Source organism: Streptomyces sp. NPDC005799, from assembly GCF_040630525.1.
Taxonomy (GTDB): domain Bacteria; phylum Actinomycetota; class Actinomycetes; order Streptomycetales; family Streptomycetaceae; genus Streptomyces; species Streptomyces griseorubiginosus_B.
Genome location: NZ_JBEXXQ010000013.1, coordinates 38516 through 95270 on the forward strand (window position 1 = coordinate 38516; position 56755 = coordinate 95270).

The following is a 56755-nucleotide window of genomic DNA, read 5'->3' on the forward strand; positions in this document are numbered from 1 at the left end:
ATGAACCCACCACCCCCCCCCCCCCCCCAGCCGCCCCCCCACACCCCCCCTTCTAACATCCCCCACGGGGCCCCCCCCCCCCCCCCCCCACCCCCCCCCCCCCCCCCGGCCCCCCCCGCTGCAGTTTTGGGCGACATTTCGGGGTATCGGCCAGAACGAGGGCTGCCTGTCCCTGGCCGGAAATCGGCTACCCGGGGTTGTCCCCGGCCGTCGTAGCCGGCCGTCGTCCCCGGCCGTCACCCCTGCCCCATCGCCCGCGCCAGCTCGATCTCGATCACCACCCGGTCGGGATTCGGCGCCGGAGTGCGCTCGTAGCGCTCGGCGTAGCGCCGCTCGGCCTCCGCGACCCGCGCGCGGTCCGTCCGTACGGCCGCCCGGCCCTCCAGCGTCGCCCAGCGCCGTCCGTCCACCTGGCACACGGCGACCCGTGCCCCCTCGGATCCGGCCGCCAGCACATGGGCCACCTTCGTACTGGACTTGTTGGTGATCACCCGAGCCAGTCGTGCCTCGGGGTCGTATGTGACACCGACGGGCACCACGTGCGGACTGCCGTCCGGGCGGAGGGTCGTGAGCGTGCACAGGTGGCGTTCCCGCCAGAAACGGAGGTACGCGGGGTCCGGGGCGCCGGGGTCCTGGGTGTAGGTCGCCATGCCCGGAACTTAGCCCCTGGGGACCTCCTGCTCTACCCTTGAGCGGAATAGACTCAACTTTGTGTACGCTGACTGAGTCAGCAACTGGAGAACGTGGCAGGAGGAGAGCGCGAACGTGGACGCCGAGCTGACCAACCGGAGCCGGGACGCCATCAACGCGGCGAGCAACCGCGCCGTGACCGAGGGGCACCCCGACCTCACCCCCGCCCACCTGCTCCTCGCCCTGCTCCAGGGGCAGGACAACGAGAACATCACCGACCTGCTGGCCGCCGTCGACGCCGACCAGGCGGCCGTACGCGCCGGAGCGGAGAAGATCCTCGCCGGACTGCCCAGCGTGACCGGTTCCACCGTCGCGCCCCCGCAGCCCAACCGCGAGCTGCTCGCCGTCATCGCCGACGCCACCGAGCGCGCCCGCGACCTCGGCGACGAGTACCTCTCCACCGAACATCTGCTCCTCGGCATCGCCGCCAAGGGCGGGCCGGCCGGTGACGTACTGTCCGGGCAGGGGGCCAGTGCCAAGAAGCTGCAGGAAGCCTTTCAGAAGGCGAGGGGAGGACGCCGGGTGACCACACCCGACCCCGAGGGCCAGTACAAGGCCCTGGAGAAGTTCGGCACCGACTTCACGGCGGCGGCCCGGGACGGCAAGCTCGACCCCGTCATCGGCCGCGACCAGGAGATCCGCCGCGTCGTACAGGTGCTTTCGCGCCGTACCAAGAACAATCCCGTGCTCATCGGCGAGCCCGGCGTCGGCAAGACCGCCGTCGTCGAGGGGCTCGCCCAGCGGATCGTCAAGGGGGACGTGCCCGAGTCGCTGAAGGACAAGCGGCTGGTCGCCCTGGACCTCGGCGCGATGGTCGCCGGGGCGAAGTACCGCGGTGAGTTCGAGGAGCGGCTGAAGACCGTCCTGGCCGAGATCAAGGACTCGGACGGCCAGATCATCACCTTCATCGACGAGCTGCACACCGTCGTCGGCGCGGGCGCCGGAGGCGACTCCGCGATGGACGCCGGCAACATGCTCAAGCCCATGCTGGCCCGCGGCGAACTGCGCATGGTCGGCGCCACCACCCTCGACGAGTACCGCGAGCGCATCGAGAAGGACCCCGCCCTGGAGCGCCGCTTCCAGCAGGTCCTGGTCGCCGAGCCGACCGTCGAGGACACCATCGCGATCCTCCGCGGCCTCAAGGGCCGTTACGAGGCCCACCACAAGGTCCAGATCGCCGACAGCGCGCTCGTCGCCGCCGCTACCCTCTCCGACCGCTACATCACCTCCCGCTTCCTGCCCGACAAGGCGATCGACCTCGTCGACGAGGCCGCCTCGCGGCTGCGCATGGAGATCGACTCCTCCCCGGTCGAGATCGACGAACTCCAGCGCGCCGTCGACCGGTTGAAGATGGAGGAGCTGGCGCTGGAGAAGGAGACCGACCCGGCTTCCCGCGAGCGGCTGGAGAAGCTGCGCCGCGATCTCGCCGACAAGGAGGAGGAACTGCGCGGCCTGACCGCCCGCTGGGAGAAGGAGAAGCAGTCCCTCAACCGCGTCGGTGAACTCAAGGAGAAGCTCGACGAGTTGCGCGGCACCGCCGAACGCGCCCAGCGCGACGGCGACTTCGACACCGCCAGCAAGTTGCTGTACGGCGAGATCCCGGCCCTGGAAAGGGACTTGGAGGCCGCCTCCGAGGCAGAGGAGGAGGCCGCCAAGGACACCATGGTCAAGGAGGAGGTCGGCTCCGACGACATCGCGGACACCGTCGCCGCCTGGACCGGCATCCCCGCCGGGCGCCTGCTGGAGGGCGAGACGCAGAAGCTGCTGCGCATGGAGGAGGAGCTGGGCAGGCGCCTGATCGGCCAGAAGGAGGCCGTACAGGCGGTGTCGGACGCCGTCCGCCGCACCCGCGCCGGGATCTCCGACCCCGACCGCCCCACCGGCTCCTTCCTCTTCCTGGGCCCGACGGGCGTCGGCAAGACCGAACTCGCCAAGGCGCTCGCCGACTTCCTCTTCGACGACGAGCGGGCCATGGTCCGCATCGACATGTCCGAGTACGGCGAGAAGCACAGCGTCGCCCGTCTGGTGGGCGCGCCTCCCGGCTACGTCGGCTACGAGGAGGGCGGACAGCTGACCGAGGCGGTGCGCAGGCGCCCGTACAGCGTGGTGCTGCTGGACGAGGTCGAGAAGGCGCACCCCGAGGTCTTCGACGTGCTGCTGCAGGTGCTGGACGACGGCCGGCTGACGGACGGTCAGGGCCGGACGGTGGACTTCCGCAACACCATCCTGGTGCTGACCTCCAATCTCGGCAGCCAGTTCCTGGTCGACCCGTTGACCAGCGAGGCGGAGAAGAAGGAGCAGGTCCTGGAGGTGGTCCGGACGTCCTTCAAGCCGGAGTTCCTCAACCGCCTCGACGACCTGGTGGTCTTCTCGGCGCTGACCAAGCCCGAGCTGGAGCGCATCGCCAAGCTCCAGATCGACCGTCTGGCCAAGCGGCTGGCGGAGCGGCGCCTCACCCTGGAGATCACCGAAGAGGCGCTGGACTGGCTCGCCACGGAGGGCCTGGACCCGGCGTACGGTGCCCGTCCGCTGCGCCGCCTCGTCCAGAGCGCCATCGGCGACCGGCTCGCCAAGGAGATCCTGGCGGGCGAGGTCAAGGACGGCGACACGGTCCGGGTGGACGCGTTCGGCGAGGGCCTGATCGTGGGGCCGACGACGGGCAAGACGCTGTAACCGTCTGGTCCGGCCGGTCCAGCTGGTTTCTGGAGAAGAGCGCGGCCCCGGGGCAGGTGCCCGGGGCCGCGTCTTCGTCTGAGTTCCCCTGTCTCAGTGGCCGCCCCCGCCGCAGCCGCCCCCGCCCCCGCACGACGACCCACCGCCGCAGGACGATCCGCCCCCGCACGACGAGTGGCCGCCGCCGCACGAGTGGCCGGAGTGGTGCCCGCCACCCGAGTGGTGCCCGCCCCCGGACGAGGAGCCGCCGTCGCCGGCCCACCAACTGCCGCCGGACGAGGAGGAACCGCCCCCGAACCCTGCCTTGCCGCGGCTGCCCGCACGCGCCGTCGCCACGACCACACCGACGATCGCGAGCACGATCACCGCGACGATGAATCCGGTGAACATAGTCGTCACCGTCCTTCCGAGTCCCCCGAAGCAGCCCCCCGTGGGCGCCTCGTTCCTTGCGTGCACCGGGGATGCCCCGCCGCCCTCCCGGCCAAAGCAGAGTTGAGGAACTTCTGAGGGTCATGACATGGAAAAGGCCCCTGACCTGCACAGGAGGGCAGTTCAGGGGCCGACCGTGGGTCACTGGGCCGTCTGTGGGCCGGGATCTTGCTGCGGGCCACGCTCAAACACCGTGTCGATGGCGCGGCGGGCACGCTTACGGCTGTCGGGCATCAGGTGGGCGTACACCCGAAGCGTCAACCCTGGGTCAGCGTGCCCCATGTACTCGCTGACGGCCTTGATGTTCTCACCCGCGTCCAACAGCGCGGAAGCGTAGAAGTGCCTGAGGGCGTGCATGCCGTGCTCGCGCGCCGATTCGTACTTGCCATCGTCATCCGCCTCCGGGATAAGTCCGGCGGCGGCGAGGGCGGGCTTCCACTCCTTGCCGTTGAAGTTGCTACGCCACACCATGCCGCCCTGCTCCGCCGTGAAGATCAGACGAGCGGGCACCTTCGGCCCCTCCGGCACGTCCCACGGAAGTGTGATCTCCACGGGCTTGAAGGCGTCCATATGGGCTCGGAGAGCTTCCGCCACGGAGGCAGGCAGCGGAACGTCCCGCTTCTTGCCGCCCTTGGGGAGGGCGAACACCGGGTGCCCTTCCACGTGCTTGATCTGGCGGACCACGCGGAGCGTGCGGCCGTCGGTGTCGAGGGCGTCCTCAGCGAGCCCGAACACCTCGCCCTGGCGAAGGCCGCAACCGGCCCCAACGTTGACCATCGCTCGGTACCGATCCAGAAGGGCCGCGCGAACGGCGAACACCTGATCAGGCACCCACGGGATAACAGGATGCGGGTCGGGCTTCGGTCGCCGGACGGTCCGGGCACCGCACGGGTTGCGGGACAACAGCGCGTCGTCGACAGCGGCGGACAGGACCGACTGAACGTCCGCGAAGATGTTCCGGGCGTAGGAAGCGCTGACGCCGGGCTTCGCTTCCAGGGCGGCAACGAACTCCCGGATGTGCTCCGGCCGGAACGTCCCGATCGGCCGGGAGCCGAGCACCGGGTAGGCGTGCAGCCGCAGGCGCCGACCGAGTTCCTTACGGGTCATCACGCTGGGCGTCTTGGTGTCCAACCACTTGTCGGCGTACTGCCGGAACGTGATCTGCATGGACTTGGGGTCGGTGTACTGACCTCGCGTCATGTCCGTCTCGATGGCGCTGAGCCACTTCTCAGCGAGACGCTTCTTGCCGTCGGGGAAGCTCTTGGACCTCTCAGTGCCGTCGGGGCCGACGTAGCGGGCCCGGTAACGCAGGCCAGCGCCGTGGCGGTCGCTCTTGACGCGGACGGACTTGCCGGCGGAGTTGGTCTCGGTCTTGAACCAGCGGTCTTGGATGTGGCCTGCCATGTGGGGAGTGGTCCCTTCTGGGCATGGGGCGGGGAGGACCACGGTGTGGCCCTCCCCGGGGAAGTTGGTGGTGTGGGGTGCGGCAGTCTCAGGCCGCGTCGTCGAGGGCGGTGCGTTCGGCCTCCCACGCCTGTACGGCGGCGGGGTTGAAGCGGAGGTAGCGTCCGACGCGGAAGCCGGCCGGGCCGATGCGCTTGCGTCGCCACTGGTAGACGGTCTCGACGCTCGGCAGCTTGAACATGGTGACCAGGTCTTCGGGGGTCAGGTAGCAGTCCGGGAGGCCGCCGCGCAGGAGGGCGCGCGGGTCGGTTGGCTCTTTGGGGGCCATGGCTGGGGACTCCTCATGCCGTGTCGGGGGTTGGGTGAGGTGTCTGGCGGTTGGGTTCGGGGTCGCGGGGTTGAGCGCAGGCGAGGGCGGAGCGTGCGTGTGTCCGAGGTTCGGATTTCTGCGTCACCCGCGTCATCTGCGTCATTCAGCCTTCTGACCTGCGGGTTTGGGGTGACGCAGAGCGTTGGGGGTGCGTCATCGGTGACGCAGGCTGTCCGTCATCGGTGACGCAGATGACGCGGGGTGACGCAGCCGTCGGCCGTCTGCGTCACCCCTGTCTGCGCAGGTCACCCGCCGTTTTCCGGGCCGTGGTGACGCAGGTGACGCAGCGTTCCCCACTTAGGAAAAAAGGGAGGGGTGTCTGTGGTGGTGCAGTGCCGCTCAGGACGTGAAGAAGGGGCCGCTTTGCGGCACGCCCGTTGGGCGGCGCGGCGCGCCGAATAGCAAGAAGAGCACGCCCGGCCGGGTGCTCTTCTTGCTTGTGCCGGCGGCGGTTAGAACGCCCGTTCCTGCTCGTGTGGGGACGGTGCCAGGAGCCGGGTCATTTCGAGGTAGCGCCCCTCCTTGGTGCGCCCAGAGTCGATGAGCACGCCCCGGGCTGCAAGGGTGGGTTGAAGACGCTTCAGACGGTCAGAGAGGACCTTTCCCGTGGTCGGCCACCCCTTGGGCAGCGGGCGGAAGTCCTCGCCGCTGTAGAGGCGGGTGAGGCAGTGCAGCCACTCGGTGGAGGTCATCCGCTGCTCTGCGCCCGGTTCGAGGTCGGCGGCATGCTGGAGGACGGTCTGCGCCAACAGGTCACCCTCAATGACGTCGTCGTTGAGGTCGTCCAGGCTGGCCCGGTAGGCGGTGAGGGCTCCCAGGCCGGTTGCCGCGTCGAGCTGAGCGCACAGGTGAGCGAAGTCGGCCATGCGCAGGTCGGTGGGGGTCTCCGCCTCGACCGCCCGGACCTTGACCGTGAGGTCCAGGAGCGAGCCGAGAACCACGGGCAGAACCTCCGCGTACTCCGCCCACAGCTCAGCTTCGGTGCGCCGCACCTGGGGCCGTTCCAACCGCAGCGGCAGGAGCCGTTCGGCGAGGTCGGGCCGGATGACGCCGACGTCGATGCCGGTTAGGAGCAGGGGGCGGCGGTAGCGGGCGCGGAAGACGTCCCCGTCGGTGAACAGGGCGCGCTTGACGCTCTCGGCCCCGGTGACGATGCAGCACATGGCGTCGGAAAGGTCCGGGGTCATGTGGGAGAGGTTGTCCAGGGCGGTGACCCATCCGGCCGCCACCGCTGCGATCAGGTTTTCCTCATCCTTCGGTGCGCGGCGCAGGTCACCGGTCATGCCCTCGATGATGCGCACGAGCATCCGCCCACCGGTGGACTTGCCGGCGCCCTGCGGCCCGGTGAGGAATGGCGCGGGGACGGGCACGGACGGTCCGAGGCAGCCGATCAGCCAGGCGATGGCCAGGCACTCGGTCTCGGCGTTGGCGAAGTTGCAGAGCCTGAGCAGGAGGTCGATGCCCTTGCCCTCGGTGTCCTTGGCCGGCAGGGGCAGTTCCCCGGTGAGCTGCGTGCGCCGCCAGCACACCTCGCGCGGGTCGGGGACGACGATGTCCCAGCCGGTGGGGTGGATGCGGACGGACTGTCCGTCACTGCGGCCCAGGTCCAGCCACGTCGCCCCGTCGAAACCGGGGGCAACGCGGATGTGGACGGGCTGCACGTCCTCGGTCAGCGCGAGTGCTTCGATCAAATCCAACGCCTCCTTGAGTGCGGTCCCGTTGAACACTCCGGCCCCGTCCCTGAACAGGCCGACCATGAGTTCCTGTCGGTGGCTGCCGGTGGTGCCCTGGGAGCGGATGGGGCGGGCCACGGGGTGGCCGTTCTTCTGCGCGTAGACGGTTCCGTCGGCGGTGCGGAAGTAGCGGAAGTGCGCTTGCGCGTAGTCGGTGATGACCTTGCGAGCGGGGTTCTTCTCGTCGTCGTCGGACATACTCACAGCCCCAACCGGGTCAGGGCGTTGGTCCACGCGTCGGTGCAGTGCCGGGCCGATTCGCCCTTGGCCTGCGCGGCGGCGAATAGCCGCGCCACATGGGCGTCCGTGAGGCAGTCACACCGGCCGTGCGTCGAGAGCACCGCGAGGAAGGTGCGGTACACGGTCGCGTGGATGGCGCTTCGGGCATCGGTGATGCGCTGCACGGCCATGGCGATGCCATGGTCTAGGTAGGTGGGTGTGCGGTGTCGGCACTCGCCCTCACTAGCCCTCAGAGGCGCTGTGAGCGTCTGTGGCGCCCTGCGCGCGGGCGACGGCTCCTTTACTGCCAGCGTCCGCACCACGGCCGGGAGTGGGGCCGTGACGCCGATGCCGTTTCCGAGCCAACGGGCGTATTGCATAAGGGACTTGATGTCGACGCCGGGCCGTACTGCGTTCGAGGACGCCATGGTGCCCCGGTAGATCCAGTGCTCTCCCCGCGTCGTCGGCACGGTTCGGGTGGCGGGCAGAGTCTCGCGGGCCCACGCGATGGCCGCCGCGTTGTCGAGGTCGACGACGGTGAGGCCGGCGCCCCCGGGGTGGTAGGCCACCGCTGCCGCCTCGCGCCACGCCCGTACCCACGTCCGGGAGTTGAGGACGCAGGGGTCGGTGGTGGCGGCGGCCCAGCCGTGGCAGGGCGCCGGGCAGGTGCAGGGTCCGGGGGTCTTCATGTTCGGTCGGCCACCGCACGCGTTGTTGGCGCAGGACGGGCAGTTCCCGAATGGCAGCTTCCCCGCCCGCAGAGGCAGCGGCGGGACGCCGGAGGCTGCGAGTTGCAGCGCGGTGTGCAGGTGCTCACTCGTGCCGCCACCGCGTACTCGCCGGATGTCGGTGGGTTGCGTCATGCTGGGAGACCTCCAACAGGTCTGTTGAGGACTGGTTGGCAAGGGCGACCCCGATTCATTGGCGTGAGTGGGGGGTCGCCCTTGGCGTCGCTAGAAGGGGGCGTTGTGCCGGCGCCGCGCGGCGGCCACGATCTCGCCGTGGTCGAACGCGAGGGGGCCGGTGTCGGCGAGGGACGTCCAACGGATCGCGGCGGCGTCGTCTCCGGCCTGTGCGGTGGTGTCGTCGGGAACGCTCACCAGGTAGGCGACGGTGACGTACCGGCCGCGCGGGTCGCGGTCGGGGGTGTCGTAGATGCCGATCAGCATCAGGTCGTCGGCGTCGACGGCGACACCGGTCTCTTCCAGCAGCTCGCGCGCGGCGGCAGCACGGGAGGTCTCGCCGGGGTCGACGTGTCCGCCGGGCAGGGCGAGCCGTCCCTTGTGCGGCGGCCATCCCCGCTCGATCAGCAAGACGGCGCCGCCCCGGATGCACACCACGTCGGCGGTGTAGCGGATGACCTCGGATTCGCAGTGTTCTGCGGTGCTCACAGTGGATTCCCCTTCTGGGCTGGTCAGTGCCGGTTGGTGGTCTTGGCCCACACACCGGTCGTGCGGGTGTGGACGGTGCGCCGGTCCTGGTAGACGGGTCCCTCGTAGTGGTGGTGGACGTCCGGCGCGGGCTTGGCCCTGCTGACCAGACGGGCGAGGGCGAGCAGGAGGGCGGTGGGGGCGCCGAGCACGAGGCCGCACACGAGCGGGTCGGCGAACTGCGACACGTACATCAGCACGGCCGCCGTGCCGCCGACCATGGCGGTGGCGGTGGCGCCGGCGAGCATGAGCACGCTGGCATCCGTGGCGCCCTGGCTCATCGGCGGCCGTCCGGGCTGGGCGACCGGCGGGGTGGTGCCACGGGCCGGTACCGGACTCTCGTCGCGGTAGGCGGTCGGCGCCTGGGGGGCGGGCCGGTAGGCATCGGCGATGATCCGCCGCGCCTCAACGGCGGCCTCGTCGGCGGTCATTGCGGCGTCCGGCCGGATGGCGTTGGGAGCGTGTTCGGGGTGCATGCGGAATCCCTTCCGACCATGGGTCAGGGAGGCAGGGACACCCCCTTGCGGGGGCGCGTGAGAGGGGTTTTCGGGGCCTGACCTGGGGTGCCTCCCTGCCTCCCTGAACGATCATTCGCGCAGGTCAGAGCCAGGGAGGCAGGGCAGGGAGGGGGTCAGGGAGTTCTCCCTGCCTCCCTGCCCCGCGCGGGGTCGCCTCCCTGCTACTGGAGGGCGGAAGCGGAACCGTCGCCGTCGCGGTTGGCGAGGGCGCGGGCGAGGCGGTCACGGCCCACGACCATGACGCCGTCGGACTTGTACGGCTCGGCCCCGGTGCCATCGAGGACGCGCTTGAGGTCGATGAACGACCAGCCGCCGTAGGCGTCCGCGTTGAGAGTGCCGAGCCGGGACAGCACGTCCTTCGTGCGCACCCGCTCCGCAGTGCCGACCACCGACGCGATGTCCGCGAGCGGGTCACGGTCCTCGCTGCGGTCGATGACATGCAGGGTGGTCACGCCGTCGCGCAGGGCCTTGGCGCGGGCGGCGACCTCGGCGGCCGGGTCGTCGTCGATGAAGTGCGTGCGCACCGTGATGGACGACTGCCCCTTGGGCATGGCGATGCCGTCGGAGGCGACCACGAGGGTTCCCTTGTCGAGTCCCTGTCGCAGCAGGTGCGGGGCCGCGCCGTCGTCAACGGCCTTGTCGCCCAGCGCCATGCGGGACTGTGACTCGGTGCCCAGCACGAGGGAGGCGCGGGTGTGGGCGCCCTCGCGGACCAGCTTGGGAAGGTTCTGGTCGGTGGGGTCCTGGGTGCCCTGCCACATCAGCACGTCCACGGCACGGCCCTGGTTGTGGATCTTCCGGACGGCCATGTAGTACCGCGAGGTGGCCTTCGAGCCGCCGTAGGGCCTCTTGTCCTCGTCCACGGCCGGGCACATGAACGCCACCTGCGCCTCGTCCACCAGCACGATCAGCGGCGGGAAGACCGCGTTCGGGTCGGTGAGGCGGACGTCGATGCGGCGGTTCATCTCGTCTACCGCGTCCTCGACCATCTCGGTCACCTGCATGACGTGCTCATCGGTGGGGCCCTGGATGAGCCGGGTGGCGATGCCGTCGAACATCTTCCAGTCGCCGACGCCCTTGAGGTCACCGAGCCAGAACTCAACCGACCGGTCCAGCGCCAGCCACAGCGCGAGCGAGCGCAGAGAAGCGGTCTTGCCCTGGTTCGAGCGGCCGGTGATGAGCAGGTGGCGCTGATACACGCTCAGCTCCGCCGCATCCCCGCGCAGGTCCTGACCCCACGGGGCCTTGCCCGTCTTGTAGTTCGCAGTCACCGTCTCGTCCGTGACCAGCGGAGAGGGGCCGATCGGCTCGTCCAGCGCGCCAGAGTCGGCGATCCACAGCCGGACCGTGCGGGCCGCTTCGGGGATGGTGATGAACACCTCGTGCTCGTGCCGGGTCAGGTTCTCTGCCAGCTTGCGGCGCCGGTTCTGCACCTCGATCGTGGAGACGCCAGAGGGCAGGGTGACGTCGACCTCGACCCCGCACCCGGCGATCCGGATCGGGCCGAGCATGGACGCGCCAGCGTCGCCCATCTCCGTGATGGCCTTGCGCAGGGCGGGCACCCCGAGGTCGCGCAGGGCCTTGACGACGATGGACGGGGTGATCGGCTCACCCTCACTGTTGCGGACGTTGTCCGGCAGCGCCCACGCGGGTGCGGCCTGCTGCTTGCTGCCGACCGCCCACAGCGCGAGCAGGGCCAGCAGCGGGCCGACCGCGAGGGCAGGTCCCCAGACGACCTGCACGATCCGGATCAGCATGCCGATGAAGTCGATGGTGGCTGCCAGCGGGGTGATGACGTCGCCGATGTCGTGGTTGTGGATCGCCATCACGACGCCGAGGGCGACCAGGGTGCCGATGCTCATGCCGACGCCGACCCCGACGCCCTTGGCCACGTCCACGGGCGAGTGGAGCAGGTCCATGCGGCGCCGGTGACGGGCCTCGCGGAAGCGCTGCAACCGCTCCTCCCACTCCTCCGCCACCTCGTAGTTCCCGGCAGCTTCGGCGGCCCGCAGCATGCGTTCGTAGCGGGCGCCGGTCTTGCCGTCCCAGGTGCGGCGGGCCACGATCCGGCCCCCGTTGACGGTGTACAGGCCGTGGCGGGCGACGGCGCGCACGGTGGTCTTGGTGGTCTCGTGCGTGACGATGGTCCGCACGGCGCGGCCGGAACGCAGCCACAGTGGCACAGGCTTGGTCGGAGCGGGGTCGGGGACCACAGTCAGCGTGGTCACAGCCGCCTCGTCGGCGGGCGGGTCGGTGTTCTTGCGCAGGTGAACGACGTTCTCGGACATGCTGGAAGTGCTCCTGACTGCCCCGATCGGGGCGGGAGTTGAGGGGTTCCGGGGTGGCCGGGCATGCGGGAGGGCACGGCCACCCCGGGCAGGTGCGGGTCAGCGGCTCTGACGGGCCCGGTTCTCGGCACGGCTGAGCTGCGACGGATCGATGCGCGGGCCGTCGACCCAGCAGAACGGGCGGATGCCATCGGCGGCCCGGAACACGCGGATCGCGGCCCCCGGCGGGGCGTCGGGCAGGGCGTAGACGCGTCCGCCCTCCAGGGAGGCCAGCAGGCGGGCGCCGTGGTGCTCGCATCCGTCGGCGCCGGCGTTGACCGCGTCCAGCACCGTCACCACGACCGGGCCGACGCAGGGCGTGGGGTCTTCGGGGTGAGCGGCGAGGCAGCGCTGGTCCATGCTCACCACCAGCTCGACTTCTTCTTGGGCACGAGGGTGGGGTGGCCGTTGAGCATGTGGTCGACGCACTGCGGGCAGTCCTCGCGGGGCTTGAGGTGGCGGTGTGCCCGCCGGTCGTGGGCGTGCTGCCAGCACTGCGGGCACTCCCCCGGAGGCGTTTCCAGCGTGGCCATGGTCACCACCACCCCGAGGACTTCTTGGCGGCCTTGGCGTTGGCGGCCTCGGTGACGATTCGCTGCCGCTCGCCCTGCAACGCGGCAAGTTCCGTGATCAGCCGGGTCTCGGCCGCAGTGGAGACGCTGTCCACCTCCCGTTCGGCACGGGAAGTGCTCTTGCCCCGCAGCACCCGGTAGGACCCGCCCGCCAGCGCACGCAGCGCCTGACGACGCTCGGAGCCGGTCAGCGGCCACATCTCACCGTTGCGGACCGCTTCCAACTTGCGCACCGTCAGCCGGATCTCCTTGTCGAGGCGGCGGGTGTCAGCCTTGCCCATGCTCAACTCCCCTTCCGAGCAGAGTGGTTGGCGTCGATGCACATCCCGCACAGGCCGTAACGGCGGGAAATGCAGTAGTCGTAGGTGATCCGGCAGGACGGGCACGTTTGGCGGGCGAGCATCGCCAGCGCGAGGGCGCCCCACTTGCGCGACGTCATCGGCCGCACCGGCAGGGCGAGGTCGAGGCGGTAGAGGTAGGCGATGCGCGGACCACCGGTGCGGCGGTTGATCCGCATGACCTGCGCCGCTATCGGCTGTCCGCCCGGACGTAGGCCACGGGCCCGTAACTGACGGCGCGTGGCGTACCCGTCCGGGGCCAGCTTCCAGGGGTAGGTGGGCACCCCGTAGCGGGCGCCGGACGGGTCGAAGCACTTGCCCCACGCGGCGGACATCAGGCCGCCACCACGCGCTTCCACGCGGCACGGAGGCGGACCTCGGAGGCTGAGTGGCCGGCCGCGCGGAAGCGGGTGGCCATCTCGCGGTACGACAGGGCCGGGGTTTCGCTGTGGCGGATCTCGTCGACCAGCGCGTCAAGCGCCGTGTCGGTGAGGGCGGGTGCGCTTTCCAGTGCGGCGACCGGCTCCGTCGGGCCCCACACGGGCAGTTCCCAGCGCGGTGTGACGTCGGGTGTGACGGGGTGCGTCACGCTGGTCAGTGCCCTGCCGGTGTCCTCGCCCGCACGGGCCGTCTCCAGCGTCGACCACGCTCCGGCGAGGGTCTTGGCGGTGCGGGCTTGGACGCGTGCGACGCGGGCCCCGGCCTGCGTCACGGCGGTGAGCCGGGTTTCCTCGGTGGTGGCTTCGGCACGCAGCCGGGCGCGGGCCACGGCCGCTTCGTCGCGGGCTTCCTGCTGGATGCCGCGGATCGCGTCCAGAGCGATCGGGGTCAGTGCGGTGCGCTCCCACAGGCCGTGCACCAGCCACAGGGCCTTGGCGGCGATCGGCAGCCAGGCCACGGCCAGCCACGCGCCGGCGGAGGTGTCGGCGGTGAGAGCGTGGGTGACCAGGACGCCGGAGGCGATGAGGCCGAAGGACCAGCCGACGGCGGTCACGGTGCGGTCGTGGTCGCCCTGGGCGGCCAGCCGGCGTTCGTAGGCGAGGGTAGCCAGCCAGCCCCCGTCAATGCCCAGACCGACGACCACGGCGACGGGCCACGGCACGGAGCTACCGAGCCACATCACGACCACGGCCAGGGTGAGCACCATCGACACGGCCGTCATCGCGACGGCGGGCAGCACGGTCTTGCCGTTCTTGGCGTTCATGCCGCACCGCCCGTCGCACCGGAGGTGCGGTTGGCCAGCGCCCGACGCTCGACCAACACCCGGCGATGGGCCCGGCGGATGCGGCGGGCGTCCAGCTCGTTCGGAGTGCGGTCAAGGGTGATGATCAGGGCGTCGAGCAGGTCGACATCCGCGAGGAGCGCGGGCATCTCCTTCTCGATCGCGTCCAGCTCCGCATCCGTCGGCTCCATGAACGGAGCGAACGCGGTAACAGCGTCCTGAACAGTGACGATGTGCTCCATTGGGTCGTGTGTCCTTTCGCAGGGAACGGCCCGGACAGCGGCCCCGGGTCTAGCCACCCGGGGCCGCGCCGTTGAAGTCGGAACATCCGGCTCCCCTCAGCGCTGCTCGTACGAGACGAGCAGCGGAGGCAACCGGCCGCAGCGCTAGCCGCTGCGATGGCAGGAAGGGGGCGGACCGGTTCGGCCGTGAGCGCGTGCGCTCCGCTCACTGGCTCGGGTGTCGCACTGGCGCCGCTGGCCGGTCCATCACGGCGGCGCCCACAGGGTTCGTCGAAGCATCGGAACTCCCAGGTCGAAGGGGCAGAGAACATCACTGCAAGAGGGACCAAGTCCCCACACGCCGGCCGTTGCTCGCGGTCACCGGGCCACCTCGCCAGTACGGGCCGAAACCCTGTTCCACCTGGCCTTTAGCGGGATTGCAGCGTCCCCGCCCTCTGCATTCGTGCGGCCCGAAGGCAGCCCAAAGAAGGCCCCTTCCGGCCCGCTGTCCTAGGACTGCGAGCGGCCCGAGAAGAAGATGGCACGCAGTCCTAGGACTGTCAACAGTCCTAGGACTGTGCTTCACTAGTTCGCGTCGAGAGGAGTTCTGCGTGGCACCGAAGTGGCGCGACCTGGCGGACAGGTTCGCGGAGCAGATCAAGAGCGGTGAGTATCCGCCGGGCGCCCAGTTGCCCCAGATCAGAGAGCTAGTCGAGGCAGGGGAGGGCTCGAAAGAGACCGTCCACAAGGCCTACAAGGCCCTGGAGGCTGAAGGCCTCGTGACCTCCACGCGCGGGCATGGCACTGTGGTGCGTCCGCGCGCTCCGCTCAAACGGCTGGGCATCGCTCGGTACGACAAGGCGAAGTGGCGCGACAGTGACGAAGTCGCGTTCATCGCTGACCGCGTCGCATCAGGTCGTGCGTACAAGCGCAACGAGCAGACGCAGACCGTAAGCCGTGTCCAGGCGGACAACCTCGTAGCGGAGGGGCTCGGCGTCCCACTCGGCTCAGAGGTGTACGCGCGCGCCCGACTCGTCAAGGAGGGGACGCAGCCGACTCACACCCTGACCAGCTACTACAGACCGGACCACGTCGAGGGAACCCGCATCGTGGACCCCACCCCGGGCCCTGCCGGCCGTGGCGGCGGATACCGGGTCCTCTACGACGCCGGATACGAGATCGACCACATGAGAGAGGCCCTGTTCGCCCGCATCCCGACGGCGGACGAAGTGCAGCTCCTACAGCTCCCCACTGGGGAGCCCGTAGTCGAGCTGCACCGCACCACGTACACCGCAGATGGCACGGTGGTGGAGTTCGCGGTGGGCCTTCACTCGGCTTCTCGCTTCGCGTGGGAGTACGACTTCAAGGTTCCCGACTCGGCGCAGGACAGGTAAGGAGCAGGAATGATCTCGGCACAGGCATGGGCGGATGCTCGGCTCCTGTGGGACTACCACTTCATGCACCACGACCCACGGCCGTGTTCGGTGGCCGTGGGTCTGGGCAGTCACGACCTCGGTGTGGCAGACGTGACGGCGGAGCTGTACCACCAGGGCATGGCGCCGGTCATCGTCTTCACCGGGGCGACCAGCCCCACGACCCGGGCGCGCATGCCGCGCGGTGAGGCTGTCCACTACCGGGAGCGAGCGCTGCAGCTCGGCGTACCCGATTCGGCCGTACTCCTGGAACCGCGCGCCACAAACACTGGCGAGAACATCGAGTTCACAAAGGCGGTACTGGCGGACGCCGACGTTAAGGTCTCGTCCGTCCTGCTTGTGAGCAAGCCGTACGAAGAGCGACGCTCGTACGCCATGATGCGGAAGCTCTGGCCCGAGGTCGAAGTGGTGTGCGCGTCCACACGGATGAGCTTGGAGGAGTACGCCGACTCCATCGGAGACGCTCGCATGGTGATCGACATGATCGTGGGCGCCCTGCAACGAGTGCTCGTCTTCCCGAGGTTGGGTCTAGCCATCGAACAGGACGTACCTGACGCGGTTGTAGCCGCCTTTGAGCGGCTGTGCGTCGAAGGCTTCACGAGCCGACTCATGCCAGTTGACGTTGCTCCCCGCCCCGGCACGTGAAGCCAGGGCGGGCGTCAACCCGCCCTGAGCTTCGTTCTGCAATTTCCAGGTCACCAGACTGCCCGACGCGGCGGAAGCTTACGGGGCCATGATCGCTCCCCTCAAAGCAGCTCCCGGCCAAAGTCGCTACACCGACCTGTTGTCAGTGGCACCAAGTACTCTGGGTGGTTTGGCTCATGCATCGGCTGAACCACAAGATGTGCGCCTGATGCAGAAGTTGACGCCCAGATCTTGTGGGTCAGGTGTTTGCCGTAGCACCCGAAGGGGTGCTGTACTTGGATCGCCAATAGAAGAAGGCCCCATACAGGGCCTCGACTTGAGGTCAGGCTTCTCTGCATGGGGCCAACGCGTTGGGCACGCACTTGGACCCTACAACGGAGCCCTGGGTTCCATAAGACCCGGGGGGCCGTACGCCGGGAAGTCTGACCGGAAGGGTTCTACATGTCCGGTCAGGCGAACTCCCGCGACGTGGTTCGTCGCGACGACGGCACTTGGGCCGTCACGAAACCAGGGGCCGAGCGTGCCAGCGCAGTCGCAGGCACGCAGGCGGAGGCCATTCAGCGCGGGTCCCAAATCCTCGGGAACGACGGCGGCGGCGAGCTGCGCATCCACGGCACGAACGGTCAGGTCCGGGATCAGCGCACCATCGCTCCCGGCCACGACCCGTTCCCGCCGAAGGACAAGGGCTGATCCTAATGGCGCACTTCTGGATCAACCGCGACGTGTCGCGTGCTCAGGAGCACCAGATCCACGCCGAGTCCTACACGGTCAAGGATGAGTACATCCACTTCCTTGACGAGAGGCAGCGCGTGGTGATGAGCATCCGCAAGGAGATCACTTTCCTCATCGAGCGCAGCGACGCATGACGTGCGTGCCCCTCTGCGTGCCCGCCCAAGTGGGAACGCAGAGGGGCACCACAGGGAAGCGCCGGCGGAGGAGCATGAGGCCGGGTGCAGCGCCCTCAACAGGGACGGAACCCGACGGCACCGGGCCGTCCGTGGGCCGTCCGAGGCCAACCGGCAGCGACAGACGACGACAGTTGCCGACAGCTCTCCCCAGCTCAGAGGGGGCGCATGAGGCATCGCCGCAGGTGCCCAACCCCGTAGGTAAGTTGAGGAACTCCAGAGCTTGGGCGCAGGATGGCGCGCATGACCTCCAGTGAACGTCCCTTCCTCAATCGTCGGCTCGCCGAGTTCGGGACGACGATCTTCGCCGAGATGTCGGCCCTGGCGACGCAGACCGGGTCGATCAACCTGGGCCAGGGCTTTCCCGACACGGACGGTCCCGAGGAGGTCCGGGAGGCCGCCGTGCGGGCGCTGCGGGACGGGCGCGGCAACCAGTACCCGCCGGGGCCCGGCGTCCCCGAGCTGCGTGCCGCCGTCGCCGCGCACCAGGAGCGGCGGTACGGCCTGTCGTTCGACCCCGACACCGAGGTGCTGGTCACCGCGGGCGCCACGGAGGCCATCGCCGCGAGTCTGCTGGCGCTGCTGGAGCCCGGTGACGAGGTCGTCGCCCTCGAGCCGTACTACGACTCCTACGCGGCCTGCATCGCGATGGCGGGCGGCACGCGCGTGCCGGTCACCCTGCGCCCGCACGAGGGCAGCTTCCGCCTGGACCTCGACGAACTGCGCGCCGCGGTCACCGACCGCACCCGGCTGCTGCTGATCAACACCCCGCACAACCCCACCGGCACGGTCCTCACCCGCGAGGAGCTCACCGCCGTCGCCGAGCTGGCCGTCGAGCGGGACCTGCTCGTAGTCACCGACGAGGTGTACGAGCACCTGGTCTTCGACGAGGCCGAGCACATCCCGCTCGCGACCTTCCCGGGCATGCGCGAGCGCACGGTGACGATCGGCTCGGCCGGCAAGACCTTCTCCTTCACCGGCTGGAAGGTCGGCTGGATCACGGCGCCGCCCGCGCTGGTCTCGGCGGTGCGCTCGGCCAAGCAGTTCCTGACGTACGTCTCCTCCGGCCCCTTCCAGTACGCCGTCGCCGAGGCCCTCGCGCTGCCGGACACCTACTTCACTGCCTTCCGCGAGGACATGCTGGCCAAGCGGAACCTGCTGGCGGCGGGTCTCGCGGACGCCGGCTTCGAGGTCTTCCGGACGGCCGGCACCTACTTCGTCACCACCGACATCCGCCCCCTCGGCGAGAGCGACGGCTTCGCCTTCTGCCGCGCCCTGCCCCGGCGCGCCGGGGTCGTCGCCATCCCGAACGCGGTCTTCTACGACCACCGCGAGGAAGGCGCCCCCTTCGTGCGGTTCGCGTTCTGCAAGCAGACCCCGGTGCTGGAGGAGGCGGCCCGGCGTCTGAAGGCGCTGGCCTGACGCGTCACGCCGCCACGCCGAACGCCACGAAAACGTACTCACCCGGCGGCACACCACTCGCGCCTGACCGTTTTACCCGTCAATGTGCCGTTGTGACCCACGCCAGCACCCTCATCCCCTCCTCGCGCACGAAGCCGAATCCGGGCACGACGGACCGCGCCCGGGTGTCTCCCACGGTCGCGATGGGCGGCGCCGTCGGCCTCTTCCTCTCCGCCCGGCTGTTCGGCGTCGCCGTGCTCGCCCTGGCCTCCTGGAGGACCGGCCGCAACCCGCTCGCGCTGCTCGGCCGGTCCTGGGACTCCCTGTGGTACCTGGGCATCGCCGCGCACGGCTACGTCCGCACCGAGCACACCCACCTCGGATGGGTCAGCGACATGGCGTTCTTCCCCCTCTACCCGGCACTGGTACGGGCGGTGACGGCCCTGAGCCCGCTCAGCGGCGGCGCGGCGGGCCTGGTGGTCTCGTGGACGGCGGCCGCGGTGGCCGCCTGCGGGATCTACGCGGTCGGCGCCCGCCTGCACGGACGGGCCGTCGGCACCGCCCTGGTCCTGCTGTGGGGCCTGCTGCCGCACTCGGTCGTGCTGTCCATGGCGTACACCGAGCCGGTCCTGAGCGCCTTCGCCGCCTGGACGCTGTACGCCCTGCTCACCGGCCGCTTGCTGTGGGCGGGGGCGCTGGCCGCGCTGGCGGGGCTGTCCCGGCCCAACGCCTTCGCGCTGGCCGCGACGGTGGTGGCCGCGGCGCTGTGGGAGACGGGGCGGTGCATCCGAGAGCGCCGCAGAGTTACCCACAGGCTGTGGACGGCGGCCGCGATCGCGCCGACGGGCTGGGTGGCGTACGTGCTGTGGGTCGGCCGCCACGAGGGAAGCGTGCTGCGCGGCTACTTCGACCTGCAGCGCCGCTGGGGGTCCCGCTTCGACTTCGGCGAGGGCGCGTGGCAGTTCGTCCGCCATCTGCTGCTGCAGGGGGACCGGCTGGTCTTCCCGATGTCCCTGGTGATCGTCGCGGCGGGCGTGGTCCTGTACGCCCTCCTCCTCGCCGACCGCGCCCCGCTCCCGCTCCTCGTCTACACCGGTGTGCTGCTGCTGGTCGTGCTCGGCGGCTCGGGCTTCTTCGAATGCAAGCCGCGCTTCCTGATCCCGGCCTTCCCGCTGCTCATCCCACTGGCCCGGGCCCTGGTGCGGACGGCGAGAGCCCGGCCCTGGCACGCGACCGTGGTGGTCGGCGCCCTGGCCGGGCTCTCGTACTGCTACGGGGCGTATCTGCTGGTGCTCGCAAACATGCCGCTGTAGAGGCGGACGGGGCTACTCCTCGTCGTCCCCGGGCTCGTCCGCCTCGTTGATCTCCTGCTCGAGGCCCAGCTGCTCCACGAGCCACTTGTCGAACTCGATGGCGGCCCGCACCCAGCTGACCGTCGAGGAGACGAAGTGCTCCAGGCTGACGCCGGTGCCGATCAGCATCTGCGCCTCGCCGATCAGACGGACCGTGCCGTCGTCGTGGGTGTGGCTGTAGACCTTGGGCCACAGGGTCCGCCGGTTCCAGTCGTCGATGGACTCCAGCAGCTGCGGCTTCTCGTCGATCTTGTGGGGGCGGTCGTAGAACGTCCGCACCGAGAAGACCTGCTGGTCCGCCTCGCCGCGGAACATGAAGTACGTACGGAACTGCTCCCACGGCGCCGCGAGGTCGCCTTCGTCGTCGACGACGTACTTGAGCTCCATCTGGTCGAGGAGCTGCTTCACGAGATCCTGATCCGGGATGACGGGGCCCGCCGGTCCTTGGGGCTGCGGCTCCGGCTGGCCCCCGAAGTTCGGAATCGAGGACGGGTCGATGGTCATACTTGGAGACTCCTGGCGGTCGTCTGGCTCGTCCGGCCATAGCTGAGACCAGACGTCTGACTCCACCCTCTCTCGCTTGCCCCACGACCGGCAACCTCCGCCGGAAAGGCGCCCCGGCCACCTTCCTGATCAGCCATGTCGGCACGGTTGCTCCGGTCGGCCGAGCGTGCGAGGCGCGGCACGCGCCCGTGGGTGCCGTCGCGCTCGGCGTGCGCCACGGCCGCCGTGGCGCACGCCGTGGTTGAACAGTTGAGCTGTGGAGCCCTCGGAGGGATGGAAACCCCACGAACTTGGGTAAAAACGCTGTGGTGGCACCACAGTTCATGATTCCCTCTAAATCACCAACGCGGCCCCTCGGATGTCCTGCGGACACCTCCTGACTCCCGACTGGGCCGACCGGGCCGATCCCCCCCACAGTCGCCCGGGTGTGCCGGACCCCCACACCACCCTTTCTTTGCGTGCCTGCGGAGCCGATCCATGCTCACGACCCTGAACACCTCCTACACCGACACGCGCGCGGCCGACCTCGCCTGGGCCCTGGGGCGTGAACCGCTTCCCGCCCTGGCCACGCTCGACCTCGAACTGAGCGGGGCAAAACTGCAGTTGAGACTCCTCGGCGCCTCCCACCAGGTGCTCCTCGAGGAGCGGCGCGGCAGTTGTTCGGAGACCGTGGCGTGCATCCCGGGCAGCAGCACGCCCCTTCCGCTCGGCATCGCCAAGCGCGTCGACGACTGGGAGTACGAGTTCGCCGCGCGCGTCGAGGTGCTCTCTCCGGGCTCCTTCGCGGGCCGCGCCCAGGAACTGCTGGCACTGGTCTCCGAGCATCCGCACGGCCTGGCCGGCGTCTTCCCGGGCAGCCCGCACGCCTTCACGGCGATGCTGGCCCAGCACCAGGACGGCCAGGTCCACTGGCGCACCTGGCACGCGTACCCGCAGGACAGGCAGCTGGTGGCGACGCGGACCCGGGTCGGCGTCCGGGTGCCGGTCGCCGGACTCGCCTCCTCCGGCGCCTCATCCAAACCCGGCAGGACCGACCGGCCATCAGTTTCCACACGTGTGGGTGACGAAGGGTGATGTCGGTGTGACGTAACGTCGCAGTCGTGATCGAACCGCAGGCGCCCGCACCACCCGGCCCGCCACCCCCCTGGGCGGGCCCGGCGCGGCTGCCGGTGCGGCCGGCCACCGGGCGGTTCCTCGTCCTCGCGTGCGTGTTCGTCTGCGCGGCCTGCGGACTGGTGTACGAGCTCGAACTGGTGGCCCTGGCCTCGTACTTGATCGGTGACTCGGTCACCCAGGCGTCCGTCGTGCTGTCGGTCATGGTGTTCGCGATGGGCATCGGCTCGCTCGTCGCGAAGCGGCTGCGCCGGCTGGCCGCGGCCGGCTTCGGCGCGATCGAGGCGGTCCTGGCCCTGACCGGCGGCTGCAGCGCCATGGCGCTGTACGCCGTCTTCGCCTGGACCGGCGACTGGGGCGGGCTGTGGGCGAGCGGGCCGCGCTGGCTGCTGGTGGCCTTCTCGCTGGCCATCGGCCTGCTGATCGGCGCCGAGGTGCCGCTGCTGATGGAGCTGATCCAGCGGGTGCGCCGGCAGGACGCGGGCGGTGCGGTGGCCGACCTGTTCGCGGCGGACTACGTGGGCGCGCTGGTCGGCGGGCTCGCCTTTCCGTTCCTTCTGCTGCCCCTGCTGGGCCAGTTGACCGGCGCACTGCTCACCGGCGCCGTCAACGCGGTCGCGGGCGCCACCCTCGTCCTCGGCCTGTTCCGCCGCGACCTCACCCGCCGCGCCCGCTGGACGCTGCTGGCCGCCAACCTCGCCGTCCTGGCCCTGCTCGCCTCGGCCGCCGTCCTGGTCGACGACTTCGAACGGGCGGCACGGCAGGCGGTGTACGGCCAGGACGTACGCGTGGCGCTGCAGACCGGAGTCCAGGAGGTCGTCCTCACCGGCGGCACCGACGGCCGCCCCCTCGACCTCTTCCTCGACGGCCGGCTGCGCGTCAGCGGACGCGATGAACAGCGCTACCACGAGGCGCTGGTCCACCCGGCGATGAACGGCCCGCACGCGCGCGTGCTCGTCCTCGGCGGCGGTGACGGGCTGGCCGTCCGCGAGGTGCTGCGTCATCCCGGCGTACGGCGGGTGGACGTCGTCGAACTCGACGCGGGCGTCGTACGGCTGGCCCGCCGGGACCCGGCGCTGTCCCGGCTGAACGGGCGCGCCTACGACGACCCACGCGTGCGCGTGACCACCGAGGACGCCTTCCGCTGGCTGCGCACGGCGCCTACGGCGGCGTACGACGTGGTGATCTCGGACCTGCCGGACCCGGGCATCACGGCGAGCACCAAGCTCTACTCCGAGGAGTCCTACGGGCTCACCCGCCGGGCCCTGGCGCCGGGTGGGCGGCTGGTGGTGCACGCGGGGCCGTGCGCCGCCCGGCCGCGGGTGTTCTGGACGGTCGGGGCGACCCTGCGCGCCGCCGGACTGCACCCCGTCGCCTACCGGGTGGGCAGCCGCGACGCCGGCTTCGCCGCCGGCCCCGACCGTACGGCGATCGGCTCCCGCGCGCGGGGCGACTGGGGCTTCTTCCTGGCCGCCGCGGACGCCACCCCGCCCCTGGCCCTCGACCCGCGCGCCCCGCGCCCGCGGACCCTCACCCCGGCGTCCCTCGCGGCCGACGTCCGCACCGCCGCCCGCACCCGCGTCGCCGGCCTGCCGCCCTCGACCCTGGTGCACCCGCGGTACGCCTACTGACGCACGCGATCCCCGTCCCCGCCGCGCGGGAACGGCGGCCCGCCGACCTCCCCCCGAGGCGACGGACCGCCGTACTCCCCCGCTTCCCCCGTCGAGCCCCTGTCACGGCCCGCACCGAAAAGCTATCGGCGCCCCACCCCGCCCCGAATCCCCCACTGGTTGGAAAAGCGCCCCAACCCGCGCGGCAACCGCGCGGTTCCTGCAACTTCCGTGGTACCGCGGAAGGTTGACGCCCCGTCCCGCGCACCGGGGTTACGCTGCGGCGATGCGGATCCACCCCCTCGTGGTCGACGGCCTGATCACCGCGGCGCAGACGACCGTGGCCGTCCTGCTCGGCCGGGAGTCGGCCGCCCAGGGGTGGCCCGCACTCGACCCGCTCGGCTGGGCCCTGGTCGCCCTGTGCAACCTGCCCACCGTGCTGCGCGCCCGCGCTCCGGTGGCCGTCTGCGTCTTCGTCGACGCCTGCGCGATCGCCTACGTCTCGCTCGGTCACTGGCCGGTGGTCAACTCCTTCGGTCCGATGCTCGCCTTCTACACGGTGGCGTCGCTGCGCCCGCTGCGGACGACCGCCGTCTGCGCAGCGCTGATGGCGGGCGTGTGGATCTACGCGGGGCTGGTGACCCAGGGCAGTTCGATGGCGTCGGTGGCCGCGCAGTCCGTCGCCTACCCGGTGGTGCTGTGGTGGTTCGGGCACACCGCCCGCCGTACGGCCGACCTGACCCGGCAGTTGAGGGCCGAGCAGGCCGACCGGGCGCGCCGCGAGGTCGCCGGGGAACGCGTGCGGATCGCCCGCGAACTGCACGACGTGGTCGCCCACCACATGGCGGTCATCAACGTCCAGGCGGGCCTCGCCCGTTTCGTGTTCACCTCCGACACCCGCACCGCGCGCGAGGCGCTGGACACCATCGCCGGCACCAGCGGCGAGGCACTCGCCGAACTCCGCCGCATGCTGGGCCTGTTGCGGGCCGACGGAGTCTCCGGTGCCGACAGCGGCCCGGCCCCCGGACTCGGTCAACTGGCCGAAATGGTCGAGCGGGTGCGTGCCGGCGGCGTCCCCGTCGACCTCCGCGTCACCGGCGAACCGCGCCCCCTGCCGCCCGGTGTCCAGCTCTGCCTCTACCGCGTTGTCCAGGAAGCCCTGACCAACGTGGTCAAACACGCCCCCGGCGCCCACGCCACCGTCGAACTCGCCTACCGCGCGGGCGAGATGGCGGTGTCCGTCGTGAACGAGGGGGAGGGGGTGATTCCGGACAGAAAGCAGGAACGCGGCGGCCACGGCTTGATCGGGATGCGGGAGCGGGCCAAGCTCTACGGCGGGACGATCGTCGTCGGCCCGCGCAGCGAGGGGGGATTCGGCGTGCATCTGACCCTGCCGACAGCGCCGGCCGCACGCCGTGAGGACGCCGTCGAGGAATGACCGACACCGGCAACGCCCCACCGGCGATCAGGGTGCTGGTCGTCGACGACCAGTTCCTCGTCCGCGGCGGACTCGTAGCGCTGCTGCGCGCCGCCCCCGGCATGGAGGTCGTCGGCGAGGCGGCGGACGGCGCGGAGGCCGTGCGGCTGGCGGCCAAGACCCGCCCGGACGTCGTCCTGATGGACATCCGCATGCCGGGCATGACCGGCATCGAGGCGACGGAACGCATCCTCGCGGACGCGACCGACCCCCCGCCCCGCGTCCTCGTCCTGACCACCTTCGACCTCGACGAGTACGTGTACGGCGCCCTGCGCGCCGGTGCCTCCGGGTTCCTCCTGAAGGACGCGGGCCCCGAGCGCCTGCTCGCCGCGGTGACGGCCGTGCACGGCGGTGACGCCCTGTTCGCGCCCGTGGTGACCCGGCGCCTGGTGGAGGCGTTCACCCGCGCGGCCGACCTCCCCGAACCCCCGCCGGGTCTCACGGCCCTGACCGGCCGTGAACGGGAGGTGCTGAAACTGGTCGCGCGCGGCCTGACCAACGCGGAGGCGGCGGACCGCCTCTTCATCAGTGAGGCCACGGTGAAGACCCATCTGAACCGCACGATGAGCAAGCTGGGCCTGGCCAGCCGGGCGCAGGTGGTCGTGATCGCGTACGAGACGGGGCTGGTGACGCCGGGGGGTTGAACCGGCCGCGTCACTTTCGGGCAACGGGGGTGCAGCCCGCGAACCCGTGGGTAGGCTCGGCGGCTATGGAGCATGACGTGTTCGTTCCGGTTCCGTCCCTGCGGCTGAGGGAGGCGCTCGCCGATCCCGCGAGGGTGGCCCGGGCGGTTCCCGGGCTCCAGCAGGACGCCGGGGCCGAACCCGTCTCCGGGCGGCTGAAAGTGCGCGTCGGCAGCCACTCGGTCACTTACCGGGGGACGCTCAGGGTCACGGCCCGGGACGACGGGTCATGCGCCGTCGAGGGCGACGCCACCGAGACGCGCGGCACCGGCGCGGTGAAGCTGGCGCTCACACTCCGGGTGACGGAGGCGGAGGGCGGTTCCACGCTGGTCTTCGAGGGGACGGCGTCCGCGGACGGGCGGGTGACGGAGCTGCCCGCCGACGCGGTGGGCTCCGCGGTGACCCGGCTGCTGAACCGTTTCGCGGAGAACCTGGCGGCGACGGACGACTCCGAGCAGCCCGAGCCGCCGGCCACGCGGAAGCCCGAGGCCGCGGCCACCGACGACCTCGAGACCACGCCGGACGCGGACGACGAACAGGTGGCCCGCCCGGCGTCCGTCTTCGACACCGAGGTACCGCCGCCGTCACTCGATCCGGTGGCCGAGGACGCCGAGGACGCCGACACGGAGGACACCGAGGACGCCGAGGAGGAGGCGGCGGGCGTCCCCGAGGGCTTCGTCGAACCTCCCGCCGAAGCGGCCCACGCCCGCCGCACGATGATCGGCCGCAGCGCCGAGGAGGTCGACCACGCCCCGCCGCGCGGCCGCTACGCCCCCGTGCCCGCCCCGCAGGCGGTCTCCCCGGGATCCCCGCTGCGCTGGGCGGCCCCCGCGGCGGCCGTGGTGCTGGCCTCGGCGATCGTGGTGGGACGGGTGCTGCGCCGACGCCGGTGACGTGCGCACCGCCCCCTGTCCACCGTCGCCCCCTTGATCACCCCAGTAGGGTCGTCCCGTGAGTGACGAAGACATCACGCTGACCGCGGGCGACGCGGAGGTGACCGTGCGGCCGGGCAACGGCGGACGGGTCGGTGGACTGCGGATCGGCGGGGTCGAACTGCTGCGCCAGGGCGAGCGGTTCGGCTGCTTCCCGATGGTCCCCTGGTGCGGGCGGATCCGGGACGGACGGTTCCGGGACGGCGCCAGCGTGCACCAGATGCCGCTCAACTCCCCGCCGCACGCCATCCACGGCACCGTCCGCGACGGCGCCTGGCGCCCCGCACGCGTACTGACCGACGAGGCGGTGATCACGTACGACCTGGTCGAGCCGTGGCCCTACCCCGGGCGGGTCACCCAGCAGATCGCGCTGACGCCCGACTCGCTGACGCTGACGATGTCCGTGGAGACGTACGACTCCTCCTTCCCGGCCCAGATCGGCTGGCACCCCTGGTTCAACCGGAACCTGGGCGGCGAGGACGTCCGCGTCGACTTCACGCCCGCCTGGCAGGAGGAGCGCGGGGCGGACCACCTCCCCACCGGCAACCGGATCGAGCCGCGGCCCGGCCCCTGGGACGACTGCTTCGGCATGCCCGGCGGTGTCGACGTCACGCTCACCTGGCCCGGGCAGCTGGAACTGCAGGTGGCCAGCCGCGAGGAGTGGGTCGTGGTGTACGACGAGCAGGAGGCCGCCGTCTGCGTGGAGCCGCAGACCGGGCCGCCCGACGGACTGAACACGCTGCCCCGGCTGGTCACGCCCCTGGAGCCGCTGGAAGCCGCGACCACCTGGACCTGGCGCCGCCTTTAAGCTGACTGGCATGACGACGGACGTACGTGGCGCGCTGCTGCGGCAGATCAAGGACAAGGCCGTGGTGCACGGCAAGGTGACCCTCTCCTCGGGTCTGGAGGCCGACTACTACGTCGACCTGCGCCGCATCACCCTGGACGGGGAGGCCGCTCCGCTGGTCGGCCAGGTGCTCCTGGACCTGACCGCCGACCTGGAGTTCGACGCGGTGGGCGGGCTCACCATGGGCGCCGACCCGGTCGCGGCCTCGATGCTGCACGCGGCCGCCGCGCGCGGGAAGCGTCTGGACGCCTTCGTCGTCCGCAAGGCGGCCAAGGCGCACGGGCTGCAGCGGCGCGTCGAGGGCCCGGAGATCAAGGGCCGGCGTGTGCTCGTCGTCGAGGACACCTCCACCACCGGCGGCTCCCCGCTGACCGCCGTCGAGGCGGTGCGCGAGGCCGGCGCCGAGGTCGTCGCGGTCGCGACGATCGTGGACCGGGCGACCGGCGCCGCGGAGAAGATCCAGGAGGGCGCGGGAGTGCCGTATCTCTTCGCCTACTCCAAGGACGACCTGGGTCTGGACTAGTTATCCACAAGGTGGACAGGGCGGGCAAAGCATCCGGCCGAGTCTGGAAAGATGTGGGCCGACGATGACGTCACCCCCAAGGTCTAGGTCAGGGCCGTAGTACGCAGATCGCCAACCCGCACATACCAAGGAGCGGACAGATGCCCATCGCAACTCCCGAGGTCTACAACGAGATGCTGGATCGGGCGAAGGCAGGCAAGTTCGCCTATCCGGCCATCAACGTGACCTCGACCCAGACCCTGCACGCGGCCCTGCGCGGTTTCGCGGAGGCGGAGAGCGACGGCATCGTCCAGATCTCGACGGGCGGCGCCGAGTTCCTGGGCGGGCAGTACGCCAAGGAGATGGTGACCGGTTCGGTCGCCCTCGCCGAGTTCGCGCACATCGTCGCCGAGAAGTACCCGGTCAACGTGGCGCTGCACACCGACCACTGCCCGAAGGACAAGCTCGACGGGTACGTACGCCCGCTGCTGGCGATCTCCGAGAAGCGGGTCGAGGCCGGCCTCACCCCGCTCTTCCAGTCGCACATGTGGGACGGCTCCGCCGAGACCCTCGCGGACAACCTCTCCATCGCGCAGGAGCTCCTGGAGCAGGCCCGCCGGGCCAACATCATCCTCGAGGTGGAGATCACCCCGACCGGTGGCGAGGAGGACGGCGTCTCGCACGAGATCAACGACTCCCTGTACACCACGGTCGAGGACGCGATCCGCACGGCCGAGGCCCTCGGCCTGGGCGAGAAGGGCCGCTACCTGCTCGCCGCCTCCTTCGGCAACGTGCACGGCGTGTACAAGCCGGGCAACGTCGTCCTGCGTCCGGAGCTGCTGAAGGAGCTGAGCGACGGCGTCGCCGCCAAGTTCGGCAAGCAGTCCCCGTTCGACTTCGTCTTCCACGGCGGCTCCGGCTCGACCGAGCAGGAGATCCGCACCGCGCTGGAGAACGGCGTCGTCAAGATGAACATCGACACCGACACCCAGTACGCCTTCACGCGTCCGGTCGCCGACCACATGTTCAAGAACTACGACGGCGTCCTGAAGGTCGACGGCGAGGTCGGCTCCAAGAAGACCTACGACCCGCGCACCTGGGGCAAGCTGGCCGAGGCGAGCATGGCCGCGCGCGTCGTCGAGGCCACGCAGAACCTGCGCTCGGCGGGCAACAAGATCAAGTAAGCGGCGGCGGTCAGCAGCTTGACTCAGAGCCCGGTGCCTGTCGGAAGGCGCCGGGCTCGCTGTATACCTGGGGCATGCCCGACGTCCGGCTGGCCTCACCCCAGGGCAGATGGATCCTGCTCACCACCGTCCTCGGCTCCAGCATGGCGATGCTGGACTCGACCGTCGTCAACGTCGCCCTCCCGCGCATCGGCCGTGACCTCGGCGCCGATCTCGCCGCGCTGCAGTGGACCGTCAACGCGTACATGCTCACGCTGGCCGGGCTGATCCTGCTCGGCGGCAGCCTCGGCGACCGGTACGGCCGCCGCAAGATCTTCGTGCTCGGTGTCGTCTGGTTCGCCGCCGCGTCCCTGCTGTGCGGACTCGCGCCGAACGCCGGGGTGCTCATCGCCGCCCGTGCCCTCCAGGGGGTCGGCGGGGCGTTGCTCACGCCCGGTTCCCTCGCGCTGATCCAGGCGTCCTTCCATCCCGACGACCGGGGCCGGGCCGTGGGCCTGTGGTCCGGGTTCGGGGGCATCGGCGCGGCCGTCGGGCCGTTCCTGGGCGGCTGGCTGGTGGCCGGGCCCGGCTGGCGCTGGGTCTTCCTGCTCAACGTCCCGCTGGCCCTGCTGTGCGCCCCCATCGCCGTACGGCACGTGCCCGACTCCGCGGACGGCCGGGCGCACGGCCGATTCGACATCCTGGGCGCCTTCCTCGGAGCGCTCTCGCTCGCCCTCGTCACCTACGCCCTGATCGAGGCCCGGCAGGGCTCCCTGATCGTCGCCGTCACGGCGGTCGCCGGTGTCCTCGCGGGTGTCGCCTTCGTGTACGTCGAGAAGCGGCGCCCGGACCCGATGATGCCGCTGGACATCTTCGCCTCCCGCCAGTTCACGGCCGTCAACCTGGTCACGCTGTGCGTGTACGCGGCCTTCGGCGGCTACTTCTTCCTCACCGCCCTCCAGCTCCAGGTCGCCCTCGGCTGGTCGCCGCTCGCCGCGGGTACGGCCCTGCTGCCGACGACGGCCATGATGCTGCTGTTCTCCTCCCGCTCCGGCGCCCTGGCCGACCGGATCGGCCCGCGCATCCCGCTCACCGTCGGTCCGCTGCTGTGCGCGACCGGCATGCTGCTGATGCTGCGGGTCGGCCCGGGCTCCTCCTACGTGGCCGACGTCCTGCCCGCCCTGCTGGTGCAGGGCGCCGGCATGGTCGCCCTGGTCGCGCCGCTGACCGCGACCGTCCTGGCCTCGGTGGACACCGCGCGGGCGGGACTGGCCAGCGGCATCAACAACGCGGCGGCCCGCGCGGCGGGTCTGATCGCGGTGGCCGCGCTGCCGCTGCTCGCCGGGATGGGCCCGGAGGCCTACCGCTCCCCGGACGCCTTCAACACCGCCTTCCACCGCGCGATGCTCCTGTGTGCCGGGGTACTGGTCGTGGCCTCGGCAGTGGCCTACACGACCGTACGCCCCCTCCCCCCAGGCTGCCGCCGCCCGGAGTGCCGCACCCACGGGGGCGTGGCGGCTCCACCACTGGAGGGGGGACGCGCAGCCAAGCGCCTTTCCTGAGCCGGGGTGGCCGGGCGCGCCCCGGCCTGGGTGGTCGGTGTGCCTGCTGGGCCCGGGTGGCTGGGGCGCTTTTCCAGAGTGGGGCGGGGGTGGGTGTCTCGTCGGGGCCGGGGTGGTCGGGTGTGGTCCTGAGCCCGGTCGGCCAAGCGTCTGGCTTACGCCCGGGCGGCGGCCAGAGCTTTTCCCGAGCCCGGCGGGGCACGCGTCTCGTTGGGGCCGGGGTGGCCAAGCTCTCCCGAGCCCGGACGGGCCCGGTGTTCTCCTGAGGTCGGACGGGCCCGGTGTTCTCCTGAGGTCGGACGGGCCCGGTGTTCTCCTGAGGTCGGACGGGCCCGGTGTTCTCCTGAGGTCGGACGGGTCCGGTGTTCTCCTGAGGTCGGACGGGTCCGGTGTTCTCCTGAGGCCGGACGGGTCCGGTGCTCTCCGGAGGCCGGACGGGCCCGGTGCTCTCCTGACCCCGCGCCGCCAAGCGCCTTCCCGAGCCGGTGCGTAGGTGGGCCCGTGCTCTGGGCGTGGGGGATGGAGGAGACTGGGGGTCATGGCCATTCACGAGAACCTTTTCGGGGGACCGCCCCCGACTCACCTTCCCGACGACCCCGCGCCCCGCGAGCTGTTGGCGAACGGCACCCCGCCCGCGGACGTGGCGGCGAAGTACCCGACGTCCTCGCTGGCCTGGGCCCAGCTGGCCGACGAGGCGTTCGAGCGGGGCAGTGTCGTGGAGTCGTACGCCTACGCCCGTACCGGCTACCACCGCGGCCTGGACGCCCTGCGGCGCAGCGGCTGGAAGGGGCACGGCCCGGTGCCATGGGAGCACGAGCCGAACCGCGGCTTCCTGCGCGCCCTGCACGCCCTCGCCCGCGCGGCCGGCGCGATCGGTGAGCAGGAGGAGTACGAGCGCTGCACCCAGTTCCTGAAGGACTCCTCCCCGACGGCGGCCCAGACCCTCGGCTGACCCGTCCCTCCCAGGCCCGCCCGTCCGGTGTGACGAGGCGGGCCTTGCGATGCCGGGAGGCATTGAAAAGAATGCGGGTGGGGACCGGGGCCCCCGTGTCGGTAACGGCAGGGGCGGACCGCTACCCGGAGAACATCACAGGAGACAGCGATGTCCCACGAGGCTCACGAGACCCAGGAGCCAGAGACCCCGCATCTCGACTTCGCCGGCACCACGCCGTACGAGGACTACGTCAAGGCGGACGTGCTCACCCACCTCCAGCACACCCTCTCCGACGACCCCGGAGAGATGGTCTTCCTGGTCACGACCCAGGTCATGGAGCTGTGGTTCACCGTCATCGTCCATGAATGGGAGACGGCGGCGCGCGCCCTGCGCTCGGACGACGTGCCGACCGCGATCGCCGCGCTGAAGCGTTCCGTGCGGGAACTGGAGGCGCTGAACGCCTCCTGGAAGCCGCTCGGCCAGCTCACCCCCGCCCAGTTCAACTCCTACCGCTCCGCCCTCGGCGAGGGCTCCGGCTTCCAGTCGGCGATGTACCGCCGCATGGAGTTCCTGCTCGGTGACAAGTCCGCGTCCATGCTGGTCCCGCACCGCGGCGCGCCCCGCGTCCACGCGGAACTGGAGAAGGCGCTGCACGAGCCGAGCCTGTACGACGAGGTGCTGCGGCTGCTCGCCCGGCGCGGGCACGCGATCCCCGGCGCGGTGCTGCGGCGCGACGTCTCGCAGCGCTACGAGCCCTCGGAGGAGGTCGAGGCGGTCTGGACCGCGCTCTACGCGGGCGACGAGAGCGCCGACCTCGCCCGCCTCGGCGAGGCGTTGACCGACGTCGCCGAACTGGTGTGGCGATGGCGCAACGACCACCTGGTCGCCACGCGCCGCGCCATGGGTTCCAAGGCGGGCACGGGCGGCTCGGCCGGGGTGGCCTGGCTGGAGAAGCGCGCGCAGAAGAACGTGTTCCCCGAGCTGTGGACGGCGCGGTCACATGTCTGAGCTCACAGTGCGCGCGGAAAAGCTGGACGCCGCTGACGAACTGGCCGCGGTGCGTGGTGAGTTCGTCCTCGACGAGGTCGTCTACCTGGACGGCAACTCGCTCGGCGCGCTGCCCGCGGCCGTCCCGGGCCGGGTCGACGACGTCGTACGACGCCAGTGGGGCTCGCTCAGGATCCGGTCCTGGGACGAGAGCGGCTGGTGGACGGCGCCGGAGCGGATCGGCGACCGGATCGCCCCCCTGGTGGGGGCGGCGGCCGGGCAGATCGTGGTCGGCGACTCGACAAGTGTCAACGTCTTCAAGGCACTTGTGGGCGCGGTGCGGCTGGCCCGGTCGGCGGGGGAGAGCCGGGACGAGATCGTCGTCGACGCGACGACCTTCCCCACCGACGGCTACATAGCCGAGTCCGCGGCCCGGCTGACGGGCTGCACCCTGCGCCCGGTGACGCCGGGACAGGTGCCGGGCGTGCTCTCGGACCGTACGGCCGCCGTGCTGCTCAACCACGTCGACTACCGCACGGGCCGGCTGCACGACCTGCCCTCGCTCACGGCGGCGGTGCACGCGGTGGGCGCGGTCAGCGTGTGGGACCTGTGCCACAGCGCGGGAGCGCTGCCGGTCGGCCTGGACGGACACGGCGTGGACCTGGCGGTCGGCTGCACCTACAAGTACCTGAACGGCGGCCCTGGTTCACCGGCGTACCTCTACGTCCGCCGTGACCTCCAGGCCCGCTTCGACTCCCCGCTGCCGGGCTGGAACTCGCATGCCGAACCCTTCGGCATGCGCCCGGACTACGAACCGGCGCCGGGCGCGCTGCGGGGCCGCGTCGGCACCCCGGACATCCTGTCCATGCTGGCCCTGGAGGCGGCGCTGGACGTCTGGGACGGCGTCCCGATCGAGGCGGTACGCGCCAAGTCCCTCGGCCTGACGGACTTCTTCCTCGAGTGCGTGGAGGAGTACGTGCCGGCGGGGCTCGTGGAGTCGCTGACGCCGGTCGCGCACGAGGAGCGCGGCAGCCAGGTCGCGCTGCGCTGTGCGGACGCCGGGGACGTCATGAAACGGCTGATCGAGCGGGGTGTGGTCGGCGACTTCCGGCACCCGGACGTCCTGCGCTTCGGCTTCACACCGCTGTACGTCTCCTTCGCGGACGTGGAGCGGGCGGCCCGGGTGCTGGGACAGACGCTGGGGAGCTAGCCGGCGTGGGTGCGTGGGTGAGGGGGAAATGGTCCGACAGAACCGTTTTCCCCTCACCCAGCGTGACATCCGCGTGTCGGCGCACGTCACCGGCCTGGTACCGTCCCGGCCAACGGCCGGTTCCCCACCAGGCCCTGACTCCGTTACATCGCTGAGAGGTTGGAGCATGCCGGACGACGCCGCAGCAGCCCGTGCCGCCGCCGAGGAGGAGTCGGCGTTCTCGCACCCGGCGGTCGACCCCGACTCCACCGCCGGGTACGGGGACCACCCCGACCAGCTGATCGACTTCTACGCCCCGCGTGGCGGGACGGGGGCGGGGGCAGCCGTACCGCTGGTCGTCGTCCTGCACGGGGGCGCGTGGCGGGCGCCGTACGACCGGCGGCACATCTCGCCGTTCGCGGACTTCCTGGCCCGGCGGGGTTTCGCGGTGGCGAGCGTGGAGTACCGGCGGGGAGACGGGGCCGGGACCTCGGGGCGCTCCGACTCCCCTGCGGTGGCTGGGCGTTGGCCCGACACCTTCGACGACGTCTCGGCGGCGCTGGACGCGCTGCCGGCCCTCACCCGGCAGGCGCTGCCGCAGGCCGACCCGCGCCGCATGGTGCTCACCGGGCACTCGGCGGGCGGTCACCTCGCCCTGTGGGCGGCGGCCCGCCATGTCCTGCCGCCGGACACGCCCTGGCGCACCGCCGTTCCCGCCGCGCTCCGCGGTGTGGTGGCCCTGGCGCCCATCGCCGACTTCGAGGTGGCCGACAAGCTGGATGTCTGCTCCGGCGCCGCGCGCCAACTCCTGGGCGGCGACGACAAGTTCGCCGAACGCCGCCCGTACGCCGACCCGGCGCTGCTGCTGCCCACCGGTATCGCCACGACGCTGGTGCAGGGGCGGAGCGATCTCGTCGTACCGCAGGCGGTGGCCGAGTCGTACGCGGACGCGGCGGCGAAGGCCGGCGAGGTGGTGGGCCTCACGCTCCTGGAGGACGTCGGCCACTTCCCCCTCATCGACCCGGCGGCGGACGCCTGCGCGGTGGTGGCGGAGGAGATCGCCCAACTGGCCTTCTGAGCGGAGGAGATCGCCCGGCTAGCCTTCTGAGAGGGGGGTCGCCCGGTTCGCCTTCTGAGGGGAGGAGATCGCCCGACGCGCCTTTAGACCGACCCTCACATACCCGTGGTACCTGAGAGCTACCCCGCAGGACAGCTCCCGGGCGGGACGCCGACGACACCCCCGCGTCCATAACTTCCCCACCAGCCAAGCCCGATGACCGGGCGAACCGGGAGGGGAGACGACGACGGGGCGAGCGACGGGGGAGCGGGAAGCGGTGGCCGGGGGCCGGCGACGCCCTGCTCGCGCCCGGCGTCACCCGGCGGCTGACCGCCCAGTTCTCCCAGCTGGACGGCAGGCCGCGCGCCCCGCTCAAGGACCGGGTCGGCGACCTGACCGAGCGGGAGACGGAGGTGCCGGCGCTGATCGCGCAGGGGTTGTCGAACGCGGCGATCGCCGGGCGGCTGGTGGTCGCCGAGCAGACCGCGAAGACGCACGTGGGCCGCATCCTGGTGAAGCTGGGCCTGAGGGACCGTACGCAGGCGGCGGTGTTCGCGTACGAGTCGGGGCTGGTGCGGCCGGCGGGCTACTGACTCGGGGCTGAAACGGCCGTAGTACCTGAGAGGGAGGCCGAAGGACCCTCCTCACTGGTGACGACCGCGACCCCGGCCCGCGCCTACCTTTTGAGCGTGACCGAGACGACCCACACGCAGCCGCTGCCGCCGGACCCGCCGGACAGCGCGTTCGAGCACTACAAGCCGCGCAGTCCCGAGGTGCGGGCGGCCGGGGACGCCCTGCGCGGGCTGCGGCAGGACCTGTTCAAAGGCGCCTTCGCCTACCGCCCGCTGCCCCGCCTGGGCGCGGACAGCCGGCTCGTGCGCGCGCTGCCGGGCCGGTGGCGGGAGTACGCGACCTGGACTCCGCACGCCCTGATCATCGCGGCCGGGGCCTTCGTGCTGCTCATCGCCTCCAACAGCGACGACAGCGGCGCGGGCGTCAACGTGGTCCTCGGCCTGTTCACCATGGCCCCGGTCCTGCTGTCGGCGATGCGGCCCGTCGCCGCGTTCTGGCTGTCGATGGCCGTGTCCCTGTTCGCCGCCGTGTGGACGGGCGGCTGGGACGACGACTGGCCGTGGCTGCCGGGCAACTTCGTCGCCCACCTGGTGGTGCTGACCGTCGTGGCGATACGCACCCGGCCGCGCACGGCGGCATGGATGTGGCTGCTGACGGCGGTCTACGGCGCCGCGGTGGAGAGTTTCTTCGAGGGCGGGCGCTACATGCCCTCGAACACCATGGAGATGCTGTTCCTCGCCGCCCTGGCCCTTCTCGCCGTCACCGTCTGGCACATCCGCCGCCAGGCCCGGCAGGAGGTGGACGCCCAGCAGACGGTGACCGCCCACGAGCGCTCCCGGCGCACCCTCCTGGAGGAGCGCACCACGATCGCCCGCGAGCTGCACGACGTGGTCGCGCACCACATGTCGGTCGTCGCCATCCAGGCGGAGGCCGCCCCCTACCGGGTGGAGAACCCGCCGCCGGAGCTGGAGAAGGCGTTCGCGACCATCCGGGAGAACGCGGTGGCGGCGCTGACCGAACTGCGCCGCGTGCTGGGCGTCGTACGCGCCGAGGACTACGAGGCCCCGGACGCCCCGCAGCCCACGCTCGCCGACCTCGACGGTCTGCTCGCCAACGTGCGCGAGGCGGGACTGACCGTCGACAAGACGGTGACCGGAGCGGTACGCGAACTCCCGCAGGGCGTCGAGCTGTCGGCGTACCGCATCGTCCAGGAGGCACTGAGCAACACCCTGCGGCACGCGCCCGGCGCGGAGGCGAAGGTGGAGGTGTCGTACGTGCTCGGCGGCCTCGGCCTGCGTGTCGTCAACGCCCCGCCGCCCGAGCCGTCGCTGGTCAAGCCCTCACCCGGCGCGGGGCACGGCATCACCGGTATGCGGGAGCGGGTCTCCATGCTGAACGGTGAGATGGCCGCGGGCCGGACGGACGAGGGAGGCTACGAGGTGACGGTGTTCCTGCCCGTCGCCACCGTGAGTGAAGGGGACGCATGACCATCCGCGTGCTGATCGCGGACGACCAGATGATGGTGCGCGAGGGCTTCTCGGTCCTGCTGAACGCGATGCCGGACATCGAGGTCGTGGGGGAGGCGGTCAACGGCCGTGAGGCGGTGGACCGCGTCCGCGAACTCTCCCCCGACGTGGTCCTGATGGACATCCGCATGCCCGAACTGAACGGGATCGAGGCGACCCGGGAGATCGTGGCCTCCGACACCACGGCGAAGGTCCTGGTCCTGACGACCTTCGACCTCGACGAGTACGTGTACCAGGCCCTGCGGGCGGGTGCCTCCGGCTTCCTCCTCAAGGACGCCTCGGCCCGCCAACTCGCCGACGGTGTAAGGGTGGTGGCGTCGGGCGAGGCGCTGCTGGCCCCCTCGGTGACGAAGCGACTGATCACCGAGTTCTCGAAGCTCTCGGGCACCCCGCGCCCGATGCAGTCCGCCATGACGGCCTACGGCGACCTCACCGACCGGGAGACGGAGGTCCTGGTCCTCATCGCCCAGGGTCTGTCGAACGCGGAGATCGCCGAACGCCTGGTGGTCGCCGAGTCCACGATCAAGACCCACGTCAGCCGCGTCCTGGTGAAGCTGGGCCTGAGGGACCGCACCCAGGCGGCGGTGTTCGCGTACGAGGCACGGCTGGTGACGCCGGGCTAGGCGGACATGGTGAAGTCCGCAGTGGTTCGGTAGCGCCCCCGAAGGGGCGCGGGGCTGCGGTCGATGTGCGGCTCCGCCGCGCGGGCGCGACCGGCCACGACGGCGCCGCGGACGACCGACGGTGCAGCGCGGCACTTCCAGCGGAGCGCTTAGGCGAGCCGGTCGAGGACGGCGGGCAGGCCCTTGTCGAGCATCCTGCTCCGGACGCTGCCGAGGATCCTCGCCATGAGGAAGCCTCCGGCACCGGTGAAGCCGGTGTGGTCGTAGGTGAAGCGGGTTCCGCCGGTGTGCGGCTGGAGGCGGTAGGCGACCTCGGTCACCTCACCGCCGCCCTCGTCCTGCCACGAGTACCGCAGCAGCGACGGCTCCCGGACCTCCAGCACCTCGCACACCACGACGCCGCTCCAGCCCGGCTTCGGCCTGGCGACGAACCGGAACACCGTGCCCGGCACGGTCGCGAACCCCTCCGGCCGCGCACCCGCCCCGGTGGCCGTCCACTGCGGGATCACCTCGGGATCGGTGACCGCCCGCCAGACCTTGCGGGGCGGGTGGGGGTAGTCGCGCACGATGTGGATGGCGCTCATGGGGGCTCCTCGGGCCGATCCGGACTCGATCTGACGATATCTACAGTCACTGAAAAATTACTGTAGCAGTAAAAACAATGACCGTAGTGTGGCCCTCTAAGCTCCAGCCATGAGCACGCGCACTGTGGACTGGACGGCGTTGCGCCGCCGGGAGGAGGAGCCGGCCGGGGAGGGGCTGCGGGAGCGCAAGAAGCGGCAGCTGCGGCAGCGGCTGTCGGACACGGCCACCGAGATGTTCCTGGAGCGGGGTTTCGACGCGGTGCGGGTGGCCGAGATCGCCGAGGCCTGCGGGGTGTCGGAGAAGACGGTGTTCAACCACTTCCCGACGAAGGAGTCACTGGTCCTGGACCTGGGAGCGAGCACCCTCGACTCCCTGCGCACCGTTCTGCCCGACCCGGCCCGCTCACCGGTCGAGGCCGTCCTGGAGATCCTCTCCGCCGAACTGGCCGCCATCACCGCCTGGCTGGCCGCGCAGGAGGACCCGGCGGAGGCGAAGGCGGCCCTGCTGCGCTTCGCCGCGCTCACCAGGTCCACCCCGTCGCTGCGCGCCTACCACCACGACATGACGGACCAGCAGGTCACCGCCGCCGCCGAGATCCTGGCCCACCGGAGCGGCACGACCCCGGACGCTCCCGAACCCCGGATCGCCGCGGCCGCGCTGCTGGCCCTGTGGCCGCTGCAGTTCCAGTCGCTGCACCGCCACCTGAACCGCACCGGGACACCGGAGCAGCTGTACGACGAGGTGACGGCCGACGTCCACCGCGCGGCCCGCCTGCTCGACACGGGTCTCAGCTCGCTGTGGGAACCCCCCTGGTCAGAGCCCGGCGCCCCGGGTTAGCGTCCCCGCATGGCAGCCTTCGACCCCTGGGACCCGGCGTTCGTCGCCGACCCCTACCCCGCCTATGCCGAACTCCGTGCCAAGGGCCGGGTGCGGTACTTCGAGCCCACGAACCAGTGGCTCGTCCCGCACCACGCGGACGTCTCGGCGCTGCTGCGGGAGCGGCGGCTCGGGCGGACGTATCTGCACCGGTTCGACCACGAGGACTTCGGCCGCACCCCGCCTGCGCCCGAGCACGAGCCGTTCCACACGCTCAACGACCACGGCATGCTCGACCTCGAACCGCCGGACCACACCCGGATCCGGCGGCTCGTGTCCAAGGCGTTCACGCCGAGGACGGTCGAGCAGCTCAAGCCGTACGTGAGCGAGCTCGCCGGGGATCTCGTGGACCGGCTCGTCGAGAAGGGCGGCGGCGACCTCCTCGCCGACGTCGCCGAGCCGCTCCCCGTCGCCGTCATCGCCCAGATGCTGGGCATCCCGGAGGCGGACCGGGCCCCGCTGCGGCCCTGGTCGGCGGACATCTGCGGGATGTACGAGCTGAACCCGTCCGAGGAGACGGCACGCAGGGCCGTCCAGGCCTCCGTGGAGTTCTCGGACTATCTGCGCGAGCTCATCGCCGAGCGGCGGGAGGAGCCCGGCGACGATCTCATCTCCGGTCTCATCGCCGCCCATGACGAGGGCGACCGGCTGACCGAGCAGGAGATGATCTCCACCGCCGTACTGCTCCTCAACGCCGGTCACGAGGCGACCGTCAACGCCACGGTCAACGGCTGGTACGCCCTGTTCCGCAACCCCGCCCAGCTGGCGGCCCTGCGCGCCGACCACTCCCTGATCCCGTCCGCGATCGAGGAGTTGATGCGGTACGACACCCCGCTCCAGCTCTTCGAACGCTGGGTGCTGGACGACATCGAGATCGACGGGACGACCATTCCGCGCGGCGCCGAGATCGCGATGCTCTTCGGATCCGCCAACCACGACCCCGAGGTCTTCCGCGACCCCGAGCGGCTCGACATCACCCGCACGGAGAACCCGCACATCTCCTTCTCCGCCGGCATCCACTACTGCATCGGCGCGCCGCTCGCCCGTATCGAACTGGCCGCGTCGATGACGGCCCTCCTGGAGAAGGCCCCCACCCTGAGCCTCGCCCAAGAGCCCGTGCGCAAGCCCAACTTCGTGATCCGCGGGCTCCAGGGGCTCGACGTCACGGTCTGATACGGCGCACCAGGGCCCAGAGCCCGAGCGCGACCGCGGTCCCGCCCAGGACCGCCAGCGGCAGCTCGGCGTAGAGCACCTTCCAGTCCGGGGCCCGTTCGAACCGCCAGAGCCGGGCCCGGACGTCCACGGCCCACACCGCGAGCCCCGCGCCCGCGCCGAGGGCCGCGGTCAGACAGCCCGCGGCGGCCTCCGTACGTTGTCCCATGTCCGGGAGGGACGTACGAAGGCCGCCCGCGGGTTCCTGGTCAGGTGGTCAGGTCCCGCCTGCGCAGCCCCGCCAGCCCGACAGCCACCAGCACGGCGGCCACCGCGAGCAGCACCAGCACCGGACCCCACTCCATCGACCCGCCCGGCAGCTTCGGCAGATGCCCGAACGGTGACACGTCCAGCACCGCCTGCGGTACGTCCAGTGCCGGTCCGACCCAGCCGATCAGCAGGACCGCCCCCGCGACCCCCCACGCCGCCACGGCCGCCCGGGGCAGGAGTCCGAACAGCAGCACCGCCACCCCGCCGATCACCCACACTCCGGCGACCTGCACCAGGCACGCGCCCAGGACGGGCCCGACCTGGTGGCCGTAGCCGACGGCGAAGCCCAGTCCGGCCAGGAGCATGATCAGTACGGCGCCTCCGAAGGCGATCGCCAGGTGGCCGGCGGCCCAGCGCAGCCGGCCCACCGCGTTCGCGAGCACCGGTTCCGCGCGCCCCGAGGTCTCCTCACCGCTGAGCCGCAGCACCGAGGCGACGACGTACAGCGCGGCCACCAGCCCCAGCATCCCGGTCATCGAGGCGAGGAACGCGTCCGTGATGCCGCTCTGCCCGCCCATCCGCTCGACGATCTCCCGGGCCTGCTCGTTGTCGCCGACCAGGTCGGCCACGCCGTCCGTGAGGCCGCCGTAGACCACCCCGGCCAGGAAGAAGCCGGTCGACCAGCCGAGGACACTTCCCCGCTGCAGCCGCCAGGCCAGCGCGGCCGCGGTTCCGAGCCGTCCCGTCGCCGGTCCCGGCCGCGTCGGCAGGAAGCTCATGCCCACGTCACGACGGCCCGCCAGCGCGTACGCCACCGCGCCCTGCCCCGCCACCGCCGCCGCGAACAGCCCCAGCACCCACCAGCGTTCGCCGGCGAAGGCCCGCAGGTTCTCCAGCCAGCCCAGGGGCGACACCCAGGTCCAGACGGAGGAGCCGTCCGTCCGCGCCGCGTCGCCCGCCGCGCGCAGCACGAACGCGGCGCCCAGCAAACCGGCCGTCAGGCCCCGCGCGAGCCGCGCGCTCTCCGTCACCTGCGCGACGATCGCCGCCAGCGTCGCGAAGACCATCCCCACGCCCGCCAGCCCCAGGCCGAAGACGAGCGCCCCCATGGCGCCCTGTCCTGTCAGCCCCGCCGCCACCAGCAGACCCAGGACGCCACTCGCGACAGCCGCCGCGAGCAGCGCCGCCGTCAGCGAGGCGCGGCGGCCCACGGCGCCGGAGGCGATGAGCTCCTGCCGGCCGCTCTCCTCCTCGTCCCGGGTGTGCCGTACGACGATCAGCAGGGCGGTGACGGCGGTGAGCGCGCCCGCGTAGACGCCGACGCGCCAGGCGGTCAGGGCGCCCAGGTCCGTACCGAAGGCCGGGCCGATCAGCGCGCGGAAGGAGGAGTTGGTGGCGACCTGGTGCAGCAGATCGGTGCGCTCGGCCTCGGTGCCGTACAGCCCCTTGAGCGTGTTCGGCATGGACAGGACCATCAGGGCGTTCACCGCCACCCACACCGGGATCAGCACCCGGTCGCGGCGGAGCGAGAACCGCAGCAGCGTGCCCGTACCGGTGAGGGAGGTCATCACGCCTCCTGGTAGTGGCGCAGGAACAGCTCCTCCAGCGTGGGGGGAGTGGAGGTCAGCGACCGTACGCCGGATTCCGTCAACGACCTGAGGACGGCGTCGAGTTTGTCCGTGTCGACCTGGAGCCGGACCCGGCGGCCCTGGACGTCGAGGTCGTGCACGCCGGGCAGCCGCGCCAACCCGTTGGGGGCGCCCGCGAGTTCGGCCGTGACGCTGGTCCGGGTCAGATGGCGCAGGTCGGCGAGGGAGCCCGTCTCGACGGTACGGCCCTTGCGGATGATGCTGACCCGGTCGCACAACTCCTCGACCTCGCTGAGGATGTGGGAGGAGAGCAGGATCGTCCGGCCGCGCTCCCGCTCCTGCTCCACGCAGCGCTGGAAGACCTCCTCCATCAGCGGGTCCAGGCCCGAGGTCGGCTCGTCCAGGATCAGCAGGTCGACGTCCGAGGCGAACGCGGCGACCAGGGCGACCTTCTGCCGGTTGCCCTTGGAGTAGGCGCGGCCCTTCTTGGTCGGGTCCAGCTCGAAGCGCTCGATCAGATCGGCGCGGCGGGCGGGGTCGAGGCCGCCGCGCAAGCGGCCGTAGAGGTCGATGACCTCGCCGCCGGAGAGATTGCGCCACAGGGTCACGTCCCCGGGGACGTACGCGATCCGGCGGTGCACCTCCACCGCGTCCTGCCATGGGTCGCGGCCCAGGACCTGCGCGGCGCCGGAGTCGGCGCGCAGCAGGCCGAGCAGGACGCGGATGGTGGTGGACTTCCCGGCGCCGTTCGGGCCGAGGAAGCCGTGCACCTCACCGGCCTCGACCGCCAGGTCCAGGCCGGTGAGGGCGCGGGTACGGCCGAAGGACTTGTGCAGCCCGGCGACCGTGATTGCCTTCGTCATGGTTCAGAACGTACGCTTCTTTCAGAAGTTTGTGAAGATACGGAAGTCCTCGAAGCCCGGTTAGGGTGGTGACCATGACGGACGGGGTGGGGCGGGACGCGGAGGCGGTCTCGAAGTTCGTGGAGAGCTTCGCCGCGCAGCTCGTCGAGGCGGGGATGCAGCGCATGCCGGCCCGGGTCTTCGCGGCGCTGCTCTCCTCCGACGCGGGGGTGATGACCTCGTCCGAACTGGGTGAACAGCTGCGGATCAGCCCGGCGGCGGTGTCGGGGGCGGTGCGTTACCTGACCATGACCCACATGGTCTCGCGGGAGCGGGAGCCGGGGTCGCGGCGGGAGCGGTACCGGGTGCACGGCGACCAGTGGTACGAGGCCCTCACCAACCGCGAGGCCATCATCAAGCGCTGGGAGGGCGCCCTGCGCGAGGGCGTGAACAGCCTCGGCCCCGAGACCCCGGCCGGCCGCCGCATGGCCGAGACCCTCGCGTTCTTCGAGTTCGTCGAGAGCGAGATCGCGGAGATGATGGAGCGGTGGCGGACGCACCGGGAGGAGCGGTTCGGGTCGGGCTGAAGGCGGAAGCCCGCGCCCGTCACCTGTTGTGGAGGGTGACGGGCGCGGGTGTGGCCGGCTACCGCTCCTTGGTCTCCTCCAGCACCGTCCGCCCGAGCAGGGCGTACCGCTCGGGGGACCGTCGTTTGAGGTACTGGGCGTAGCCGACACCGGTCGCCGCGACCAGGGCGACCAGCCACGGTGTCGCCTTCAGCAGCGGCGAGCCGGACTCCGAGCCGGCCGCGACGCCCATGTTGGAGACCAGGAGCAGTACCACCGCGAGCATCGCGACGCCGCCGACGAGTGGTGCGGTGAAGGTCCTGAACCAGTGCCGGCTCTCGGGGTGGTGGCCGCGGAAGTAGACCAGCACCGCGAACGAGCACACCGCCTGCACGATCAGGATCGCCATGGTGCCGAGGATGGCGAGCAGGACGTAGAGGGCGTTGGCGGGGTCCTCGCTCGTGAGCCAGAACCCGACGATCAGCACCGCGCTCACCCCGGTCTGCACCAGGCCCGCGATGTGCGGGGAGCCGTGCCGGGCGTGGGTGCGGCCGACGGTGTTCCGCAGTGCGGGGAGCACGCCTTCGCGGCCCAGGGCGTACATGTAGCGGGAGGCGCAGTTGTGGAAGGCCATGCCGCAGGCGAGCGAGCCCGTGATCATCAGCCACTGCATGAGGTCGACCGCCCAGTGGCCGACGTAGCGCTCGGTGGGGTTGAAGAACAGCGCGAGGGGGTTCGCCGACGAGGCGACCTTGACCGCTTGGGTCTCTCCGTTGCCGATGATGGCCATCCAGGAGACGAAGACGTAGAAGACACCGACGCCCAGCACACTGATCATCGTCGCCTTGGGGATGATCTTCTTCGGGTCACGGGACTCCTCGCCGTACATCGCCGTCGATTCGAAGCCGACCCACGACCAGAAGGCGAAGAACAGACCGAGTCCCGCGGACGTGCCCTTGAACGCGTTGACCGGGTTGACCGGGCCGAAGGTGAAGCCGTGCGGGCCGCCGCCGTGCAGCGCGACCGAGATCGCCATCGCCGCGAGCACGGTCACCTCGGTGCCGAGCAGGACCACGAGAAGCTTCTCGGCGACCGAGACGCCGAACCAGGTGCCCGTGGCGTTGACGGCGAGCATCACCAGCGCGAAGGCCCACCACGGGATGTCAAGGCCCGTCTGATCCTTGAGGGTTCCGGTGGCGAAGGTCGAGAAGATGCCGATCAGCGCCGGCTCGAACACGGCGTAGGCGAAGGTCGCGAGCAGCCCCGACGCCAGCCCCGCGGTGCGGCCGAGGCCGTAGGAGATGAAGCCGTAGAAGGCGCCGGTGGAGGTGATGTGCTGGGCCATCGAGGTGAAGCCGACGGAAAAGATTGCCAGGACGACCATTGCGACCACGTAACTGGCCGGTGCGCCGATGCCGTTGCCGGACGACACCATGAAGGGCACGTTGCCGGTCATCGCGGTGATCGGCGCGGCGGTCGCGACGGCCATGAAGACCACGCCCAGAAGGCCAACGGCATTGGGTTTCAGTCGGTGAACCGTCTCCGTGCCGGCCGTCTTCGCCGTCGGGGCGAGTCCTTCGTCCACTGCCATCGGGTGGCCTCTCTCCTGGTGGTCCATAGCTGTGCTGGACCGGAACTCTGCAGCCCGAATGAGTCGCGCAGGGGCGTCGCAGCATTAAATGTTTGTCAATCAGACCTTTAGAAATCCGGCCGCAACACACGGCCCGTACGGTCGCCGCCATGAGCTACACGTCCACCCTCGGCGGTCACCGCTTCCGTTTCGACTCGCTCGCCCGGCTGCTGGCCGCCGCGAGCCCCGAACGCTCCGGCGACCGCCTCGCAGGAATCGCCGCCGCGAGCGCCCAGGAGCGGGTCGCGGCGCGCTGGGCCCTGGCGGAGGTGCCGCTGGCGACCTTCCTGACCCGGCCGGTGATCCCGTACGAGACCGACGATGTGACCCGGCTGATCCTCGACACGCACGACGCGGCCGCCTTCGCACCCGTGGCCGGCCTGACGGTCGGCGAGTTCCGCGACTGGCTGCTGGCGGCCGACGGCCCGGCGCTCACGGCGCTGGCGCCGGGGCTCACACCGGAGATGGTCGCGGCGGTGTCCAAACTGATGGGGAACGCGGACCTGGTGTCCGTCGCCCGCAGGACACGGGTGGTGACGGCGTTCCGGTCGACGATCGGGCTGCCGGGGCGGCTGGCGACACGGCTGCAGCCGAACCACCCCACCGACGACCCGGCGGGCGTGGCCGCGGCTCTCCTCGACGGTCTGCTGCTGGGCTCCGGTGACGCGGTGCTCGGCATCAACCCGGCGACGGACAGCCCGAAGGCCGTTCGGGACCTGCTGGAGCTGCTCGACGGGGTGATCCGCCGTTACGCCATCCCCACCCAGTCCTGCGTGCTGTGCCACGTCACGACGAGCGTGGACCTGATGGAGCGCGGCGCCCCGGTGGACCTCGTCTTCCAGTCCGTCGCCGGCACGCAGAAGGCGAACGCGGCGTTCGGTGTGACGCTCGACCTGCTGGACGAGGCGTACGAGGCGGCCCGGGCGCTCGGCCGGGGAACGGTCGGCGACAACGTCATGTACTTCGAGACGGGGCAGGGCAGCGCCCTGTCGGCGGACGCGCACCACGGGGTGGACCAGCAGACGGTGGAGGCCAGGGCGTACGCAGTCGCGCGCCGGTATCGGCCGCTGCTGGTGAACACGGTGGTCGGCTTCATCGGCCCGGAGTACCTGTACGACGGCCGGCAGATCCTCCGGGCCGCTCTGGAGGACCACTTCTGCGGCAAGCTCCTCGGCCTGCCGATGGGCCTGGACATCTGCTACACCAATCACGCGGACGCCGATGACGACGACGTCGCCACCATGCTCACCATGCTCGGCGTCGCGGGCGCGTCCTTCGTGATCTGCACACCGGGCGGCGACGACATCATGCTCAACTACCAGTCGGCCTCCTACCACGACGCGTTGTACCTCCGGGAGGTGCTCGGCCTGCGCCCGGCGCCGGAATTCGAGACCTGGCTGGAGTCGACCGGGCTGCTGGACGAGCGGGGCCGGATCCGTGAGGTGACCTCGCATCCGCTGACGGCGATCGGAAGGGAACTGGCGGCATGACGGACACCCAGGCGGCGGTGTCCGCCGACGATCCGCCCCTGTGGGCCGCGATGCGGCGGCACACCCAGGCACGCATCGGACTGGGCCGGGCGGGTTCCGGGTTGCCCACCGTGCATCGCCTGGAACTCCAGACCGCGCACGCGGCGGCCCGGGACGCGGTGCACTCGCCCTTCGAGCCGGAGGTGGTCGCGGCCGGGCTGAGCGGGACGCCGACGGTACGGGTGCGCAGCGCGGCGCGTGACCGGCTGACCTATCTGCAGCGCCCCGACCTGGGCCGCCGGCTGCAGGCCGTGGACCGCGCCCATCTGCCGACCGGCGACTGGGACGTGGTGTTCGTGGTGGCGGACGGGCTGTCCAGCAGGGCGGTGCACGAGCACGCGGCCGCGATGGTGCGGGAGACGTCGGCGCGGCTGACCGGGTGGAGCATCGCGCCGGTGGTCCTGGCCGAACAGGCCCGGGTGGCCCTCGGCGACGACGTCGCGTCCGCGATGGGCGCGACGATGGTCGTGGTCCTCGTCGGCGAACGGCCCGGCATGTCGGCGGCGGACTCCCTGGGCGCCTATCTGACCCACCGGCCGGTCCCGGGCGTCACGACGGACGCCGACCGGAACTGTCTGAGCAACATCCGGCCGCCCTCAGGGCTCGCCTACGAGACGGCGGCGGGGAAGCTGGCGGGGCTCATGGAGCGGGGGCGGGCCCTGGGGCTGACGGGGGTGGGCCTCAAGGACGAAACCGATCAGGGCGGCGCAGTCGACCGGCCGCACTGAGTGGTGAGTGGCCGCCCGTGGACTCCGGCCTTCAGGCTCCTCCTACCGGGACGCCGGCACCGTGAGCCCCCAGGCCCCCTCCCACACCGTCCACGTCCGCCTGCGCACCGGCCCCCACACACCCGCGTCCGCCCGGTAGCGGAAGTCCGCCCCGGAGACGCTCACCGTGCGGCCCCGGGCCAGGAGCGGTGACGCCTCCGCGCCGACCGACACGGGGCGGACCTCCACCTGGGCCACCCCGCAGGCAGCCGGGGTCACCGACACCGTCTCCACCGGCTGGTCGAGGTCCACCAGCGTGACGCCGTCGACCTCGACGCGCAGACGGGCCGGCCGGGGTGCCGGGAGCGTGGTCTCCCGGGCCGGTACCAGGGTCCGTACCAGCGACTGGGCCGTACGCAGCCAGGGGCGCCCCTCCTCGACGACCGGCTCCCGCTGGACCACCGAAGGGATGCGCAGCGCGCCCAGGACCACACCGTCGCTGTCGTCCACCAGGAGGTCCAGGCGGCGTTCGGCCCCGTCCAGGACCGCCCGCGCCGCCGCCACCGTCCCCATGGGCACCCCCAGCGCCCCGGCCACGGTCAGCGCGGTCCCCACCGGCACCATCGACAGCGCACATCCGGCCAGTTCCCGCCGCCGGTGCAGCACGGACACCGCACGCACCAGAGCCCGGTCGTCACCCACCACCACCGGCCGTCGCGACCCCCGCCTGATCAGCGCCCGGGCGAACTCCTCCGGTCCCTCCGGCAGACAGAGCTTTGTCTGCGCACCCGCGCTGAGCACGTCTTTCGCGATGCGTACCGACTCCCCGTCCGTCCGGCGGGCCACCGGATCGATCACCACCAGCAGCTGATCGGAACTCGCCTCGGAAGTCGCGGAAGTCGCCACCTCGGTCCTGCCTCGCTTCCTCGGGTAGCATCTTTGTGCAAGAGCCCCTTGCGCTATTGCGCCAGGGGCTTCGTCTATTCCGGGGCCATCCGGTCCGACGGTTCGCGGCCAACGATGCTCGCGGCCGGTCGTGGTGCACGCGGCGGGAACCCTACGCGTACGCCCCTGACCTTGGACATGCCCCGCCCGGAAGGGGTGTACGCGCGTGCCCGCACTTGTGCTGCTCGGTGCTCAGTGGGGTGACGAAGGCAAGGGAAAGGCGACGGACCTGCTAGGCGGCTCCGTCGACTATGTGGTGCGCTACCAGGGCGGCAACAACGCCGGCCACACGGTGGTCGTGGGCGATCAGAAGTACGCCCTTCACCTGCTCCCTTCCGGGATCCTCTCGCCGGGGTGCACCCCGGTCATCGGCAACGGTGTCGTCGTCGACCCGTCGGTCCTGCTCTCCGAGCTGAGCGGACTGAACGCCCGCGGCGTCGACACGTCCAAGCTCCTGATCAGTGGCAACGCCCACATCATCACGCCGTACAACGTGACGGTGGACAAGGTGACGGAACGCTTCCTCGGAAAGCGGAAGATCGGCACCACCGGACGCGGCATCGGCCCGACCTACGCGGACAAGATCAACCGCGTCGGCATCCGGGTCCAGGACCTCTACGACGAGTCGATCCTCACCCAGAAGGTCGAGGCGGCGCTCGACGTCAAGAACCAGATGCTCACCAAGCTGTACAACCGGCGCGCGATCGCCGTCGACCAGGTGGTCGAGGAGCTGCTGGAGTACGCCGACAAGCTCAGGCCGTACGTCGCCGACACCGTGCTGGTGCTCAACCAGGCGCTGGAGGAGAACAAGGTCGTGCTCTTCGAGGGCGGCCAGGGCACGCTTTTGGACATCGACCACGGCACGTATCCGTTCGTGACGTCCTCGAACCCGACCGCGGGCGGTGCCTGCACCGGCGCCGGCGTCGGGCCGACGAAGATCAGCCGGGTCATCGGCATCCTCAAGGCGTACACGACCCGTGTCGGCTCGGGTCCCTTCCCGACGGAGCTGTTCGACAAGGACGGCGAGGCATTGCGCCGCATCGGCGGCGAGCGGGGCGTGACGACCGGCCGTGACCGGCGCTGCGGCTGGTTCGACGCGGTCATCGCCCGCTACGCCACCCGCGTCAACGGCCTGACCGACTTCTTCCTCACCAAGCTCGACGTCCTCACCGGCTGGGACGAGATCCCGGTCTGTGTCGCCTACGAGATCGACGGCCAGCGCGTCGAGGAACTCCCGTACTCCCAGACCGACTTCCACCACGCCAAGCCGGTCTACGAGTACCTTCCGGGCTGGAACGAGGACATCACCCAGGCCAAGTCCTTCTCCGACCTGCCGAAGAACGCACAGAACTACGTGAAGGCGCTGGAGGAGATGTCGGGCGCGCCGATCTCCGCGATCGGGGTGGGCCCGGGCCGGGACGAGACGATCGAGATCAACTCGTTCCTTTAGACCCCTTTTGTGTCTGGGTAGTTGGGCCGGTCATGGACTTCCTTGACCGGCCCATGGCTTGCTCCTGGTTCCGTACGGAAGTGACGGGGCGCAACCATCTACGCGGGTAGTTCCGTCGCCGCGCCCTCTCCAGTCCCTCCGTTCCCAGGAGCCCGTATGCCCGCAAGTCCGCTCAACCGCCGGGAGTTCGTGAAGAAGTCGGCCGTCACCGGGGCCGCCGTCGCCGCCGCGGGAGCGGTCGGCAGCGGTACCGCGCAGGCCGCCGAGCGCGCGCCCGAGCAGCACCGGAAGACCTGGTCGTTCTCCATCCTGGGCACCACCGACCTGCACAGCCACGTCTTCGACTGGGACTACTACAAGGACGCCGCCTACAGCGACAAGGCCGGCAACTCCGTCGGTGTCGCGCGCGTCGCCACGCTCATCAAGCAGCAGCGTGAGGCCAAGGGCGAGGAGCACGTCCTGCTCGTCGACGCCGGCGACATCATCCAGGGGACCTCGCTCGCGTACTACTTCGCGCGGGTCGACCCGATCACCGGCAAGGACGGCAAGAAGGGGCCCAAGCACCCCATGGCCGTCGCCATGAACCACATGCGCTACGACGCCGCCGCCCTCGGCAACCACGAGTTCAACTACGGCATCGAGACGCTCCGCAAGTTCGAGAAGCAGTGTCACTTCCCGCTGCTCGGCGCGAACGCCCTCGACGCGAAGACCCTGCGGCCCGCCTTCCACCCGTACGCCGTCAAGCGCATCTGCGTCCCCGGCGCGCCCGACATCAAGGTCGGCATCCTCGGCCTGACCAACCCCGGCATCGCGCTGTGGGACAAGGACAACGTCAGCGGGAAGATGGTCTTCCCGGGGCTCGTCGAGCAGGCGAAGAAGTACGTGCCGCGGCTGCGCGCGCTGGGGTGCGACGTCGTCTTCCTGACCGACCACTCCGGGCTCGACGGATCGACCTCCTGGGGCGACGCGCTCCCGTACGTCGAGAACGCCTCCAACCTCGTCGCCGAGCAGGTCCCCGGCATCGACGCGATCCTGGTCGGCCACACGCACAAAGAGGTCTCCTCGTACACCGTCAAGAACGCGGAGACCGGCGAGGACGTCCTGCTCTCCGAGCCGTACTGCTGGGGCTACCGCCTCACCGTCTTCGACTTCGAGCTCGAACTGCACCACGGTCGGTGGAAGGTGACGAAGAAGGTGGCCCAGACCCTCGACCCGAAGGGCGTCGAGGAGGACCCGGAGATCACCAAGCTCCTCAAGGCCGACCACGACCTCGTCGTCAAGTACGTCAACACGGCCGTGGGCACCTGCACCCAGGACCTCCCGGCGGCGGAGTCCTGCTGGAAGGACGTCCCCATCATGGACTTCATCCACCAGGTCCAGATGCAGTCGGTGAAGGCGGGCCTGTCGGCGAGCGATGCCGCGCTGCCGCTGATCTCGGTCGCCGCGCCCTTCTCCCGCACGGCCGACATCCCCGCGGGCAGCGTCACGATCAAGGACATCGCCGGGCTCTACATCTACGACAACACGCTGTACGGCAAGAAGCTCACCGGCGCCCAGCTGAAGGACTACCTGGAGTACGCGGCGAAGTACTACTACCAGGTCCCGTCCGGCACGAAGGTCGACACCGCGACCCTCACCAACGCCAACAACTTCTGGGACTACATGTACGACACGGCGGCGGGCGTCTCGTACGACATCGACATCGCCCAGCCCGAGGGCTCCCGCATCAAGAACCTCACCTACAACGGCACGGCGGTGGCGGACGACCAGGTCTTCGTGGTCGCGGTCAACAACTACCGGGCCAACGGCGGCTCGGGCTACCCACACATCGCCTCGGCGGACATCGCGTACAGCTCCACGAACGAGATCCGCCAGCTGATGATCGACTACGTGACGTCCAAGGGCACGCTGAACCCGGCGGACTTCGCGGTGACGAACTGGCGGCTGGTGCAGGACGGGACGCCGGTGTTCTAGACGGGGGGTCAGGGGGATTTCCCCATGGAAAATGGGGTCCACCTCAAGGTGGACCCCATTTTCCATGGAGGCGAGGCAGGTCAGTCCGTCAGCGCGACCAGTCGGTGCAGCTTCGCCGCGCAGTGCGGAGCGAGCGGTACCTCCGCGCTGTCCAGTCGGAACCTGCCGCTCCCGGGGGCGAACACGAACAGGTCCTCTCGGGCCACTTCGTCACCGGGTGTCGCCGCGTCCATGAGCGCCAGATCCCCGTCGGATTCCAGTACGGGGCCCTCACGCCATGCGATGGCGTCGAGATCGACTTCGGAGGCGTGCTTGCGCATCTCCTCCTCCGAGTTCGCATGGACCCATTGGACGATCAGGGACCGGGATTCGATGATCGTGACGGGCAGGGGCTCGTCCCCGAGAATCACCACGTTTCTCTCTGGTACGGCGTAGGGCTCGGAGTGACCCGAATCCGTCATTTCGATGACGAGATCGTAGTCACCGTTGTACCCCGTCCATGAGGGCAGGAGTGAAACCGGACTCAGGAGAAACGGACTGCCGTCCGTCTCAAGCCACCGCTGTCCGTCAATACTTGGCTGCTGCGCCATAGAGCCCTCTCATCACGCCTTTCAACCGGCCGGCCCAACCGCCCTGTCGGCTGCTGCACGGGCGGCACTGCGGATACAGCCGCTGGGGCGTGCCGTCCGGAACCCACGAGCTGATCGGTTGGTGGTCGGGCACGTACCTGCCGTTGCCGCCGGGATCAAGACTTCCACAAGTGTGGCATCCGTACTTGAAGCCCAGTTCGTCGATCTGGTCGTGTTCCTCGTCGGTGAACCTCTGCGACTTACTGCGGGCCGGAATGGAATCGACAGCGTAGTTCCCGATGGGACAGACCTGCTCGGGGTCACTGCGCTTGCCGGCATTGTGGACGAGGACCGGGTCGTCGCCGGCGAGCACATAGTACGTGTGCAGTTCACTGACCGTGAGGTTGTGCACGGTCGCGGTCAAAAGCGTCCAGCGCTTCACCGCCGTGATCTGCACGCGCTGCCCGGAGCTGGTGCGCAGCCACTCACCGGGCTCCAGGTCGGTCGCGCGAAGCCAGGCGTCGAGTTCCGCCACCCAGAACGGGTGTCCGTCGGTAGCCGTGACCGATGCTGTCCGAGTCCCCCTGTCACCGTCGACGTCAACGGTGACCTTCACGAGATGCTTGAGCCCTGTGCCCTTGATCTCGGCGGTGACCGTCTCGGCTTTGGTCCTCCCCGTTTCCGGGTCGGTGGCCAGGACCTTGTCGCCGATCTTGACGTCCTTGATCTTCTTGGTGGTGCCGTCGGCCATCAGCACCCGTGTGGCTGGCGTGAAGCTGTTGCAGACCTTCCCTGCGGTCTCGGCCGCCTCCTCGGCTTCCTTCGCCGCCTTTTCTGTCTTGCGCCAGTCCTTGAAGGTGTCCCAGAGCTTGCGGCCGAGGCCGACGATGCGTTTGCCGAGGGCGTAGGCCTTGTCGACGCGGTACCAGTACTTGGAGACCAGCTTGCCGACCGGGCCGCCGCCGATGAGGGACGTGACGATGTTCGCGGCCGTCGCCCCGCAGGAGCCCAGGCTGCCCGTGGTGAAGCAGTCGAGCGCGTCCGTGATGCCCAGCTCGTCGGCGATGATCTTGCCGAGCTCCTTGGCGATGGCGATCGCGCGCTTCTTGGCGGCGTCCTCCTTCGCGCGGGCCTCGTCCGCCTTGGCCTTGGCCGGGGAGTAGCCGCTGTTGCCCTGTGAGTCGCCTCCGCCGCCGTTGCCGGAGCCGGACTTGCCGTCGTGGCCGGTGCCGCCCTCGTTGATCGTCTTGATGGTGTCCCGGGTGCAGCTGTAGTTCGGGTAGCAGCTCTCCGTGCCGGAAGGGTCGCTCAGCGACACCGGGCTGTTGTTGGCGTACGCGTAGCCGTTGATCTGCTGCGGGTCGGTGTAGTCGACGATCGGGTCCGCCGAGATGAAGCGGCCCGTGTCCGCGTCGTACTCACGGGCGCCGAGTGTCGTCAGGCCCGTGGTCTTCTGGATGGTGCCGCCCACGAAGCCCTTGTCGTTGACCCAGCCCGTGGCGGAGGACGAGGACGAGTCCCGCGAGTTGCCGAACGGGTCCGTGCGCCGGCGGGTCGTCGAACCCGTCTTCGCGTCGACCGCCAGCTCCGCCGTTCCCTGGTGGTCGGTGGCGAGGAAGTGGACGCCGTCCGCCTCCCGCATCGCCACCGTCATCCCGGCGAAGGAGTAGTAGCGGGTCGCCGTCACCTTCGACGAGGACTTGTCCAGGTGCATTTCCATGCCCGGCAGGTAGAACGTCTTCTCGGACGGGGTGTCCTGGATGAGCCGTTCACCGTTCGCGTCGTACTTGTACGACGTCACCGTCCCGTCGGCGTTCGTGACCGTCGTCAACTCGCCCTGCTTGTCCCAGTCCAGCGACTGGGTGTCGCCGTCCAGGACACGGGTCTTGGTGTTGCCGGACGCGTCGTAGGTGTACGTGTCCCGGGAGGTGACCTGCGGTGTGGTGCTCGTCGCCGCGGTCGTCTGCGTCACCGACGACACCGTGTGGGCGCCGGACACCGCGCCCCCCGGGCCGGAGCCCGTCTCGCCGTACTTGTAGGAGCGCGAGGAGGTCCCCGCCCCGTTCAGCCCGTGCCGTACCTCGTTCGTGCGGTTGCCGATCGAGTCGTAGCCGTACTCCGTCCAGAACGGCGAGACGCCCCCGACGGTCGAGGACGACGCGCCCGTGGCGCAGGCCGCGTCCGTGCCGCCCGTGCCCTTGGCGCCGTTCGGTGTCACCGACGACGTCCACGTCTGCTTCAGCCGCTGCAGACCGTCGTACGAGAAGCACTGGACGTCCGAGGTCCCGCCCGTCGGCGTGTCCGCGATGGAGAGGACGTTGCCGTTGGCGTCGTAGGTGTAGTCGGCGTCGTAGGCGACGCTGGACGCGCCCTCCACGTCCACCCGGGAGTTGATCAGCCGGTCGGTGCCCGCCTCGTAGGAGTTGGTGAGCCACGTCTTCTTCGCCGACGACTCACCCGTGTACAGCTCCAGCTGTTCCAGGTTCGACGTCGGTGAGTACGACGCGTCCGTGACGTAACTCAGGCCGCCGAGGGAGGTGTTCAGACCGTCCGGGCGCTGCAGGGCGTCGTAGGAGTACGTCAGCGCCTCGGCGGACAGGTCGCCGGCCGCCGGCAGACCCTCACCCTGGACCGAGCCGTCCCGGTTGTACTGGGTCGTGTACTCGTACGTGCCGCCCAGCTGCGGCTCGGCCGTCTTGGACAGGTAGTACTTCGTCGAGGTCGGCTTGAAGTCGTTGGTCTCGTCGAGCACCGGGTAGGTCACCGACGAGTAGACCGCGCCGTCCTTGTAGGTGTAGACGCCGTACAACTCGCCCTTGGCGACGGTGTCGTACTTGGTGACGGAGAGCTTGGTGCCGGTGGTGGCCTCGCCCTGCCAGGTCGAGACCGCGCGGCCCAGCTCGTCATAGACGGTGGACGTCTTGTCGCCGTTCACGGTGACCGACGTCTGGCGGTCCAGTTCGTCGTACGTGTACGACGACGACCCGGTGTCGGGGTCGACAGCCGTCTTCTTGTTGCCCAACTGGTCATACGTGTAGGACCACTTGTTGCCCTTGTCGTCCGTCACGCGTGTCAGCTGACCGGCCGGGTTGTAGCCGTAGGACGTGGTGACGGCGGCACCGTCGCTCGGGTACTCGATCTGGGTGGTCGTACGGTCCCGGGCGTCCGACACGGTCGTCGTCCTCGTGCCGCCCTGGGGCGGGGTGGTCGTGACGCGGTCGCCGCCATAGGCGTAGCTCGTGCGGTACTTCTCGGTGCCCTGGACCTTGAGGACCGAGGCCGTGGTGCGGCCCGCGCCGTCGTACTCGGTGACCGTCTGCGCGTCGAGGTCGGCGTTCACCGGCTCGAAGAGGGTCGAGGACGGGGCGCTCTTGGCGTAGTAGGTGTCGTTGACCTGCCGTACCCGCCCGGAGCCGTCGTACAGCGTGTCGGCGACCATACGTCCGCCGTCGGCGCCCTGCGTCTGCTCCTGACGGGGCCTCAGCCAACCGTCGTAGAGCGACCATTCGCTGCCGTACGTCGTCCCGTCGGCCTGGATCTTCTGCGTGTGCACGGCGGTCGGGCCGGCGTCGGCGCGGATCAGGTACTCGTACTTGAGCGACGGGGTGAAGTTCGACGCCTTGGGGCGGTCGGGCAGCCAGACCGACACCAGGCGGCCGAGGCCGTCGTAGGCGAGGTCGGTGCGCTTGCCGTTCATGTCGACCTTGGCGGTCGGCACACCCCAGGCGGGCGCGTACTCGGTGGAGGTCGTCCAGCCGAGCCGGTTGGTGACGGTCGACTTCGTCCCCAGGCCGTAGGTGTCGGTATAGGTGGTGGAGGACGTGTACGTCGTCGATGACGAGGCGGTCTGCGCGTCCTTCGCCACCAGCGGACGGCCGTAGTCGTCGTACGTGGTCACGGCGGTCGTCCGGTACGTCGCCGTCGTGCCGTTGTGCGAGGACAGCCGCTTGGTCATGGTGACGTCGCCCTTGGTAGGGGCGGCGCCCAGCGTGGTCGAACCGTCGTAGTAAGTCAGCTCGTCGGAGATGACGTCCTTCGTACGGTCAGGGGTCGAGGCGCAGTCGACGGCCACCTTCTCCACCCGTGAGACCAGCGAGTAGATGTGCGCGCTCGCGCTGTCCGCGTACTCGGTGCGGGTGCACTGGTTGTCGGCGACGCCGACCTCGCCGTCGTCGTCGACCGTCGTCGCGCGGCCGGTCGAGTCGTCGTAGGTGGTCGTCGACTTGGTGTGGCGCCAGCCGCCGACCGCGAGGGCCGTGTAGGTGTCCGTCGAACCCGTCGACACATAGCGGGCCCTGCGGGTGCCCCAGTCCTGCGTCTGGGTCGCTGTCACCTTCGTCCACGGCACGGTCACCGACTTCTCGGTGATCGCGTCACCGTTGTAGGTGATCGTCTCCAGCTCCTGGCCGGCCTTCCAGTCGGAGTCGTCATAGGAGACGCCGTTGGAGTCCGTCACCGTCGCCGAGCGGGTGGTGCCGTTCTTGTCCACATCGCCGTCGAGTCCGCGGAAGAAGGTGTGCTCGCTCTTGGTGTTGGACGCGGAGTTGGTGCCGTCGGAGGTGACGACCCGCACCTTGCCGTAGCCGCGCCAGTCGCCCCACGTGCGGTACTCGGACTTGGTGATGCCGTCGGCCGGTGTCTTCCGCCAGCCGGCGTCACCGAGGTAGGTGTACGAGGTGACCTGGTCGGCGCTGTCGCCGGTGAGGTCGGTCTGGACGACGGAGTCGACGACGTACTTGTGGAACCAGTCGACGATCGGGTTCGCGGCACCCGGCGGGTTCCACTTCACCGGGAAGCAGCGCACCTTGGACGAGTCCTCCGCCGGGACGTTGCTCGTCGTGCACTGGTTGTCGGCGTAGTTGACGCTCAGCGCGCCGCCGGACTCGTTCTTCACCCCGGACAGCCGG

At 70.6% G+C, this 56755-nt stretch carries 53 protein-coding genes and 1 pseudogene (1 of these 54 only partly in view); 30 read left to right on the plus strand and 24 right to left on the minus strand.

Features of this window, described 5'->3' with window-relative positions; translation table 11 throughout:
* Nucleotides 1–236 precede the first annotated feature (236 nt).
* Nucleotides 237–650, minus strand: a complete 414-nt coding sequence (locus ABZ453_RS15060) for a TIGR03618 family F420-dependent PPOX class oxidoreductase (RefSeq protein ID WP_359015219.1) — start codon at nt 648–650, stop codon at nt 237–239.
* Between the two features lie 115 nt (nt 651–765).
* On the opposite strand from ABZ453_RS15060, the gene clpB reads away from it, so the two are divergent.
* Nucleotides 766–3363 carry an ATP-dependent chaperone ClpB gene (clpB, locus tag ABZ453_RS15065; RefSeq protein ID WP_359015221.1) on the plus strand — a complete coding sequence of 866 codons (2598 nt, stop codon included), beginning with the start codon at nt 766–768 and terminating at the stop codon, nt 3361–3363.
* 93 nt (nt 3364–3456) lie between these two features.
* Here the strand turns inward: clpB and ABZ453_RS15070 are convergent, their stop codons facing one another.
* From ABZ453_RS15070 to ABZ453_RS15135, 14 genes are all read right to left on the minus strand, one after another.
* On the minus strand, nt 3457–3753 hold the full coding sequence (locus ABZ453_RS15070; RefSeq protein WP_359015223.1) for a hypothetical protein: 297 nt from the start codon (nt 3751–3753) through the stop codon (nt 3457–3459).
* A gap of 180 nt (nt 3754–3933) precedes the next feature.
* Nucleotides 3934–5196, minus strand: coding sequence for a site-specific integrase (locus ABZ453_RS15075; RefSeq protein WP_359015225.1), 1263 nt, complete (start codon nt 5194–5196; stop codon nt 3934–3936).
* An 88-nt stretch (nt 5197–5284) separates the two neighbouring features.
* Nucleotides 5285–5524: a helix-turn-helix domain-containing protein gene (locus ABZ453_RS15080; protein ID WP_359015227.1), complete on the minus strand. Its 240-nt coding sequence runs from the start codon at nt 5522–5524 to the stop codon at nt 5285–5287.
* Between the two features lie 494 nt (nt 5525–6018).
* Nucleotides 6019–7497: an ATP-binding protein gene (locus tag ABZ453_RS15085; RefSeq protein ID WP_359015448.1), complete on the minus strand. Its 1479-nt coding sequence runs from the start codon at nt 7495–7497 to the stop codon at nt 6019–6021.
* A gap of 2 nt (nt 7498–7499) precedes the next feature.
* Nucleotides 7500–8381 carry a bifunctional DNA primase/polymerase gene (locus ABZ453_RS15090; protein WP_359015229.1) on the minus strand — a complete coding sequence of 294 codons (882 nt, stop codon included), beginning with the start codon at nt 8379–8381 and terminating at the stop codon, nt 7500–7502.
* Between the two features lie 90 nt (nt 8382–8471).
* Complete coding sequence (locus ABZ453_RS15095; protein ID WP_359015231.1) at nt 8472–8909, minus strand: NUDIX hydrolase; 438 nt, start codon at nt 8907–8909, stop codon at nt 8472–8474.
* Nucleotides 8910–8932: 23 nt separating this feature from the next.
* Nucleotides 8933–9424, minus strand: coding sequence for a hypothetical protein (locus tag ABZ453_RS15100; RefSeq protein ID WP_359015233.1), 492 nt, complete (start codon nt 9422–9424; stop codon nt 8933–8935).
* Nucleotides 9425–9627: 203 nt separating this feature from the next.
* A complete protein-coding gene (locus ABZ453_RS15105; protein ID WP_359015235.1) occupies nt 9628–11754 on the minus strand; it encodes an FtsK/SpoIIIE domain-containing protein in 2127 nt (708 codons plus the stop codon).
* Between the two features lie 99 nt (nt 11755–11853).
* Nucleotides 11854–12153 (minus strand): hypothetical protein, encoded by a 300-nt coding sequence (locus ABZ453_RS15110; protein ID WP_359015237.1) that lies wholly within the window; start codon nt 12151–12153, stop codon nt 11854–11856.
* Between the two features lie 2 nt (nt 12154–12155).
* Nucleotides 12156–12326 (minus strand): pRL2-8, encoded by a 171-nt coding sequence (locus tag ABZ453_RS15115; protein ID WP_359015239.1) that lies wholly within the window; start codon nt 12324–12326, stop codon nt 12156–12158.
* Between the two features lie 2 nt (nt 12327–12328).
* Entirely contained in the window at nt 12329–12646 is a 318-nt protein-coding gene (locus ABZ453_RS15120; RefSeq protein WP_359015241.1) for a hypothetical protein, read from the minus strand.
* A 2-nt stretch (nt 12647–12648) separates the two neighbouring features.
* Complete coding sequence (locus ABZ453_RS15125) at nt 12649–13038, minus strand: RRQRL motif-containing zinc-binding protein (protein ID WP_359015243.1); 390 nt, start codon at nt 13036–13038, stop codon at nt 12649–12651.
* A complete protein-coding gene (locus ABZ453_RS15130) occupies nt 13038–13907 on the minus strand; it encodes a protein spdB (RefSeq protein WP_359015245.1) in 870 nt (289 codons plus the stop codon). The genes ABZ453_RS15125 and ABZ453_RS15130 overlap by 1 nt, the downstream gene beginning before the upstream one ends.
* Complete coding sequence (locus ABZ453_RS15135) at nt 13904–14167, minus strand: DUF6284 family protein (protein ID WP_359015247.1); 264 nt, start codon at nt 14165–14167, stop codon at nt 13904–13906. Before ABZ453_RS15135 ends, ABZ453_RS15130 begins: the two co-directional genes overlap by 4 nt.
* 590 nt (nt 14168–14757) lie before the next feature.
* On the opposite strand from ABZ453_RS15135, the gene ABZ453_RS15140 reads away from it, so the two are divergent.
* The 6 genes from ABZ453_RS15140 (at nt 14758) to ABZ453_RS15165 (ending at nt 19843) form a co-directional block, all read left to right on the plus strand.
* On the plus strand, nt 14758–15540 hold the full coding sequence (locus ABZ453_RS15140; RefSeq protein WP_359015249.1) for a GntR family transcriptional regulator: 783 nt from the start codon (nt 14758–14760) through the stop codon (nt 15538–15540).
* Between the two features lie 9 nt (nt 15541–15549).
* Entirely contained in the window at nt 15550–16224 is a 675-nt protein-coding gene (locus ABZ453_RS15145; protein WP_359015251.1) for a YdcF family protein, read from the plus strand.
* Between the two features lie 441 nt (nt 16225–16665).
* Nucleotides 16666–16914 carry a DUF2188 domain-containing protein gene (locus ABZ453_RS15150; protein ID WP_359015253.1) on the plus strand — a complete coding sequence of 83 codons (249 nt, stop codon included), beginning with the start codon at nt 16666–16668 and terminating at the stop codon, nt 16912–16914.
* A gap of 5 nt (nt 16915–16919) precedes the next feature.
* Nucleotides 16920–17090 carry a hypothetical protein gene (locus ABZ453_RS15155; protein WP_359015255.1) on the plus strand — a complete coding sequence of 57 codons (171 nt, stop codon included), beginning with the start codon at nt 16920–16922 and terminating at the stop codon, nt 17088–17090.
* Nucleotides 17091–17363: 273 nt separating this feature from the next.
* A complete protein-coding gene (locus tag ABZ453_RS15160) occupies nt 17364–18551 on the plus strand; it encodes a pyridoxal phosphate-dependent aminotransferase (protein WP_359015257.1) in 1188 nt (395 codons plus the stop codon).
* Between the two features lie 182 nt (nt 18552–18733).
* Nucleotides 18734–19843, plus strand: a complete 1110-nt coding sequence (locus ABZ453_RS15165; protein ID WP_359015450.1) for a hypothetical protein — start codon at nt 18734–18736, stop codon at nt 19841–19843.
* A gap of 12 nt (nt 19844–19855) precedes the next feature.
* On the opposite strand, the gene ABZ453_RS15170 is transcribed toward ABZ453_RS15165, so the two are convergent.
* Nucleotides 19856–20386, minus strand: a complete 531-nt coding sequence (locus ABZ453_RS15170; protein ID WP_133044158.1) for a YbjN domain-containing protein — start codon at nt 20384–20386, stop codon at nt 19856–19858.
* Between the two features lie 477 nt (nt 20387–20863).
* Here ABZ453_RS15170 and ABZ453_RS15175 point away from each other — a divergent pair, with 477 nt between their 5' ends.
* The 16 genes and pseudogenes from ABZ453_RS15175 to ABZ453_RS15250 all read left to right on the plus strand — a co-directional run bounded on the left by ABZ453_RS15175 (nt 20864) and on the right by ABZ453_RS15250 (nt 37164).
* Nucleotides 20864–21460: a DUF2617 family protein gene (locus tag ABZ453_RS15175; RefSeq protein ID WP_359015260.1), complete on the plus strand. Its 597-nt coding sequence runs from the start codon at nt 20864–20866 to the stop codon at nt 21458–21460.
* Nucleotides 21461–21486: 26 nt separating this feature from the next.
* Nucleotides 21487–23130, plus strand: a complete 1644-nt coding sequence (locus ABZ453_RS15180) for a polyamine aminopropyltransferase (protein WP_359015262.1) — start codon at nt 21487–21489, stop codon at nt 23128–23130.
* Between the two features lie 265 nt (nt 23131–23395).
* Complete coding sequence (locus tag ABZ453_RS15185; RefSeq protein ID WP_359015264.1) at nt 23396–24547, plus strand: sensor histidine kinase; 1152 nt, start codon at nt 23396–23398, stop codon at nt 24545–24547.
* Entirely contained in the window at nt 24544–25230 is a 687-nt protein-coding gene (locus ABZ453_RS15190; protein ID WP_359015266.1) for a response regulator transcription factor, read from the plus strand. Before ABZ453_RS15185 ends, ABZ453_RS15190 begins: the two co-directional genes overlap by 4 nt.
* A 65-nt stretch (nt 25231–25295) precedes the next feature.
* Complete coding sequence (locus tag ABZ453_RS15195; protein ID WP_359015268.1) at nt 25296–26162, plus strand: SRPBCC domain-containing protein; 867 nt, start codon at nt 25296–25298, stop codon at nt 26160–26162.
* 58 nt (nt 26163–26220) lie between these two features.
* A complete protein-coding gene (locus ABZ453_RS15200; protein ID WP_359015270.1) occupies nt 26221–27009 on the plus strand; it encodes an aldose 1-epimerase in 789 nt (262 codons plus the stop codon).
* Nucleotides 27010–27019: 10 nt separating this feature from the next.
* Entirely contained in the window at nt 27020–27571 is a 552-nt protein-coding gene (gene pyrE, locus ABZ453_RS15205; protein WP_359015272.1) for an orotate phosphoribosyltransferase, read from the plus strand.
* A 140-nt stretch (nt 27572–27711) separates the two neighbouring features.
* A complete protein-coding gene (gene fbaA, locus ABZ453_RS15210) occupies nt 27712–28734 on the plus strand; it encodes a class II fructose-bisphosphate aldolase (protein ID WP_133044166.1) in 1023 nt (340 codons plus the stop codon).
* Between the two features lie 74 nt (nt 28735–28808).
* On the plus strand, nt 28809–30275 hold the full coding sequence (locus tag ABZ453_RS15215) for an MFS transporter (protein ID WP_359015275.1): 1467 nt from the start codon (nt 28809–28811) through the stop codon (nt 30273–30275).
* Nucleotides 30276–30813: 538 nt separating this feature from the next.
* Nucleotides 30814–31227: a DUF3151 domain-containing protein gene (locus tag ABZ453_RS15220; protein ID WP_359015277.1), complete on the plus strand. Its 414-nt coding sequence runs from the start codon at nt 30814–30816 to the stop codon at nt 31225–31227.
* A gap of 150 nt (nt 31228–31377) precedes the next feature.
* Nucleotides 31378–32217, plus strand: a complete 840-nt coding sequence (locus ABZ453_RS15225) for a tryptophan 2,3-dioxygenase family protein (RefSeq protein WP_359015279.1) — start codon at nt 31378–31380, stop codon at nt 32215–32217.
* The gene (gene kynU / locus ABZ453_RS15230) at nt 32210–33406 is read left to right on the plus strand and encodes a kynureninase (protein WP_359015281.1); all 1197 of its coding nucleotides are present in this window, start codon (nt 32210–32212) and stop codon (nt 33404–33406) included. Before ABZ453_RS15225 ends, kynU begins: the two co-directional genes overlap by 8 nt.
* A gap of 166 nt (nt 33407–33572) precedes the next feature.
* Entirely contained in the window at nt 33573–34463 is an 891-nt protein-coding gene (locus ABZ453_RS15235; protein ID WP_359015283.1) for an alpha/beta hydrolase, read from the plus strand.
* 266 nt (nt 34464–34729) lie between these two features.
* A pseudogene (locus tag ABZ453_RS15240) lies at nt 34730–35035 on the plus strand (LuxR C-terminal-related transcriptional regulator); the annotation flags it as partial.
* A 96-nt stretch (nt 35036–35131) separates the two neighbouring features.
* Nucleotides 35132–36502, plus strand: a complete 1371-nt coding sequence (locus ABZ453_RS15245) for a histidine kinase (protein WP_359015285.1) — start codon at nt 35132–35134, stop codon at nt 36500–36502.
* Nucleotides 36499–37164, plus strand: a complete 666-nt coding sequence (locus ABZ453_RS15250) for a response regulator transcription factor (protein ID WP_133044177.1) — start codon at nt 36499–36501, stop codon at nt 37162–37164. Before ABZ453_RS15245 ends, ABZ453_RS15250 begins: the two co-directional genes overlap by 4 nt.
* Nucleotides 37165–37313: 149 nt before the next feature.
* Here the strand turns inward: ABZ453_RS15250 and ABZ453_RS15255 are convergent, their stop codons facing one another.
* The gene (locus tag ABZ453_RS15255; protein WP_359015287.1) at nt 37314–37748 is read right to left on the minus strand and encodes an SRPBCC domain-containing protein; all 435 of its coding nucleotides are present in this window, start codon (nt 37746–37748) and stop codon (nt 37314–37316) included.
* Nucleotides 37749–37857: 109 nt separating this feature from the next.
* Between ABZ453_RS15255 and ABZ453_RS15260 the strand changes: the two genes are divergently transcribed.
* Nucleotides 37858–38586: a TetR/AcrR family transcriptional regulator gene (locus tag ABZ453_RS15260; protein ID WP_359015289.1), complete on the plus strand. Its 729-nt coding sequence runs from the start codon at nt 37858–37860 to the stop codon at nt 38584–38586.
* A 9-nt stretch (nt 38587–38595) separates the two neighbouring features.
* Nucleotides 38596–39798, plus strand: a complete 1203-nt coding sequence (locus ABZ453_RS15265; RefSeq protein ID WP_359015291.1) for a cytochrome P450 — start codon at nt 38596–38598, stop codon at nt 39796–39798.
* On the opposite strand, the gene ABZ453_RS15270 is transcribed toward ABZ453_RS15265, so the two are convergent.
* The 3 genes from ABZ453_RS15270 to ABZ453_RS15280 are packed head-to-tail and all read right to left on the minus strand — an operon-like array spanning nt 39788 to nt 42499.
* Entirely contained in the window at nt 39788–40006 is a 219-nt protein-coding gene (locus tag ABZ453_RS15270) for a hypothetical protein (RefSeq protein ID WP_356772183.1), read from the minus strand. The two genes, ABZ453_RS15265 and ABZ453_RS15270, sit on opposite strands and share 11 nt — an antisense overlap.
* A 40-nt stretch (nt 40007–40046) precedes the next feature.
* Nucleotides 40047–41615: an ABC transporter permease gene (locus ABZ453_RS15275; RefSeq protein WP_359015293.1), complete on the minus strand. Its 1569-nt coding sequence runs from the start codon at nt 41613–41615 to the stop codon at nt 40047–40049.
* Entirely contained in the window at nt 41615–42499 is an 885-nt protein-coding gene (locus ABZ453_RS15280) for an ABC transporter ATP-binding protein (RefSeq protein WP_359015295.1), read from the minus strand. The genes ABZ453_RS15275 and ABZ453_RS15280 overlap by 1 nt, the downstream gene beginning before the upstream one ends.
* A gap of 74 nt (nt 42500–42573) precedes the next feature.
* On the opposite strand from ABZ453_RS15280, the gene ABZ453_RS15285 reads away from it, so the two are divergent.
* A complete protein-coding gene (locus ABZ453_RS15285) occupies nt 42574–43065 on the plus strand; it encodes a MarR family transcriptional regulator (protein ID WP_359015297.1) in 492 nt (163 codons plus the stop codon).
* 58 nt (nt 43066–43123) lie between these two features.
* Here the strand turns inward: ABZ453_RS15285 and ABZ453_RS15290 are convergent, their stop codons facing one another.
* Nucleotides 43124–44635, minus strand: coding sequence for an APC family permease (locus tag ABZ453_RS15290; RefSeq protein ID WP_359015299.1), 1512 nt, complete (start codon nt 44633–44635; stop codon nt 43124–43126).
* A gap of 149 nt (nt 44636–44784) precedes the next feature.
* Between ABZ453_RS15290 and ABZ453_RS15295 the strand changes: the two genes are divergently transcribed.
* Together ABZ453_RS15295 and eutC are read left to right on the plus strand one after the other, a co-directional pair.
* A complete protein-coding gene (locus ABZ453_RS15295; protein ID WP_356772173.1) occupies nt 44785–46164 on the plus strand; it encodes an ethanolamine ammonia-lyase subunit EutB in 1380 nt (459 codons plus the stop codon).
* Nucleotides 46161–46931, plus strand: coding sequence for an ethanolamine ammonia-lyase subunit EutC (gene eutC / locus ABZ453_RS15300; RefSeq protein ID WP_359015302.1), 771 nt, complete (start codon nt 46161–46163; stop codon nt 46929–46931). The genes ABZ453_RS15295 and eutC overlap by 4 nt, the downstream gene beginning before the upstream one ends.
* Before the next feature lie 42 nt (nt 46932–46973).
* On the opposite strand, the gene ABZ453_RS15305 is transcribed toward eutC, so the two are convergent.
* Nucleotides 46974–47816, minus strand: coding sequence for a diacylglycerol kinase family protein (locus ABZ453_RS15305; RefSeq protein ID WP_359015304.1), 843 nt, complete (start codon nt 47814–47816; stop codon nt 46974–46976).
* 205 nt (nt 47817–48021) lie between these two features.
* Between ABZ453_RS15305 and ABZ453_RS15310 the strand changes: the two genes are divergently transcribed.
* The gene (locus ABZ453_RS15310) at nt 48022–49305 is read left to right on the plus strand and encodes an adenylosuccinate synthase (protein ID WP_359015306.1); all 1284 of its coding nucleotides are present in this window, start codon (nt 48022–48024) and stop codon (nt 49303–49305) included.
* Nucleotides 49306–49461: 156 nt separating this feature from the next.
* Nucleotides 49462–51279, plus strand: coding sequence for a 5'-nucleotidase C-terminal domain-containing protein (locus ABZ453_RS15315; RefSeq protein ID WP_359015308.1), 1818 nt, complete (start codon nt 49462–49464; stop codon nt 51277–51279).
* Nucleotides 51280–51359: 80 nt separating this feature from the next.
* On the opposite strand, the gene ABZ453_RS15320 is transcribed toward ABZ453_RS15315, so the two are convergent.
* Together ABZ453_RS15320 and ABZ453_RS15325 are read right to left on the minus strand one after the other, a co-directional pair.
* A complete protein-coding gene (locus tag ABZ453_RS15320; RefSeq protein ID WP_359015310.1) occupies nt 51360–51869 on the minus strand; it encodes an Imm21 family immunity protein in 510 nt (169 codons plus the stop codon).
* Nucleotides 51847–56755: the 3' portion of an RHS repeat-associated core domain-containing protein gene (locus ABZ453_RS15325; protein ID WP_359015312.1), read on the minus strand. The gene runs 1994 nt beyond the window's last position; 4909 of the gene's 6903 nt are visible here — the last part of the coding sequence; the start codon falls outside the window, past its right edge — the gene reads right to left on this strand; it ends in the stop codon at nt 51847–51849. The genes ABZ453_RS15320 and ABZ453_RS15325 overlap by 23 nt, the downstream gene beginning before the upstream one ends.

Coding starts and splice junctions, on each gene's coding strand:
- ABZ453_RS15060 (WP_359015219.1), bottom strand. CDS start 650: ATGGCGACCTACACCCAGGACCCCGGCGCCCCGGACCCCGCGTACCTC.
- ABZ453_RS15070 (WP_359015223.1), bottom strand. CDS start 3,753: ATGTTCACCGGATTCATCGTCGCGGTGATCGTGCTCGCGATCGTCGGT.
- ABZ453_RS15075 (WP_359015225.1), bottom strand. CDS start 5,196: ATGGCAGGCCACATCCAAGACCGCTGGTTCAAGACCGAGACCAACTCC.
- ABZ453_RS15080 (WP_359015227.1), bottom strand. CDS start 5,524: ATGGCCCCCAAAGAGCCAACCGACCCGCGCGCCCTCCTGCGCGGCGGC.
- ABZ453_RS15085 (WP_359015448.1), bottom strand. CDS start 7,497: ATGTCCGACGACGACGAGAAGAACCCCGCTCGCAAGGTCATCACCGAC.
- ABZ453_RS15090 (WP_359015229.1), bottom strand. CDS start 8,381: ATGACGCAACCCACCGACATCCGGCGAGTACGCGGTGGCGGCACGAGT.
- ABZ453_RS15100 (WP_359015233.1), bottom strand. CDS start 9,424: ATGCACCCCGAACACGCTCCCAACGCCATCCGGCCGGACGCCGCAATG.
- ABZ453_RS15105 (WP_359015235.1), bottom strand. CDS start 11,754: ATGTCCGAGAACGTCGTTCACCTGCGCAAGAACACCGACCCGCCCGCC.
- ABZ453_RS15110 (WP_359015237.1), bottom strand. CDS start 12,153: ATGGACCAGCGCTGCCTCGCCGCTCACCCCGAAGACCCCACGCCCTGC.
- ABZ453_RS15115 (WP_359015239.1), bottom strand. CDS start 12,326: ATGGCCACGCTGGAAACGCCTCCGGGGGAGTGCCCGCAGTGCTGGCAG.
- ABZ453_RS15120 (WP_359015241.1), bottom strand. CDS start 12,646: ATGGGCAAGGCTGACACCCGCCGCCTCGACAAGGAGATCCGGCTGACG.
- ABZ453_RS15125 (WP_359015243.1), bottom strand. CDS start 13,038: ATGTCCGCCGCGTGGGGCAAGTGCTTCGACCCGTCCGGCGCCCGCTAC.
- ABZ453_RS15130 (WP_359015245.1), bottom strand. CDS start 13,907: ATGAACGCCAAGAACGGCAAGACCGTGCTGCCCGCCGTCGCGATGACG.
- ABZ453_RS15135 (WP_359015247.1), bottom strand. CDS start 14,167: ATGGAGCACATCGTCACTGTTCAGGACGCTGTTACCGCGTTCGCTCCG.
- ABZ453_RS15145 (WP_359015251.1), top strand. CDS start 15,550: ATGATCTCGGCACAGGCATGGGCGGATGCTCGGCTCCTGTGGGACTAC.
- ABZ453_RS15150 (WP_359015253.1), top strand. CDS start 16,666: ATGTCCGGTCAGGCGAACTCCCGCGACGTGGTTCGTCGCGACGACGGC.
- ABZ453_RS15155 (WP_359015255.1), top strand. CDS start 16,920: ATGGCGCACTTCTGGATCAACCGCGACGTGTCGCGTGCTCAGGAGCAC.
- ABZ453_RS15160 (WP_359015257.1), top strand. CDS start 17,364: ATGGCGCGCATGACCTCCAGTGAACGTCCCTTCCTCAATCGTCGGCTC.
- ABZ453_RS15165 (WP_359015450.1), top strand. CDS start 18,734: ATGGGCGGCGCCGTCGGCCTCTTCCTCTCCGCCCGGCTGTTCGGCGTC.
- ABZ453_RS15170 (WP_133044158.1), bottom strand. CDS start 20,386: ATGACCATCGACCCGTCCTCGATTCCGAACTTCGGGGGCCAGCCGGAG.
- ABZ453_RS15175 (WP_359015260.1), top strand. CDS start 20,864: ATGCTCACGACCCTGAACACCTCCTACACCGACACGCGCGCGGCCGAC.
- ABZ453_RS15185 (WP_359015264.1), top strand. CDS start 23,396: ATGCGGATCCACCCCCTCGTGGTCGACGGCCTGATCACCGCGGCGCAG.
- ABZ453_RS15190 (WP_359015266.1), top strand. CDS start 24,544: ATGACCGACACCGGCAACGCCCCACCGGCGATCAGGGTGCTGGTCGTC.
- ABZ453_RS15195 (WP_359015268.1), top strand. CDS start 25,296: ATGGAGCATGACGTGTTCGTTCCGGTTCCGTCCCTGCGGCTGAGGGAG.
- pyrE (WP_359015272.1), top strand. CDS start 27,020: ATGACGACGGACGTACGTGGCGCGCTGCTGCGGCAGATCAAGGACAAG.
- fbaA (WP_133044166.1), top strand. CDS start 27,712: ATGCCCATCGCAACTCCCGAGGTCTACAACGAGATGCTGGATCGGGCG.
- ABZ453_RS15215 (WP_359015275.1), top strand. CDS start 28,809: ATGCCCGACGTCCGGCTGGCCTCACCCCAGGGCAGATGGATCCTGCTC.
- ABZ453_RS15220 (WP_359015277.1), top strand. CDS start 30,814: ATGGCCATTCACGAGAACCTTTTCGGGGGACCGCCCCCGACTCACCTT.
- ABZ453_RS15225 (WP_359015279.1), top strand. CDS start 31,378: ATGTCCCACGAGGCTCACGAGACCCAGGAGCCAGAGACCCCGCATCTC.
- kynU (WP_359015281.1), top strand. CDS start 32,210: ATGTCTGAGCTCACAGTGCGCGCGGAAAAGCTGGACGCCGCTGACGAA.
- ABZ453_RS15235 (WP_359015283.1), top strand. CDS start 33,573: ATGCCGGACGACGCCGCAGCAGCCCGTGCCGCCGCCGAGGAGGAGTCG.
- ABZ453_RS15250 (WP_133044177.1), top strand. CDS start 36,499: ATGACCATCCGCGTGCTGATCGCGGACGACCAGATGATGGTGCGCGAG.
- ABZ453_RS15255 (WP_359015287.1), bottom strand. CDS start 37,748: ATGAGCGCCATCCACATCGTGCGCGACTACCCCCACCCGCCCCGCAAG.
- ABZ453_RS15260 (WP_359015289.1), top strand. CDS start 37,858: ATGAGCACGCGCACTGTGGACTGGACGGCGTTGCGCCGCCGGGAGGAG.
- ABZ453_RS15265 (WP_359015291.1), top strand. CDS start 38,596: ATGGCAGCCTTCGACCCCTGGGACCCGGCGTTCGTCGCCGACCCCTAC.
- ABZ453_RS15270 (WP_356772183.1), bottom strand. CDS start 40,006: ATGGGACAACGTACGGAGGCCGCCGCGGGCTGTCTGACCGCGGCCCTC.
- ABZ453_RS15275 (WP_359015293.1), bottom strand. CDS start 41,615: ATGACCTCCCTCACCGGTACGGGCACGCTGCTGCGGTTCTCGCTCCGC.
- ABZ453_RS15280 (WP_359015295.1), bottom strand. CDS start 42,499: ATGACGAAGGCAATCACGGTCGCCGGGCTGCACAAGTCCTTCGGCCGT.
- ABZ453_RS15285 (WP_359015297.1), top strand. CDS start 42,574: ATGACGGACGGGGTGGGGCGGGACGCGGAGGCGGTCTCGAAGTTCGTG.
- ABZ453_RS15290 (WP_359015299.1), bottom strand. CDS start 44,635: ATGGCAGTGGACGAAGGACTCGCCCCGACGGCGAAGACGGCCGGCACG.
- ABZ453_RS15295 (WP_356772173.1), top strand. CDS start 44,785: ATGAGCTACACGTCCACCCTCGGCGGTCACCGCTTCCGTTTCGACTCG.
- eutC (WP_359015302.1), top strand. CDS start 46,161: ATGACGGACACCCAGGCGGCGGTGTCCGCCGACGATCCGCCCCTGTGG.
- ABZ453_RS15315 (WP_359015308.1), top strand. CDS start 49,462: ATGCCCGCAAGTCCGCTCAACCGCCGGGAGTTCGTGAAGAAGTCGGCC.
- ABZ453_RS15320 (WP_359015310.1), bottom strand. CDS start 51,869: ATGGCGCAGCAGCCAAGTATTGACGGACAGCGGTGGCTTGAGACGGAC.